Below are 55,438 nucleotides of genomic sequence, written 5' to 3'. Positions count from 1 at the left end.
AAGTAGTATCCCGCAGCGTATCCATAACGGGCTTTGCTGCGGCTAATTCTTTTATGAAACACTAGGAGTGAATAATGGCCCGTATAGCAGGCATTAACATTCCTGATCAAAAACATGCTGTAATCGCGCTTACTGCGATTTACGGCATCGGTAAGACTCGCTCTCAAGCTATTCTAGCTGAAGTGGGTATTGCTGAAGATGTTAAGATCAGTGAACTATCTGATGAACAGATCGATCAACTGCGTGATGGTGTAGCTAAATACACTGTAGAAGGTGATCTACGTCGTGAAGTATCTATGAACATCAAGCGTCTTATGGACCTTGGCTGTTACCGTGGTCTTCGTCATCGTCGCAGTCTACCACTACGTGGACAGCGTACTAAAACCAACGCTCGCACCCGCAAGGGTCCGCGTAAGCCGATCAAGAAATAATCGGGAAGGTAGAGTACAATGGCTAAACAACCAACTCGCGCGCGTAAACGCGTTCGCAAACAAGTTGCAGACGGTGTTGCGCACATCCATGCTTCTTTTAATAACACAATCGTAACTATTACTGACCGTCAAGGTAACGCTCTAGCATGGGCTACTGCAGGTGGTTCAGGTTTCCGTGGTTCTCGTAAGTCTACTCCGTTCGCTGCACAGGTTGCTGCTGAGCGTTGTGCTGAAATGGCTAAAGAATACGGTCTAAAGAACTTGGAAGTTATGGTTAAGGGTCCTGGTCCAGGTCGTGAATCTACTGTTCGCGCTCTGAATGCAGCTGGTTACCGCATCACAAACATTGTTGATGCTACACCAATCCCTCATAACGGTTGTCGTCCACCTAAGAAACGTCGCGTATAACGTTTCTAGGATAATTGGAGAAGAATCATGGCAAGATATTTGGGTCCTAAGCTGAAGCTTAGCCGTCGCGAAGGTACTGACTTATTCCTTAAGTCTGGTGTACGCGCGATCGATACCAAGTGTAAAATTGATAACGCACCAGGTGTACACGGCGCTCGTCGCGGTCGTCTATCTGAGTATGGCGTTCAGCTTCGTGAGAAGCAAAAAGTTCGTCGTATCTACGGCGTTCTAGAAAAACAATTCCGTAACTACTACAAAGATGCTGCACGTCTTAAAGGCAACACAGGTGAGAACCTGCTTCAGCTTCTAGAAGGTCGTCTAGACAACGTAGTTTACCGTATGGGCTTTGGTGCTACTCGCGCTGAATCTCGTCAGCTAGTTAGCCACAAAGCTATCCTAGTTAACGGTAACGTTGTAAATGTTCCTTCTTTCAAAGTTGCGGCTAACGACGTTGTTTCTATTCGCGAGAAAGCTAAAAAGCAAGCTCGTGTTAAAGCGGCTCTAGAAGTTGCTGAACAACGTGAAAAACCAACTTGGATTGAAGTAGATGCTGGTAAGATGGAAGGTACATTCAAGCGTATGCCTGAGCGTTCAGATCTATCTGCTGACATCAACGAACAATTGATCGTCGAGCTTTACTCTAAGTAAGGTTTAAACTAAAGAGAGGACACAATGCAGGGTTCTGTAACAGAATTTCTTAAGCCACGTCTTGTTGATATCGAACAAATCAGCACGACTCACGCAAAAGTAACTCTTGAGCCATTAGAGCGTGGTTTTGGCCATACTCTTGGTAATGCACTTCGCCGTATTCTACTATCTTCTATGCCAGGTTGTGCTGTCACTGAAGTAGAGATTGAAGGCGTACTACACGAATACAGCACTAAAGAAGGTGTTCAGGAAGATATTCTTGAAGTTCTTCTTAACCTTAAAGGTCTTGCTGTTCGCGTTGCCGAAGGCAAAGATGAAGTGTTTATTACGTTGAACAAATCAGGCTCAGGCCCTGTGGTTGCAGGTGACATCACCCATGATGGTGATGTAGAGATCGTAAACCCTGAACACGTAATTTGTCACTTAACGGATGACAATGCTGAGATCGCTATGCGTATCAAAGTAGAACGTGGTCGTGGTTACGTTCCAGCTTCAGCTCGTATTCATACCGAAGAAGATGAGCGTCCAATTGGTCGTTTGCTTGTAGACGCGACTTACAGCCCAGTAGACAAAATTGCCTACGCGGTTGAAGCAGCTCGTGTTGAACAGCGTACTGACTTGGACAAGCTTGTTATCGATATGGAAACGAACGGTACTCTTGAACCTGAGGAAGCAATCCGTCGCGCAGCAACAATTCTTGCTGAGCAATTGGATGCGTTCGTAGATCTTCGTGATGTACGTGTACCTGAGGAGAAGGAAGAGAAGCCAGAATTCGATCCGATCCTACTGCGTCCTGTAGACGATCTTGAACTAACAGTTCGCTCTGCTAACTGTTTGAAAGCAGAAGCGATTCACTACATCGGTGATCTTGTACAGCGCACTGAGGTTGAGCTACTTAAAACGCCTAACCTTGGTAAAAAATCTCTTACTGAGATTAAAGACGTACTTGCATCACGTGGTCTTTCTCTGGGCATGCGCCTAGAAAACTGGCCACCAGCGTCTATCGCTGAAGATTAATCGATACTAGTTAGAAGGATTAGGTCATGCGCCATCGTAAGAGTGGTCGTCAACTCAACCGCAACAGCTCACATCGCAAAGCGATGTTCAGCAATATGGCTAGCTCTCTAGTACGTCATGAAGTTATCAAGACTACTTTGCCAAAAGCAAAAGAGCTACGTCGCGTAGTTGAGCCTTTGATTACACTAGCTAAGACTGACAGTGTTGCTAACCGTCGTCTAGCATTTGCACGTACTCGTGATAACGAAGTAGTTGCAAAACTATTTAACGAATTAGGTCCACGTTTTGCTGCTCGTCAGGGCGGTTACACTCGTATCCTAAAAGCTGGCTTCCGTGCTGGTGATAAAGCTCCAATGGCTTACATTGAGCTTGTAGATCGCCCTGAAGCATCTGAAGAAGCTGCTGCTGAGTAATCTCAGTTTCGTTTAGCTAAAAAGCCGAGCATATAATGCTCGGCTTTTTTGTATCTTTTGTCTGTCCTTGAATACGATTCCCGCCCTTAAATAAGTTGATACTTACTGCCACAAACTCCCCAGAGAGCTAAGTAGCCCTTCACTTGCACCTTGATCGGTTAAGTAACCGAGAATGACCGGCGCAAACTGAGTCACCATTGAAGCGTCTAAGCCTACGGCTTCAAATACGCTTGTTACAGCATCTAGATTTTCTATCGAGCCGAGCATACTTGAAACGCCCCCCATCTCCGAGAGCCCCGGTATCAGTGACATTAGCTCACTGCTGTTATCCGATGACAGTTGACTTTGAGCAAGTGATAATAGTGCGCCTGAACCTGTCGCAGCCTGTTCGGGTGACACTGAAAGTTGACTAGAGAGTAAATCGGATAGTGGTGATGATGCGGAGTCAGACATCGCACTGGATGCCATTCCCATTAAGTCATTTGCACTCTCTGTGTCACTGCTGTCGAGTGAATCGAGAAAAGCAAAACTGCTTGAAGAAAATATGAGTAGAGAAGTACAAACGAGGCTTGTTGCTTTCATGGTCTCTCCTTGAGCGGCTTTCGCCTTATTGAGTTTGGTCTGACGATAACGTTTTCGTTTTTGTTGTTCCTATAGTTTAGACAAAAAAAAGCGACGCAGTTGCGTCGCTTAAATAAAACCATCTGCTTAATTACAGGATGTCTAGTAGCTCTACTTCGAACACTAGAGCAGCAAACGGAGGGATAGCAGCGCCAGCGCCGCGCTCACCGTATGCTAGGTCTTGAGGAATGTATAGTTTCCACTTAGAGCCTACAGGCATTAGTTGTAGTGCTTCAACCCAACCTTTGATAACACCCGTTACTGGGAACTCTGCTGGTTGGCCGCGAGATACTGAGCTGTCGAATACTGTACCGTCAGTTAGCTCACCGTGGTAGTGAACGCGAACTTGCTTGTCAGAAGTTGGGATTTCACCTGTACCTTCTGTGATGATCTCATATTGAAGACCAGATTCAAGAACCGTTACTTCTGAGCGAAGAGCGTTATCTTTAAGGAACGCTTCACCGTCAGCTGCAGCAGCTTTAGCTGCTTCTTGGCGAGCGGCTTCAACGCGAGTGTGAAGCTCTTGAAGTGCGTTGTTGATTTCATCAACTTCGATTGCTGGCATATCGCCTGTTAGTGCCGTTGCGATACCAGCAGCGATTGCGTCAACGTTTAGACCTTCTAGACCTGAACCAGCTAGTTGTTGGCCCATTTGAAGACCGATACCGTAGCTTGCTTTTTGCTCTACAGTTTCAAATTTAACTTCAGACATTCTGTCACTCTCTTTGTTAGTTGAACCGAAAAGGATAACAGGTATCTTGTGTCAATCAAGCGTGAAACAGTGCTAAGTTCAAACTATCAGAGGTGACTTTAGGGATTATCTTTCGATATACTGTTTGTCTATAAGCCGAGTCGGTTTGACGGTATTTTTAGGGAAAGATGGGATGAATCGTCGTCGCAAAAAGCGCCAACAACAAGATCCACTTGAATCAGTGAAAAAGCAGTTCCACGCCTTTGATTGGCGGGTGGCCTTTACGTCAGTTCGCGATCGTGTCGAGCCTGTTTGGATGCGCTTACCTCAGTTACACCGACGTATCCTTATGGTATTGGTCCCAGTCGTGCTCATTTTGCTTTTGTTGCCGTCAGGCGGGGGATCAACATCAGAAACTTCGGTACAGAGCGCGTCGACCAGTCGAATTGAAATTCCAATCAATACTCAAAGCTTAAGTACAAGAGAACAAGCAAGTACCACTCAAGCAGCAGAGCCTGCGTGGCAAGATTACACCGTCAAACAAGGCGATACTCTTGCAAAGATCTTCCGCAATCAAGGGTTCCCCATGGCTGACTTAAACACGTTAGTGCGTATCGAGGGTGACGATCAACCACTGAGTCGCCTGCGCCAAGGTCAACTTGTCCGTTTTAAGCGCACACCAGAAGGTGCGTTGGATATTATCCAGCTCGACTCTCCTCAAGGTGCAGTGATCTTTTTCCGTCTTTCCGATGGTGGCTTTGGGCGCAGTAAGTAATTAATTGTGTTTGGTTGGGTTTCTCACCATATCGATGTGTGGGATCCCATCCTCTAGATACATCTCGCTGCAACGAATAAACCCGTGTTGATGATAGTAGCCTTTGAGATGTTGCTGCGCACCAATCTTGATCTCCAGCTCATTTGGCCACAAGGTTTCACAACTCTCTATCGCACGTCTTAATAGCTCATGGCCAAGTTTATCTGCGCGGTAGGCTTGCGCCACAATCACACGTCCAATACTTGGTGCCGAGTAGCTCAGCCCAGTAGGGAGCACCCGACAGTATGCCGCAATATCACCATTCACCATGCCAACGATATGGCGAACCTCAGAGTGATGATCTTTATTATCGAGCTCTGGGTAAGGGCAGTTCTGCTCAACAACGAAAACATCGACTCTTAATTTCATGATCTGGTAGAGCTGGTGATTATCTAGCTGTGCAAAACTCAGCGTTTGCCACTCGGCCTTGGATTGAGATTTCATTACTTACCTTGGATTGAATTGATTGGCATTAGAGTAATAAAAAAAGCAGCGTTACAAAAGTAACACTGCTTTTTGAGCAATTAACTCGTATTCCATTCAAGGCCTATAAAGCCCAGGGAATTTTCGGTTGTCTAGTAGTCAGCGTCTACTTTGTTAGGTCGATGCTGTAAATCGCAAAGCCTACTTCATCGGTTGCAACGCGTTTCGTCGGATATTGGCTACGCTCTTCGATGAATTTAGCGGCTTTTTCACTCGGTGACGTTTCAAAGCGTACGTCGAGTTTTGCTTCAGTGGCAATTGGTGCAAACGACCAATTATTGTCAGCACTTGGTACGACTTGTCCCTTCTCTGCACTAACACGCGAGATGTAGTTCGCTAGAACAGTGCGGTTTTCATCTGGGGCTTCAAACGCAATAAACTCTTCACCTGTACCGGGGAATGCGTTGCTGAAAGCGCGGTAGTTGTTGGTTGCAATAATGAAGCTTTGCTTGGTATCGATTGGTTTACCCTGATAAGTCAGATTCACGATACGTTGTGAGTCTTCATTGATGACATTACAGCCGCCATCGTACTTCGCAGGTTGCGTCACATCGATTTGGTACTCGACACCATCAATTACGTCGAAGTTATAGGTTCTAAAGTCATCCCAATTGATCAAACTTTGAGGTTGGCTAGAGGTTTTATCGATAGTGTTGAACTGTCCAGCACTGCATTCAAGCCACTCTTTCACCTCGTGGCCCGTTACTTTTAGCGCCACTAGGGTATTTGGATATAGGTATAGGTCAGCAGCATTACGGAAGGTAAGCTGGCCCGACTCGACTTCTGTAAAGTTGTTTGGATCGTTTTTACGCCCACCAACTTTAAATGGTGCCGCAGCTGAAAGAACCGGAATACCATCAAGGTCAGGGTCACCTTGGATCATGCGCTCAACATAATCAGTTTGTGCGAGATTGACGATCTGAATTGTTGGGTCATCTTGTACCAAGGCGAGGAAGCTATACATTACATCGCTTGCTTTACCAATCGGTTGATTAACAAACTCACGAGTCCCTTTGTGGTCGTCAGCAACGGCTGCAACAATCGCTTCATCGGCTGCCGCAAGAGATTTCTGCTCTGATTTGTTGTAGATAGCACGCGCTTCTGAACGACCATCAATCACTGACCATTGGCCATCTGATTGCTTCAAAGTGAGGTCCATAATCCCCACGTGGCTACCCCAACGACCTGGCATCACCGCTGTTACGCCGTTCACTTGGCCTTTTTCAACATTGATGCCTTGGATATCGGCGAAGTCATTACTTGGGAATACCGCATGGGCGTGACCAAAGGCGATGGCATCAATGCCCTCAACCTCAGAGAGATAGAGCGTCGAGTTCTCTGCACCCAGTTTGTATGGATCAGTTGAAATGCCAGAGTGAGGGATGGCAATAATTACTTCTGCGCCCTGCGCTTTCATTTCTGGTACGAGCTGCTCAGCGCTCTCTTTGATGTCTTGTGCAAAGACCTGACCTTCTAGGTTGGCTTTATCCCAAACCATAATTTGTGGTGGAACAAAGCCGATATAGCCGACTTTTACCGTGTGTTCTTTTCCGTTTTCATCTTTGAACTGGTATGGCTGAATTAAGTATGGCTTAAAGTAATGCTCGCCGGTTTTCTTGTCGTATACGTTCGCACTGATATAAGGGAAGTTCGCGCCCTCTAGCGTGGCTGCGAGAAAGTCTAGACCAAAGTTAAACTCGTGGTTACCGATGTTTGCAACATCGTAGTCCATTAGGTTCATTGCTTTATAAACTGGGTGAATATCACCCGGCTTAACGCCTTTAGCCGCCATGTAATCACCCATAGGGCTGCCTTGAATCAGGTCACCATTGTCCACAAGTACGCTATTTTCGACTTCCGCTCGGGCTTCTTTGACTAAGGTTGCCGCACGAGAAAGGCCGATTTGCTTAGAAGGTGCATCGCGGTAGTAGTCGTAATCCATCACGTTAGTATGGATGTCGGTAGTTTCGATAATACGTAGCTTAATGGTTTCGGCCATTACAGGGCTAGCCATAGTAAGCATGCCAGTCAAGACGGCTAAAGAAAGAGGTTTTGCTGCAAGTGTCATTGCGTTCTCCAAGCAAACAGAGGGAATGGAATTGAATCGCGGTTAATGTATCAATTTTAGTGCTCTATTTGTTTTTCTTGCAGGTTTTTTCGTGAGTTAGATCATTCGTTGGCGTGTAAAAATGTGAATTAAATGAAGTGATTTTAACTCTCTTTCCTTTCTCTTATCATCTTTGTGTATAAAAAATGAAATTTTAGAATTTCAGGTAATAAAAAGAGATCGCCATAATGGAGCCATTCTTCTGCAATGGATCGCAATCAGATGGCAACGGACACATCAAATATCTCCTCTAGCTTACTTAAGCTGGTATCAAATCAAGAACAGCCACGAATCTCGGCGAGTCAGCTTCAGCATGGTGAAGTCGCGCTTATTGGAGCGGGACCGGGCGACCCAGAGCTATTAACGGTTAAGGCCATGAACCTATTACAACAGGCGGATGTTGTTCTGTATGACTATTTAGTGTCAGACGAAATCATGGCGCTTGTGCCTAGCGACTGTATCTTAGTGTGTGTCGGTAAACGCGCTGGGCACCACAGCGTACCTCAAGAGAGAACGAATCAACTACTTGTCGAATTTGCTCAGCAAAACTACCGTGTCATCCGCATTAAAGGCGGAGACCCATTTATCTTTGGTCGCGGTGGTGAAGAGCTCGAAGTATTGGTAGAGGCGGGTGTGCCATTTCAGGTTGTGCCAGGGATTACTGCGGCGGCGGGTGCAACCGCTTATGCTGGTATTCCGTTGACTCATCGTGACTACGCGCAATCTGCGATGTTTATTACTGGCCACTTGAAGGATAAAGATGATCAGCTTGATTGGTCAACGCTGGCGAGAGGAAATCAAACTCTGGTGATTTATATGGGCTTGATGAAGTCTGAATATATTACCCAACAACTTATTCAACATGGCCGCGCGCCAAGCACTCCGGTGGCAATAATCGAGCGCGGTACACAAAAAGATCAGAAAGTTTGGACAAGTACGCTCAACACTTTGTCCGACATCGCGTGCCATGCTCAATCGCCCGCACTTATCGTCGTGGGTGAGGTTGTCGCCTTGTCTCAAAAACTAGACTGGTATTTATCTGGTACTCGCTTCAGCAATGATGCCGTTGCCAACTCAATATAATTTTGACTAACGAATTAGAGAGTCACTAGGCCTTTTGGCTTACAAAGGAAGACATGTTATGGACCAACAACGCTTAACCCACCTAAAACAGCTCGAAGCGGAAAGCATTCACATTATTCGTGAAGTCGCTGCTGAGTTTGATAATCCTGTGATGATGTATTCGATAGGGAAAGACTCTTCCGTCATGCTGCACTTGGCGCGTAAAGCTTTTTACCCTGGAAAAATACCTTTCCCGCTATTGCATGTAGATACGGATTGGAAATTCCGCGAAATGATTGAGTTTCGTGATCGAACCGCAAAGAAGTATGGGTTTGACTTACTGGTACACAAGAATCCCGAAGGTTTAGCGCTTGGTATTAACCCATTTGATCACGGGTCGTCGAAGCACACCGATGTGATGAAAACACAGGGATTAAAGCAAGCATTAAATAAGTATGGCTTTGATGCTGCCTTTGGTGGTGCTCGACGTGATGAGGAGAAATCTCGTGCAAAAGAACGGGTTTATTCATTCCGTGACAAAAACCACACCTGGGACCCCAAAAATCAGCGCCCTGAGCTCTGGCATACCTATAACGGCCAAGTTAACAAGGGCGAAAGCATTCGTGTGTTCCCACTATCGAACTGGACAGAGTTAGATATCTGGCAATACATCTACCTAGAAAACATTGAAATTGTGCCTCTTTATTTAGCAGCGCCTCGACCTGTTGTTGAGCGTGATGGCATGTTGATTATGGTGGATGATGAACGTATGAAGCTTGCGCCGGAAGAGAAAGTGGAAAACAAAAGTGTTCGTTTTAGAACGCTTGGTTGCTACCCACTGACAGGTGCGATTGAGTCTGAGGCTGATTCATTAACGGAGATTATTGAAGAGATGTTGGTGGCGACCTCAAGTGAACGACAAGGACGCGCGATCGACCACGATCAATCAGGATCGATGGAACTGAAAAAACGTCAGGGTTACTTCTAAAGGATCTAAGGAAAGACAATGAATAGTGCTGTAGAAGCTCAGTTAGCCGAGCTAGGAATTGAAGGCTATCTAACTCAACACCAACACAAATCGCTATTGCGTTTTTTGACATGTGGTTCTGTCGATGATGGAAAAAGTACACTGATTGGTCGCTTGCTCCATGATTCTAAGCAAATTTACGAGGATCAGTTGGCCGCCGTTCACTCAGACTCACAACGAGTCGGTACGACGGGCGAAAGACCGGATCTCGCCTTATTGGTTGATGGCCTTCAAGCGGAACGTGAACAGGGGATCACCATCGATGTAGCCTACCGCTATTTCTCGACCCAAAAACGCAAGTTCATCATTGCTGATACTCCAGGGCATGAGCAATATACTCGCAACATGGCCACGGGCGCTTCAACGTGTGACTTAGCGGTCATTTTGATTGATGCTCGTAAGGGTATTCTTGATCAAACTCGCCGTCACTCTTTCATTTCTGATCTCCTTGGGATCAAACACTTTGTTGTGGCGGTCAACAAGATGGATCTAGTGGACTACTCACAAGAGACTTTTGAGCAAATTCAGCGTGACTATCTCGAATTCGCTCAAAACTTAAGTGAGAACATTGATATCCAAATTATCCCAATCTCTGCATTGGAAGGGGATAATGTTGTCGATAAAAGCCATCGCATGGCTTGGCACCAAGGGGCTTCACTGCTTGAGTTATTGGAGCATGTAGAGGTCAATAAGTCTCTTGAGCAAGGAGAGTTTCGTTTCCCTGTTCAGTATGTGAACCGTCCAAATCTTGATTTTCGAGGATTTGCGGGCACTGTTGCCTCTGGATCGATTCGCGTTGGCGATGCTATTAAGGCACTGCCATCAGGCAAAGAGTCCAAAGTCGCACGCATCGTTACCTTTGACGGGGATTTTGAGCAGGCATACGCAGGCCAAGCGGTTACGCTGACTTTAGAAGATGAGATCGATATCAGCCGTGGCGATTTGATTGTGCTTGAAAATGCACAAGTGACCTCGACTAACCACTTGCTGGCTGATGTTGTTTGGATGACCGAAGCGGCTTTGGAGCCTGGTCGTGAGTACGACATTAAAATTGCCGGCAAGAAAACGGTAGGTCAGTTGGTTTCGGTGCGTCACCAATATGATATTAACAACCTTTCTAGTCACGACACTCACGCTTTGCCATTAAATGGTATCGGTTTGTGTGAGTGGACTCTAACAGAGTCAGTTGCACTCGATGGATATAAGAGCTGTGCGGATACAGGTGGTTTTATCATTATTGACCGCTTGACCAATGTCACTGTTGGAGCGGGCCTTGTGCGAGAAAGCCTAGAGGCGGTATCGGAGCAAGCCGGTGACTTCTCAGCCTTTGAATTAGAGCTGAACGCACTGATTCGTAAGCACTTCCCGCATTGGGGTACGCAAGACATCAGTCAATTACTGAAGTCTTAAACGAGTGCATGGCGAGGGATAGCTAATGTGGGAGCAGGGATTTGTATTGACGGTGCTACTGGGTATCGTCACATGCTTACTCGTGACACGTATCAAACCGAGTTATATATTTGCCGGAGCAGCATTTTTGGCGTTTATTTTTGGCTTGATTGATGCGGAGTCGCTTGCGGCAAACTTTACCAATTCATCGCTACTTACCTTAGTGCTTTTAATTCTCTCGTCAGTTGCATTGGAGAAAACGCGACTCATCAGCTGGGTGAGTCGCAATATTTCAGAGGGAGGGCTTGGCATCGTGGTGGCGAAGTTGGGTGTCTCAACGGCCTTGCTCTCCTCGTTCACTAACAATACCGCTGTGGTTGTCTCTCTTATTGGGGCAATAAAGCGTAATCGAAAGCATGCACCTTCGAAGTTGCTCATCCCTCTCTCTTATGCCGCCATTCTTGGGGGAACCTTGACGTTAATTGGTACGTCAACCAACTTGATCATTAATAGCTTTGTGGAAGATGCAGGCTTGCCAAGTTTAGGTTTCTTTTCACCGACCATGATTGGGTTAGCAGTACTCATTGGTGGGGTGGGGATTCTGATTCCATTAAGTTATCTGTTACCTGACTATGATGAAATCAGCCAAGATGATTTGCCGTATTTCTTAGAGGCTCGTGTTGAGCCAGGCTCCCCTTTGGTTGGGCGGAGTATTAGCGAGAATAATCTACGTGCCTTGCGGAAGCTCTTTTTGGCTGAGGTGATTCGTGACGGGAAGAGCGTGCCTTCAGTTAACCCAGATTTTATCTTGCAAGCGAGAGATCGTTTACTGTTCTGCGGTGACGTGGAGAGCGTGGCAACATTGACAGAAATTCCCGGTATGACACTGTTTGGTCAGCACCACCTCAATGGGCAAAACTTCAATGAGCTCGTTGTCAGTTCATCGGCTAACTTTGTAGGTAAAACCCTTAAATCTAGTCGTTTTCGCGATCGTTTTGATGCTGTTGTGGTCGCCATTCGTCGCGGCCATGAAAGGCTTGAGGGTGGCTTAGGGTCTGTTGAGCTTGCAGCGGGTGATACCTTGATTGTTGTCCCTGGCAAGCGGTTTGAGAGTGAAATTAAAGCCCACCGTAAAGAGTTTGTGTTTGTTCAAGAGTTGGGCTCGTCAGCAAAGATGGACGGCAATAAGTCGGCTCTGGTATTACTTGGTTTTGCGGGTGTGATCGCCGCAGCATTATTGAATGTGTTACCTATCATTAAAGGCTTGAGCATCTATTTGATTGCGCTATTACTGACAAAGACCATTCAGGTCAGTGATATTCGTCGTCGTTTTCCGAGCGACATTGTCATCATTGTTGGAGCTGCGTTGTCAATAGCACAGCTGATGCTCTCCTCGGGCCTGTCAGCTCGTCTTGGTGAGATGTTTATTGAGGTATTTAATGGCTATGGCGCAATGGGCGCTTTAGTCGCGACGTATTTAATCACCTTGGTGCTCACTGAGTTAATTACCAATAACGCAGCCGCAGCGCTCGCTTTTCCATTGGGTTACAGTTTAGCCCTTGGTTATGGTGTTGATCCGATGCCATTCATTATGGCGGTCCTGTTTGGAGCCAGCGCGAGTTTTATCTCTCCTTATGGTTATCAAACTAACTTACTGGTTTACAGCGTCGGCAGCTATAAACTCACCGATTATATAAAAATAGGGCTACCAATTTCACTGGTCTATTCAGCGTTGGTATTGACCTTGATCCCTATGTTTTTCCCATTTTAAAAGGATTTAGTGACATGAGTGCAACTGTGGAATCTCAAGACCCGAACATCGTTTGGCATCAACATGCGGTGGATAAGGCCTTTAGGGCCAATCTAAAGAAGCAAAAGCCAGCAGTGCTGTGGTTTACGGGCTTATCTGGCGCAGGAAAGTCGACAGTTGCGGGGGCATTAGAGAGTAAGCTTGCCCAGCTTGGCTATCATACTTACCTGCTTGATGGCGATAATGTTCGCCACGGACTGTGTAAAGACTTAACCTTTTCAGACAGTGACCGTAAAGAGAATATTCGTCGTATTGGAGAGCTAGCGAAACTGATGGCGGATGCGGGCCTGATTGTCCTGTCTGCCTTTATTTCTCCACACCGTTCAGAGCGTCAAGTGGTGCGTGACTTACTGCCGGAAGGAGAGTTCATAGAAGTCTATGTCAATGTGCCACTAGAGGTTTGTGAGCAACGAGATCCAAAGGGGTTGTATAAAAAAGCCCGAGCAGGAGAAATCAAAAACTTTACGGGTATCGACTCGCTATACGAGGCGCCTCAATCAGCAGAGATTGACTTACCTGCAGGGGAGCTAGATGTGCCCCAGCTGGTGGATTTGATGATAACTTCGCTAGAGCAACGCGGCGTTATTCAAGCCTAGCCGCGGCGCCAACAAGTATATTTGCTACACGGTGTGGTTCACACTGCCTTTGCTATCAGAGTGGATGGCAAAGGTCTGTTGCAACAATGCTGTCACCTGATCCCAGTAGTCTTGGTTGGGTTTATTGCCGAGTAATCGGCACAACTCATTGCCTGTGGGAGTAAAGCGATAGTAAAGCAAAGATGCCCCTTTTTGGTGAGCTTGTAGGCTCATGCTGCGGCCTTGGTATTGAATCGGTAAAGGCGCCGTCATGTCAATTTCTCCTGACTCGAGTTCACTAGTGTGAACCAGTCCGAGCTCAATAAGAACAAGCAAGCTAGAGTATGGCAGTTGGTAAGCGCCAAGGCTCACGGTTGCGGTTGAAATCCGCTTTCCAAGCTTAAAAATACTCCCTTTTGATTTCACCCCGACAAAAAGCTTTTTGCTGGTATCAGTGCCGAAGCTACAGGCTAGCGAGGCTGCTCGCTGTAAAATTTGTGCTTCTTTAGGGCTCATATCATGCAAGGCCTGCAACGCCTTCATTGAGGTCGAACCAGGGTTGGTGACTTCACGTTTTAGCACCTGTGCCCAAAGCTTTTGCATCATTGGGTTGTGAATCTCTTGTGCCATGTCGAAGAAACGATGCTGCCAGTCTAGCTCAGGCTGACCGGCACTCTCATTCTTGCAGCTGGCGTATGCGGCTTTTATGATGCTTTCTAGATTGATTTGACGCAGTTCACGACGTTTCCTCTCCCGGATAAGTGCTCGCTCAAGTGCGGTAGCATCAGTTTTATCAGAGTTGATTTCAGCGTCTAGGCCATGCTCTTCAGCCATGGCAAGGATTTGTTTACCGCTCTCTTTGATATAGTTTTTCTTCTTGTCTTGGGCTTTCGTTTCTTCAACTACGACAGTGACACTCTTGCTTTCTGTGCTCATCGTCTTCTCGCTGCTGTAATCTAATTGGAGGTTATTTTCTTCAATCTCATACCTGAAATTGAGCATTTGCTAGACAGTATATCGCTAAGTTTCACTTAGGTGCAGTTTTGAAAGTGACTTTGTCTCGAATCGAGATCTCTTTAAGTTTATGTGATTTAATAACTTGTTTACATTTGATGTTTGGTGTTGACTCCCTTTAAGCGACTAAAGAGTACTAAAGTCATATGCTACGGGGTGATTTAGTGAATTGGAGAGTATTTTGTAGTTGAAATAAATGATAAATTTTTGTTAAAATTTAAGAAAATCTAGGGGGCGATATGAATATACCGAATATACATAAGATGCGCCGCTCTATGTCTGTGGCGCTGTTGATCATAGGCTATGTGCTTGTGCTGCTATTTCTTTCCAACTACCTATTTAGTCGGTAGCTCATAAGCACGTTTAAATACCGCTATATAAAGATCTTTATTCTTCACAAACCGTAGTATTTTCACAAACCAAAGCATTCAGACGATAAAAAAGCCTCTTGTGAGGCTTTTTTTAGTTTTTGTTGTTTGAGCAACCGATTACATATCGTCGTACGCTTCGATGCCGGTACCTTCAATAACATAGGCGGTCTCAGCTAACTCATGACTGATGACTTCAGTTTTGAGTGTGCCGACGACGTAAATCACATCCCACAGCTGCTGAACAGGCGCACCTTCAGGGTACTTAACGTAGATGATCTGGTTTGGTGGCGGCGGCGGAACGTGAATACATGCGCCAAAGTATGGCACAAGCAAGAATTCGGTCACTTTATTTGCGTCACCTTCTAGCGGAATAACAAAGCCTGGAATTCGGACTTGGCTGCCATTGAGTTCGCTGCGAACACTACCAATTTTTGACTGCTGAGCGGCTAGGCTTGACGACTCGTCATGTGCGGCTAAGGGCATTCCCATATTTGAGAATTGTTGACGCTCTGACTCAGGAACGAGGTCGATCCAATCGAGAGTAAGCGCTTCATCACTGCTAGAAGCCGAAGCGAAGCTTGGTACCAGTAGGATAGAGAGTGACAGCAGAGCTGCGGATATCTGTTTTAACATTTTCTACACCTTGATAGTCATACCGTCACTAAGTGACTGACGATATGCACGAATAGCGGGAATGAAACCAATGATCACGCCAGCAAGCTGAACAAAACCAAGGAGCATCCATTCATAGTTGGTGATCATGGTCAGCTCGATAGCGATACCATATTGCTGTTGAATAATCGGCCCAGCAATCGCTAACAAGCTGTATAAGCCGGCTAGACCAGTCGCAATGCCAATAAAGGTTAATGCGCTTGCTTCGCTGACCAGTAGCATCAGTATATGCCGAGGCCGAGCTCCCATAGCCCTGAGGATAGCCATTTCTCGACGGCGTTCTTGCAAGCTCGTCAATAAGCTACTTAACATACCCAGTAACCCTGCAACTACAACAAAGATAGATACTACCATTAATGCTTGTTCGGCTACAGACATCATTCCCCAGAGTTCATGCAGGGCAACGCCTGGCATGATGGCGCTCAAAGGCTCTTTGGGGTAGGTGTTTATCTCTCTTTGTAGTGCAAAGGTCTGGATACGGGATTTTAGACCCACTAACATTGCCGTAATCTGTTCAGGTTGAAAATCCATCGCTTCAAGTTCGGCTTTGGTTGGTGTAGGACCTAACCGTGCACCAGACTCCCACCCGACATGAATGGCTTCAATTGATTCGAGCGAGACATGGATCGTTTTGTCTACAGGTGTACCAGTGGGCTTGAATATCCCGACAATCTTAAATGGTAGGTTGTCATGACGACTGAATGCCACATCACTTAAGCCGTGCGCAATGACAATCTCATCATCGATTTTATAGCCAAGGCCACGAGCCACATCCGCACCGATCACCGCTTCAAACATACCATCAAATGGACCTCCTTCGGCGAGCTCTAAATGTTGTCGACTACCAAACTGGTAATGCTCAAAGTAGCTTTGGTTTGTGCCCATTACACGAAAACCACGATGAGAGTCTCCCAAAGAGATGGGAATACTCCAGTCAACGGCACGATGTCGGCTAAATTCTTCGTAGCTGCGCCAGTCGATGTTGTTGGTGGCGTTACCAATACGAAAAACAGAGTAAAGAAGTAGGTTCACCTGTCCAGAGCGCCCCCCAACAATCAGGTCGGTTCCAGAGATGGTGTTGGCAAAGCTGGTTTTTGCTTGAGTACGAATTCGCTCTACACCCATTAGCAGAATGACAGAGATAGCGACTGTCAGGACAGTAAGCAGTGCCGTTGCTTTACGGTTTTTAAGGCTTTTCCATGCCAGAGTGCTGATAGCTAACATGTTTATGCTCCCGCCGTATTGATTTCTTGCAACTGAATTGAGCGTTTAAAAAGTGGCTCCAATGTTGGATCGTGGCTAACAAATACCAAGGTTGAACTAGCCTCGGTCGCCTGCTCCATCAAAAGCTCAATAAACGCAGTGCGATTGTCGAAATCTAAGGCTGAGGTAGGCTCATCAGCAATGATCAACTTAGGAGCACCAATCAATGCTCGAGCGGCTGCAACGCGTTGTTGTTGGCCGATGCTCAGCTCTATCACTGGCTTGTTGAGCAGCTCAGGTGCGAGGTGCAAGCGTTCAAGTAACTGACGGGCTTTGTCTTCCAATTTACCCTGCACATTGCTTTTTCGGTGTGCTGAAAACTGGCACGGCAATACGACATTTTCGATCACACTCAAATAAGGCAATAGATTGAACTGTTGGAAAATATAGCCCACATGATCCGCACGGAAGCGGTCTCTTTGGCGTGAAGATAGTAGAGTGAGATCACTGCCTAAGACTTCAACTTTGCCAGACTCTGCAGCGTTAATTCCAGTCAGTAGGGAGAGCAGTGTAGATTTACCACACCCACTTGGGCCTTTAATGAATGTATGTTCAGCTTGATTAATGGACAGCTTATCTATCTTGAGTGTTGGTTTAGCATCGGCAGACCAGCGGAATGTCACACTGTCTAGGTCGATAACATGTGCTAAATCAGGTTTGTCTATTGGCATCATTGGGTTAGCTTATACAAAGTACAATTGGAAGCTAGGTGGCTATTGGCCACCTAGCGTTTCATCATGGATGAAGATTACAGGTCAAATCGGTTCGTCGTGCCTTCTAGCGTTGCGCCGCCTTGAACACGATCGGTTAAGATATTGACCGAGATTTTATGGGTTTGTTCAAACTTCTCTAACCATGATGTTTCGAGTTGCGTCAGGTTATTGATGTTGTCACAGGCAAAATGGTACTCGACTGTAAACTCACCGTGGCCAGCATGATGGTCATGGTCATGGTCATGGTCATGGTCATGTTTGTGCTCGTCATGATCATGGTCATCATGGTCGTGCTTGTGCTCGTCATGATTGTGGTCATCATGGTCGTGCTTATGCTCGTCATGATTATGGTCATCATGGTCGTGCTTATGCTCGTCATGGTTATGATCATCGTGGCTATGATGGTCATGATCTGAGTGAGAACCTTCACCTAGGGTATGTGATACAGATTTGTATTCAACAGAGCAGTTTGCATTTGCTGCGAGGGTGAATAGTGACTCTGGTTGCTCAAGTTTTTCAATTGCTTGCTTGAGTGCTGCTTTTTCTGCATCCGTTTCCGGCGCACGTTCAAAGCCGACAACATCAGCGCCTGGTGCGACGATTTCAATCAGAAGCTCATTGCCATCTTGCGCGACATTAAACTCAACTTCACCATGCACATGAGCACCATGTTGACGGAATTCTGATTCTGCTTGTGCTGGAAGTGTTGCTAGGCCAAGTGCGGCTAGAGCTGAAAGTGTGATTGTGTTTAGTTTTAAGTTTTTCATAAGTCATTAAATCCAAAAGAGTACTTACTAAAGATAGTTTAAGAATAAAGTAATGGTAAATCAGATGGTTAATGAACGGGTGGAGAACGCGCCTGTACTTCGGGTAGATAGCGAAGGGTAAAGACCTTACTTATCGTAAAGAAGGAGGTAAAAAATGGTAGCGGTGCGACTGTTGGAGCCTGTGTACTGACTAGGTTCTTAGCGCACATAACCAACTCACAATGGTGATACTCGTGAGCATCAAGTTCGTTATTATTGTGAGGGTGTGAATGTGTGTGGCTATGCTCATGATTGTGAGCATGAACAAGGTGCTCGATATAGAGGCTATTTAACCCGAAAAGCAGGGAGATACAAACGGCTGCAAGCATTTTGGCACGCAAGGGAGCAAGATGTAGATGCAGCATATCGGCGTAGTCTCTTAAGTAAAGGCGGTAACGTTATATTATAACAGTCCCACCTTTTCAATAAGATGACGGCGAACTTGACGGTTATTTAACTTATATCTAATCGCTATGATACTTATGTCGCCATGGAAAATCTTAGTTATTTAGTGACATTCTTTTGGATAAGAGAAAGTACTTGCTGAATCTCTTCTTCACTTAGTGCGCCCTCTTTTATAAACAAAATCTTGCCTTGTTTATCTTGCACAATGATGGCAGAAGACTTCTCTTCTAACTGCCATGCATTGGCCGCCAGGCCGTCTGAGTCAAGGACCATAGAAGACCATGGGAACTCTTTTTTGCTGTCTTCAGCCGACGATTTTACAAATGAACCCGTTCCCCAAAGTGCATCGTCTTGGTTGATGATGGTGGTGGTTTGGTAGCTGTCTTCAGCAAAATCAGCGGCAGTAATCGCCGCCATCAGTGGGGTATTCATTTCTTTGGCGGCACTGCGTCCTGCGATGGCTTGAATAACTCTCACTTTCCCCAACATCTGCTCGGTATTCCAGCTTTGATATTTAATTTTGTCTTGGTCGAGTAGCAGTTCGCCCACTTTGTTGATCTTGACTGAGTGCAGCGTGCCATCCACTTCTAAGTTGTGAGCAGCAACGGAAAGTGGTGCAGCGATCAAAAGAGTAGAGAGCAGGGATTTGATTTTCATTCTTTTCTTCCTTTAATTAAAGAAATGCTATTTATTTGTTAAATGGTGTAACATCCGTCTGGTGTTATCTTTAAAATAGTAGAAAAATAAAAACTGGCATTATTAATGCACAATGATTTTTGAATAGTTTGACAGCTCTAACACGAGTTGTCGCTGAATGTTTCAATGGTCAGTCCATCTGCACAGACAAGATGCAGAGACAATAAGGAAGTTGAGGTTAGTCATGTTGCGCGAGTTTGTAAAATATAGACCGATTCAGGTCGCAAGGTTTGTTAAGACGCTGTTTAAGGGACGGTTTGTTATTCAGGGGGTAGGGGGCTTTGAGTTTGATAACGGCAAAGTGTTGCTGCCGGACGTTAACAATGCCCATAAACTGGCTGTTTACAAAGAGATCAATGGCGTCATAGCCGACATGTAGGCGGCTATGACGGTTTCTCAAATTGAGAATCAGTTTGAGAGAGAAGGGGGGAAGCACACACCAGTGCCTCCCAACCCACAATAGCCTTCAGGATTTTTTGCCAAATACTGTTGGTGATAGGTTTCTGCAAAATAGTATTTTCCAGCGGGCAAAATCTCGGTGGTGATCTGCTGCTTTTCATCGTTGCCCAATAGATTTTGATACGCCTCTTTTGATTCACACGCTGTGTTCATTTGTGTTTGGTCATACACATACAGTGCACTTCGGTACTGCGTTCCGATATCGTTGCCCTGCTGCATGCCCTGTGTTGGGTCATGTCTTTCCCAAAAATGGGTAAGAAGTTGCTGCAAAGAGAGTTTTTCTGGCGAGTAGACAACGCGCACGACTTCGGCGTGACCAGTTTTTCCCGAGCATACTTCTTCGTAGGTTGGGTTTTCTGTGTAGCCACCGCTGTAGCCAACAGAGGTAGACACCACCCCATCTAGTTGCCAAAACAATCTTTCTGCACCCCAAAAACAGCCCATCCCGATGAGGATTTCTGCTTGATCAGTGGTAGGGGCAGCACTGATGCTTGATTGATTGACAAAGTGTGTGTCATCGACAGTAAGGGGGGTATCACGCCCAGGTAACGCTTTTTCTGGGCTGATCATAATGTGTTTTTCCGACATAAGGCTTCCTTGTGAGAGTCGTAAGCATTTATTGTTATCTTGTATTGTTGACGTGATTGTTTTCGAAATTAGCATTATTAAAAACAATAGTTTGAGACACAATATCGTCTTTTTGAGGCCTGCTTACTACAGACTTCTTGTGTTATAGACGATACTATATTGCACGCTTTGTGCAACTTCTAGCGTCGTGGATGTGTCCAATGCTTCATACGAGTGTTTGGCGTGTTCGCCATCAATAATAAAATATAAAAAGTGTTTTCAGCATCAGTCTTATTTACTGCTTTTCAAGGCTCAACAGGATGACATCGCAGCGATTTTTACTGTCTTTTTCTGCCCTGCTTGCTTTTGCTCAGCCTACTTGGGCCGCAAGCCTCTCAATTAATGGTCTCAAGGGTGAGGAATTATCCAACCTCGAGGTCTACCTTAGCTCGATCAACAAAGATGAGTATTCGACTGATCTACGCTTTCGTGCGCGAATTGAAAGTATGGTGACCGAGTCACTCAATGCTTTGGGGTATTACAACCCGACGATATCTACTCGCGTGGATGAAAAGCGAGATGAGTTAATAGTAACGATTGAACAAGGAGATCCTGTTCGTATCACTCAGCTAGATATTCAACTTTCAGGCGAGGCGAATAGTGATGAAGACTTCAAGCGAGTGATAAATAGCTCACCATTGAAGTTGGGTGTAAAACTCAATCATGGGCAGTATGATGCGCTTAAATCCAGTATCCGTAATCTTGCCCTACAAAAAGGCTATTTTGATGCTGATTATAAGTTGAGCCGCCTTGAAGTTGTCCCGAGTAAAAATGAAGCATTTGTTCGACTGCATTTCGATAGTGGCATTCGTTATCATTTTGGTCCTACCACCATTAATGGCAGCCAAATCGACGAGACGCGTGTGAGATCTCTTCAGCCCTATGAAGAGTCAAAGCCTTATTTGGCCTCTCAAGTAGGCGAGTTCAACCAAAACTTGTCAAATACGGACTGGTTCTCTTCGGTGTTTGTTGAACCAGATCTGACCCAACTCGGTAAAGGTCGAGATCTTCCTATGAAAGTCTCACTTGCACCTCAGTCACGCAATCAATTGGAAACGGGCTTGGGCTACTCTACTGATGTTGGAGTGAGAGGGTCCGTAAAATGGAAAAAACCTTGGGTTAACTCGCGTGGCCACAGTTTTGATTCCAGTGTTTCTCTCTCTGTTCCTGAGCAGACGGTCACTGCGGGCTACAATATCCCCCTGCAAGACGTGTTGCATGACTACTACCGTATTCAATTCGGGATGAAAATCCTAGATAACCGCGATACAGAGAGTGTCGAGACTAATTTAGCCGTTGAGCGACACTGGTTACTTGACGGAGGGTGGCACAGAACTGCGTATGTACGATACTTGTATGAGCGCTTTACCCAAGGTCTGCAAGACGACACCAGTCAGTTCTTACTCCCAGGGGTGACCTATACGCGAACCCGCTCTCGAGGTGGCGCTATGCCAACTTGGGGAGATAAACAGTCGATAACGATTGAATATGGTGATCCCGCGGCGCTTTCAGAAACGCGGGTTGTAAGACTGTTAGCAGGCACGACGTTTATTCGCAGTGCAGGTAAAAACCACCGCGGGATCTTTCGACTTGATGGCGGTGCGAACTTCCCGGATGACTTTGAAAGCTTGCCGCCATCGCTGCGTTTCTTCGCTGGTGGTGATAACAGTATTCGTGGTTATGGCTATGAGTCAGTGTCACCAACCGATGAGAGTGGCGCACTCACGGGTGCCAAATATGTCGTAACGAGCACGCTAGAGTATCAATATCGTGTCACCGGTAATTGGTGGGGCGCGGTCTTTTATGACATTGGTGATGCTTTCAATGACAGTCCACAATGGCGCGATGGTGCCGGTGTGGGTGTTCGCTGGGCCTCGCCTGTCGGTCCGATTCGATTTGATTTTGCATGGGGGCTAGACGACTCTGCCAAAGATGATTTCAGAATACACTTCTCACTGGGGCCTGAATTATGATTCGTAAAGCGGTTACAGTGACAAAATGGGTTTCCGTTTCCATTACCAGTTTGATAGTCATCACAATGATGGCCGTTGGATTTCTTCTCTTTACCAACTCCGGCTTACAAACCATTCTCTGGGGGGCAGAGAAGGCGTTACCATCACTCAAGGTAGAGCAAGCGGAAGGCGCACTCTTTCCGCGTTTTACGCTGCGTAATATTCAATTCAAAGATGACGCTCTTGGTGTAGACCTTAATGCCGACGTCTTGACCTTAGCCATCAATCACCAGTGCTTTCTGTCTCCGGCGATTTGTATCGATGAGCTGAGTGGTGATCAACTCAACTTGGTGCTTTCTGACACACCTTCGGTCGATGAGCCTGAAGCAGAGCCCTCTGAGCCAATCACCGAGATCTCCACACCGCTACCGATTGAACTCAATAAGTTAGCACTTACCAACATAAGCTTGGATCTCTATGGAACGCAGGTTGAGTGGCAGAAATTCACATCAGGCGCAACATTTAATGGCAATGTCGCAACCTTAACGCAAACCCTACTGGAAAATTCGTCGGTCACACTTACTGAGACAGAACAGAGTGATGAACCTGCACCAACCGAGGTGGAATCGCCAGTGCAGCCTATCGAGCTACCTGAAGTATGGATTCCGCTTGAGGTGGTCGTCGAACAGATCGAGATAAATCACTTTGAGCTCAAGTCCGGTGATAGTCCTTTTGTGCTGCATCACTTGAGATTGGCCGCAAACGCGCAAGGTCATGATGTCAATATCGAGAAGCTTGCTGTTGATATTGATGAGGTTGAGGCGGTGCTGTCAGCCAATGCTCAGCTTAAAGATGGCTATCCACTGTCAGCTCAGCTCGATGCAACGGCAAAGCTGGCGCTGGCAAAAGGTGAAAAAATCAGTCTCAAGTTGGATGGCAGTGTCGCAAATCTAGATTTAGCCCTTGAAACACAAGGGGTGAACAACATTGCTTTGACTGGGAATGTTAAGCCTTTAGAGCCAACTCTGCCATTCACCGTTGAAATCAAAGACTCTAATGTCCAATGGCCGCTAGTCGATAAGGCAGATTACAGCGTAGTGGTTACTCACTTGCAAGGCAGTGGTACGTTAGATAGCTATCAAGCGAAGCTATCAGGCAACGTAAAAGGCAATGGCATCCCTGATTTGGATGTCTCTCTGGACGGTAAAGGGACGCTTTCAGACATTGACCTTAACCACATCCGAATCGATACACTGGGCGGCAGCATTGAAGGGCAAGTCGCAAGTCAGTGGGAAGACTTAGTCACTTGGCGCGCTGATGTGCAGATGAGCACCATTCAACCTGGGCTACACTGGCCAGAAGCAGAAGGCAGTATCTCAGGTCAACTTGCGACAACGGGTGGTTTAACTGAGAAAGGAGGTTGGTATGTGGACCTACCTACCTTGGACATTCAGGGCATTATCCGCGACTACCCACTCGATCTTGCAGGTAGCCTTCAGGCCTCTGATCGCTCAGGACAGGGGCAGTACCGACTTGATACACCGGGTTTGTCACTAGGGCATGGGCCAAATCAGTTGCAGGTTGATGGTAACTTGGATGAAACATGGGCTCTGAATATTGATCTAAACCTTCCGCAGTTAGCTAAGTCGGTGCCAGACGTGACAGGTTCGGCGCAGGGTAAAGTTATGCTGAGAGGGAAGTTAGAGCAGCCGGAGCTCAATCTCGATTTGAGCGCAAATTCGATTCAATGGCAGCAACTAGCAGGATTACAGTCGCTTTCAATTAAGGGTAGCTTGCTCCCCGCTAGTGATCCTAAAGTGGCATTGAATATTGAGGCGAGTAAGCTGAGTTATGAAGAGTTTAAAGCCCCCTCTCTCAAGGTGGATCTCGATGGCACACTGACGGATCACAAGCTGAATATCGATCTCGACTCTGAATTAGTCGACGTTGTGTTTGCTTTGGTTGGGGACTTTAGTCAGCAAGCCAACACTTGGGAGGGCACGCTAAACACATTTCAGGTAACGACTGAGCAAGGCCCGTGGCGCATCCAGCAGCCAGTTAACCTATATACTGATATTAATCAGTTGTTGGTTAAAGTGAGTGCTCACTGTTGGGCGCAGTCTTCATCTTCACTTTGTTTAAACAAAGACATTGAAGTCTCAGAGCAAAATGGTGATGTATCGCTGTCGATAAAACAGTTCGATTTTGCGCAGCTGGAACAATATATCCCACAAGAGACGCAAATCGAGGGTGCTGTCGATGCAGACGTTGAGGCTCGCTGGGCAAATGGCCAAGTACCGGAAGTGAAAGCGTTGGTTGAGTTGACGCCAGGTCGTGTGACCCAGCAACTTGATGAGCCTTTAGTTGTGGGGTGGCAAGCTTCGATGTTGAAAGCGCACTTTGCTAACAATCGCGTAGAAGGCGAGTGGAATATTGATATCGATAACAACGGTGATATTTCCGGTAAGGTCTTGATCCCTGATGTGCTTGCTGAAGATCGCACCATTGATGGTGAAATTAAACTGACGCCATTTAACTTAGATTTTCTTTCTCCGATCGTGGGGGCATACAGTGAGGTCAATGCCAATATAGAGGCGGATGTTAAGCTCTCAGGCCCCCTTATGCAGCCAAAAGCTAATGGTTATTTTAAGATAAACCAAATGAAGGTTAATGGTGAAATCTCGCCAGTTGCGGTTGAGCAAGGCGAGGTCAATTTGAACTTTGCTGGTTATCAAGCAACGCTTGATGCCTTAATTCAAACTGCCGAAGGGGATTTGAAAGTTGAGGGTGACGCAGGCTGGCAAGACTTAGCGGATTGGCACAGTGACATTCGGGTGTTTGCCGATGGGCTGATGGTCGAAGTTCCGCCGATGGTAAAAGTTCGTGTTGAACCAGACATGACGATTTCAATGTCGCCGAAGCAGGCGAAAGTTCACGGTGATATTCACCTACCTTGGGCTCGAATTGATGTGCAGAGTCTGCCAGAGTCTGCGGTGAGTGTCTCAAGTGATCAGGTGATTCTCAATGAGAACCTGGAGCCGGTAGAGGAAGATACCAATATTCCTTTTGCGCTAGAAACAGACGTCAACATCCATATTGGTGATGATTTCCGCCTGTCCGCCTTTGGTCTTACCGGTAGCTTAGTGGGCACACTCAATGTGGCGCAACGAGATAAAGGCCCTGTGGTCAACGGTGAGGTGAACATCGTCGATGGCTCTTACAGCTCTTTTGGTCAAGATCTATTGATCGACGAAGGTAAGATCTTGATGAATGGTCCGGTCGATCAGCCATACATAGTGATCACGGCAATACGAAACCCTGACAATACTCAAGACGATGTGACAGCGGGTATCCGTGTGACTGGTCCTGCTGACGAGCCAGTGGTTGAGATTTTCTCAGAGCCAGCCATGCCGCAGGCGAACGCATTGTCGTACTTACTGCGAGGCCAAGATATTGATGGTGAGTCAGGTGGTAATGCCATCACCACAACCCTAATCGGCTTGAGTTTAGCGCGAAGTGGTAAAGTCGTTGGTGAGATTGGTGAGGCCTTTGGTGTGCAAGATCTACAGTTAGATACTGCCGGAACAGGGGATGATTCTCAAGTGACGGTCAGTGGTTATATATTACCAGGCCTGCAAGTCAAATATGGTGTAGGTATCTTTGATTCTGTGGGTGAGTTTACCGTTCGTTATCGAATCATGCAGGATCTCTATATAGAGGTGGTTTCAGGCTTAGACAGTGCCGTTGATGTGCTTTATCAGTTTGAGTTTGATTGATGACAGGTTGTAAGTGATGGCACTAGATTTGCTCAATATGAAACTTTGCTATAGTTGAAGTTCGGATCGAGTTGACATGGTTGACGATATTAGGGATAGCAGTATGCAGCATTTAGTCTTTGTTTACGGTACGTTACGCAAGGGAGAGAGCAACCATCACTACCTTGAACAGTGTGATTGCTTGGGCACGTGTGAGACGCTTCCTGAGTACACTCTGTTCGATCTTGGTGCATATCCTGCGGTGATCGCGGGTCATAGCAGTATTCTAGGTGAAGTCTACTGGGTGAATGATGACACTCTAGCTCAACTCGATCGCCTTGAAGATGTGCCCGTGGAATACCGACGCGAAACCATTAGCACTCCTTTTGGTCTAGCTTGGATTTATCTTTATCAACAGCCAGCTGAGTTAGATGTTGAAATCGCTTCAGGGGATTGGTTTCAGAGGATTTGAACTATCGGTTGAGGCATACGTACCTGTGTGAGAACGTACCTGTGTGAGTTGGGTGCATAGATTTGTTCGCAAGGTTGTGTACTTGATATCAAGGAGAACATCACGATGAAACCATTAATACTTTCTATGTGGACCCTGCTGGCCTCTGCCGTTATTGGTGGGTGCTCGTCACTTGAAGTCCCATCGAGCTCACTTGCGGCAGACTGGCAAGCGTACGGCCTTGAACACGGGCAGAAAGGCTGGGTTAAGCTGACTCAAGAGCGCATGGGTGAGCTCGATAATAATCAAGTGTTTACTGCTGATCTCTATCAAGCGTACACCGATGGCTATGAGCAAGGACGAGATGCTTATTGTGAACAGAGCGCCTTTGAGTTGGGGTTAAGTGGTGCTACCTATTTGGGCGTGTGTGACTACAAAGACCCTAAATACTATCAAAAATATGTTTCAGGCCAGACCGCCGCGGAGTGGGGCTATAACGCCAACACCCACGGCAGTTACTACTAGATTATTTTTTCGCTCGCTCAAAAGAGGAGATGATCTCCTCTTTTGCTGTGGCGGCGTCTTTCCAACCTTCGACTTTTACCCACTTCCCTGGTTCTAGTTCCTTGTAACGCTCAAAAAACTGGGTGATTTGCGCTTTGAGAAGCGCTGGAATGTCATCGACGTCTTTAATGTCATCGTACTCTTTAGATATTTTGCTGTGAGGAACGGCGAATACTTTGGCATCTTCACCGGACTCATCTGTCATCATTAACACGCCTACAGGGCGACAACGTATCACTGATCCTGGCATCAATGGATAGGGAGTGGGTACTAATACGTCAACCGGGTCTCCATCAAGCGACAGCGTGTGGTTCACATAGCCATAATTACATGGGTAGAACATGGGAGCAGACATGAATCTGTCGACAAATACCGCCCCGGAGTCTTTATCTACCTCATATTTTATTGGATCTGCGTTAGCGGGAATCTCGATGATCACGTAGATATCATCAGGAAGGGAGAGGCCAGCAGGCACGTGATTTAAGCTCATAGAAATATCCTTTTTGTGGTAGGAATCATTGTGATAGCGTGTGAATGCATACTCCTAGTTATAGAAGATATTTCGCTAGAGCGACAAACTGCTAGTGTAGAGATGTGTTTTTGAGGTGTTCAATAAAAGCAAAACAAAAGGGCACCTTGAATAAGGTGCCCTTGTTGCTATTAGTTCTGGGTTGTTGCTATTAGTACTGAGTGTTGTAGTACTTAGTCTTCAGGAAACTCACTAATGAACTCTTCGACTTTATCAACCATCGATTTTGAGCCACAGAAGAACGGAACGCGTTCATGCAGCTCTTTTGGATCGATATCCATAATACGCTGTTGACCATCAGAAGCTGTGCCGCCAGCTTGCTCAACAAGGAACGCCATCGGATTACACTCGTAAAGCAGACGCAGCTTACCATTTGGATGGCTTTGTGTACTTGGGTACATGTAAATACCACCGTGTAAAAGGTTGCGGTGGAAGTCTGATACCAATGAGCCGATGTAGCGTGACGTGTAAGGACGGCCATCTTCAGGCACATTCTCTTGGCAGTACTTAATGTACTTCTTAACCCCTTTCGGGAAGCGAATGTAGTTGCCTTCGTTGATCGAGTAGATTTTACCCTCGGTAGGGATCATCATGTTTTCGTGAGAAAGACAGAATGTGCCAAGAGAAGGATCGTAAGTAAAGCCGTTAACACCAGCACCAGTGGTGTACACTAGCATCGTTGACGAGCCGTAGATAACGTAACCCGCAGCCACTTGCTTATGGCCTGGTTGCAGGAAGTCTTCCATAGTTGGTGGTGTACCTACAGGAGATACGCGATGGTAAATTGAGAAGATCGTCCCCACAGATACGTTAACGTCAATGTTTGATGACCCATCTAGTGGATCCATCAAAACCACGTATTTCGCATGTTGGTTTTTATCACGATCAAAGCTTACCGCTTCATCTTCTTCTTCACTGGCGACACCACAAACTTGGTCACGAGCTTCCAGTGCTGCCTTGAACTTTTCATTTGCGTATAGGTCGAGCTTTTGTTGAGCTTCGCCTTGAACGTTTTCTGTGCCTACTGCACCAGTGATATCAACTAAGCCTGCTTTATTGATTTCACGGTTAACGATCTTTGCAGCAAGACGAATAGACGCGAGTAGAGACGATAGGTCGCCGCTGGCATGGGGAAAATCTGCCTGTTTCTCGACAACGAATTCGCCTAAAGTGCGTAATCCTGACATGTTAGGTCCTTAACTCTTAATTTTTAGGGGGAGATGGAGGAGCCGTGTCGCCTCTTGATGGGGAATCAAGCTCACCTTTAATCTTAGAGTTTAAAATTTATTACGAGAATTGAATAAAATACCAAAACTGGCTATTTGTATGATTATTTGGTGTGTTTGTTCGTTTTTTGTGCGCTTGAACGTTTGCGCTGAGCAAATAGAGGCGGGATCTCAATCTTTTGCGCCATAAACGCGTATCATGCTCATCCTGTAGCAAGCTGATATAATTGCTGTAATTAGATTAATCGACAGGGATGGCGACTATGCACATTCACATCTTAGGTATTTGCGGTACGTTTATGGGTGGTGCGGCTATGTTAGCTCGCCAACTTGGCCATAAAGTGACGGGCTCTGATGCCAATGTTTACCCTCCAATGAGTACGATGCTTGAAGAGCATGGTATCGAAATCATTCAAGGTTATGACCCTGCTCAACTTGAGCCAGCCCCAGACCTTGTCGTGATTGGCAATGCGATGAGTCGCGGCAATCCCTGTGTTGAATATGTTCTAAACCGTAACTTTCGTTACACCTCTGGTCCTCAGTGGCTACAAGAGTTTCTCTTGCATGACCGCTGGGTACTTGCAGTATCTGGCACGCATGGCAAAACGACAACGTCAAGCATGCTGGCTTGGATTCTAGAGGAGTGCGGTTATCAACCCGGATTCCTCGTGGGAGGTGTGTTAGGGAACTTTGGCATTTCGGCTCGCTTGGGTGAGAGCATGTTCTTTGTGGTTGAAGCGGACGAGTATGATAGCGCCTTCTTTGATAAGCGCTCTAAGTTTGTTCATTACCATCCTCGCACTTTGATCATGAATAACCTTGAGTTTGATCATGCTGATATCTTTGATGATTTAGAAGCGATCAAGCGTCAGTTTCATCATTTGGTACGCACAGTACCGGGCAATGGTCGGATTCTGTCACCAAAGAGTGACAGTGCGATTGCCGATGTGCTTGACCGAGGCTGTTGGAGCGAAACGGAATTTTCCGGCCAGCAAGGGGACTGGAGCGCCAAAAAATTGCGTAAAGATGGCAGCCAGTTTGAGGTGAGTTATCAAGAGCAGGTTGTTGGTCAGGTTGATTGGGATCTAGTGGGCGATCACAATGTCGATAATGCCCTCATGGCCATTGCCGCTGCACGTCACGTCGGTGTCTCTCCACAGCATGCGTGCGAAGCGTTAGCGAAGTTTATCAATACGAAACGTAGGCTTGAGCTCAAAGGAGAGTTCAACGGTATTACGGTCTATGATGATTTTGCTCATCACCCAACGGCCATTGAACTGACATTGGGTGGCCTGCGTAACAAGGTGGGCAAAGATAAGATCATTGCGGTCTTAGAGCCTCGCTCCGCGACGATGAAACGCGGAGTACACAAAGAAACCTTGGCGGCGTCATTGTCTGCGGCAGACAGCGTGTTTATTTATCAGCCTGATTCGATAGATTGGTGTGTGAGTGATGTTGCGCAGCAGTGTGCTCAACAGAGCGATACTGACGATAACATCGACCGCCTTGTTGAGAAGATCGTCGCCAGCGCAAAGCCTGGAGACCATATTCTGGTGATGAGTAATGGAGGGTTTGAAGGTATTCACGACAAACTCCTGCGAGCTCTCTCCACCAAATAAACCATAAAGAGAAATAGCGCGTGACCACACAAACTGTAGCGAACAACAAGGCAATCACACTGGCGTTTACTGGAGCGTCAGGCGCACCTTATGGGTTGCGCCTGCTGGAGTGCTTGCTTGCCGCGGACTATCAAGTCTATCTTCTCATTTCGTCTGCTGCGCGTGTGGTATTAGCCACAGAGCATGGCCTAAAGCTACCCAGTGGGCCAGACGCTGCACATCAAGCCTTGGTAGAGCATTTGGGCTGTGAGGCAGACAAGTTAGTCGTATGCGGTAAAGAGGATTGGTTTTCTCCAGTGGCATCTGGCTCTGCAGCACCAAAGCAGATGGTGGTGTGTCCTTGCTCTGCCGGCAGTGTGGCTGCAATTGCCCATGGGATGTCGGACAACTTGATTGAGCGTGCAGCGGATGTCGTGCTTAAAGAGCGAGGACAACTGCTGTTGGTAGTGAGAGAGACGCCATTTTCGACCTTACACCTAGAAAATATGCACAAGCTTTCTCAAATGGGTGTCACCATCATGCCCGCAGCGCCGGGGTTTTATCATCAACCGAAAACCATCGAAGATCTGATTGACTTTATGGTGGCGCGTATTTTAGATCACCTAGGTGTAGAGCAGGGGTTAGTGCCTCGATGGGGTTACGATCAACGCAGCTAGCGTTTACCTTTAATTAACATTACAATTTGTGCCACTCAACGGGGTGCTGGCGTGAGGTCAGCTGAGAAAATACCCGTAGCGACCTGAACCAGATAATGCTGGCGTAGGCATTGAGAGACCTTGTTTAGGTCGCCCTGCCCAGCGATGACAAGGAATGTACACGATGACATCGTCTTCTTACTTAATCAGCGCTTTCGCGCTCATCTCAAGCTCTGCATTTGCAGCAAGCAACACACTGACAGTTTACACCTACGACTCTTTTGCTTCTGACTGGGGTCCTGGGCCGGCGGTCAAGCAGGCGTTTGAGTCTCAATGTGATTGTGAGTTGAATTTTATCGCCCTTGATGATGGCGTTTCTATTCTCAATCGCCTGCGCTTAGAGGGCAGCAACAGCAAAGCGGATATCATTCTTGGGTTGGACAATAACCTAATGACAGAAGCGCGTGAAACGGGGCTATTGGATACTCATAAGGTCAATACCTCGGCGATTACCCTGCCTGGTGGTTGGGAAGATGACACTTTTATCCCGTTTGATTACGGTTATTTTGCGTTTGTTTACAACAAAGAGAAGTTAGAAAACCCACCCCAAAGCCTTAAAGAGCTGGTGGAAGAGCGTGACGATATTAAGGTGATATACCAAGACCCAAGAACATCGACACCTGGGCAAGGGCTGCTGTTGTGGATGAAGTCTGTCTATGGCGACAAAGCCACTGAGGCTTGGCAGCAACTCGCAACGAAGACGGTGACTGTGACCAAAGGTTGGTCTGAAGCGTATTCGATGTTTTTAGAGGGTGAGTCGGATATGGTGCTCTCATACACCACATCGCCAGCGTATCACTTGATTGCGGAAGAAGATGAGCGATTTGCTGCGGCTGATTTTGCTGAAGGCCATTACACTCAGGTTGAGGTAGTTGCCAAAGTGAAGGGGACCGACAAGCAAGCTCTGGCGGATCAGTTTATGCAATTTGTCCTCTCTGAAGATTTTCAGGCGGCGATGCCTACGGGTAACTGGATGTATCCAGTGACCAACGTTGCCTTACCTCAGGGCTTTGCGACATTAACTCAACCTGAGAATGCGCTGAGTTTTTCCGCTGACGAAGTCGCACAAAAACGCCGAGGCTGGATCCGTGAATGGCAGCATGCGCTGACCTTCTAAGGCCAGTTGTGAATCACGTACCTAAAATAGGTTTATGGGTCGCGATAGCTATCGCGGCCTTTGTTATTTCAGCGCTGGCTGCTCTTGTGTCGTTTGCTCCGTCCTTAGAGATCGCACAGATCTGGAATGAACCCTACTATCGACACGTCACTAAGTTTAGTTTCTATCAAGCGAGCTTATCGACTTTACTCAGTGTTGGGCTCGCGATTCCGCTCGCTCACGCCCTCTCTCGCCGTCAATTCCCAGGCCGAGATCTATTGATCAAGATATTTGCTACAACGTTAGTATTGCCTGTGTTGGTCGGGGTTTTTGGCTTGCTGGCGATATACGGTAATCGAGGTTGGCTAGCGAAGGGGCTTGAGCTGTTTGACTTATCACTGCCTTTTTCCATCTATGGCCTAAACGGAATCTTACTGGCGCATGTGTTTTTTAATCTGCCGTATGCAGCGAGGTTGCTGCTGCAATCTCTCGAAAGCATACCTCAAGAGCAGCACCGACTGTGTGCACATCTTGGGATGGGGCATTGGTACAAATTTAAATGGATTGAATGGCCGAGGCTTCGTCAACAACTGCCGCATGTATATGGGTTGGTATTTATGCTCTGCTTTACTAGCTTTGCTACCGTTATGGCGTTGGGTGGAGGGCCAAAATCCACCACAATAGAACTCGCGATCTACCAGGCAATAAAATTTGATTTTGACTTGCAGACAGGTGCATTGCTTGCCCTATGGCAAATGCTGCTTTGTGGCTTATTAGCTATCGGGATCCAAAAGCTCTCAAAGCCAATGGCAGTCGAGTCTGGCAGTAAGGCAAGAGACAATTTTGTTGGTAAGGATCATTGGTGGTCAAAAGCATGGGACAGCTTTTGGATCATTGGTGGTGTATTGCTAGTGATCCCTCCGTTGGTGATGGTCTTTGTGAGTGGCTTGAATACGCAACTTTGGTCCGTTGTTAGTGATTGGCGTTTTTGGCAAGCGTTGGCGACGTCGCTTCAAGTTGCCGTGATGGCAGCCATGATGGCCTTACTGCTGGGCTTTTGTATATTGTTGACCAGTCGAGGCTGGCGTATGCAGATGAAAAATAGTCGAGCAAGCTTACTTGAACTGGTAGGCACGATTATTTTAGTCACTCCAGGGTTGGTGATAAGTACCGGGATATTTCTGCTGCTGCGCAGCGTTACGGATGTTTACAGCTTAGCATTTTGGGTCGTGGTTTGTGTTAACGCATTGATGGCTCTGCCCTATGTTATCAAGTCACTCGCGCAGCCAATGTTACATGTCGGTCAGCAGTACCAACTGCTGTGTGTTAGCTTGGGGATGACAGGCTGGTCGCGGATACACATCGTTGAGTGGCGTGCATTGAAGCGCCCGATCACCCATGCTTTTGCGATTAGTTTTATGCTCTCTATGGGTGATTTGAGTGCGATAGCCTTGTTTGGCAGTCAAGATTTTAGAACCTTGCCGCTCTATCTATTCCAACTGCTAGGGAGCTATCAGATGGAAGCTGCTGCAGTGGTATCTCTCGCGCTATTACTGCTCAGTGTCGGGAGTTTTACCGTGTTAGAAAAGCTGTTTGTTACCTCGAGGAGTAAGCATGCTAAGCATCACTAATGTGCTGTATGAATATCACCAACAACCTTTTCACTTTGATTTACAGGTCGATCAAGGTGCGATTGTGGCATTAATGGGGCCAAGTGGTGCTGGTAAGTCGACTTTGTTGGCATTGGTCGCAGGGTTTATTGAGCCGGCTCAAGGTGAGATTTCTGTATTAGCGCAGCGTATTGATCACACGCCTCCACATCGCCGCCCATTGGCGATGTTATTCCAAGACTATAACTTGTTTGCTCATCTCAGTGTACGGGACAACATCAGTCTGGGGCTTAACCCTAGTCTCAAGTTAACACAGCAGCAGAAACAACAGGTTGAACTTGCGGCGAACCAGGTTGGAATAGGGGAATATTTAGAACGGTTACCTGAGCAGCTCTCAGGTGGGCAAAAGCAGCGTGTAGCGCTGGCTCGGTGCTTTGTTCAGCCTCACCCTATTTGGTTGCTAGATGAACCGTTTTCAGCTCTCGATCCTGTGCTTCGTGAAGAGATGTTGCTGCTGGTGGCATCTTTGGCAGAAGAACGTGGCACGACGGTTTTAATGGTGACACATCACTTGAGTGACGCTAAGTCGATAGCCAGTCATTTTGCTTTTGTGGCAAATGCTAAGGTAGAGGTATCTGGTGAGATAAGTGAACTGAACGGTGAGCATCCACACTCTGTTTTGGCTGAATTTGTGGCGGCAAGTGCCGTTTAGGTTAGAGATAGAAAAATCCCCGCAAGAAGCGGGGATTGCAATTAAAGCTCTTCTGCATTGAGCTCTTTGAGCACTTGGAAGATTTCACGGAATGCCTTGGCAGGCTTACCGGCTTTTTTCTCTTTTGCGGCTTGACGTGCAAGTTGACGTAGGCGCTGACGATCGGCGCTTGGGTAAAGCTCCAACACATCGGCAATGGCACTGTCGCCCTCTTCGACCACACGATCACGTAAAAGCTCCAGCTTGTGTAGTTCTGCCGTTGCTTGTGAGTGCTTATTGCGTACTTTGTCGAGAGCGGCTTGTAGCGGCTCAGTCTCTTCATTACGCATGATCTTACCTATGTATTGGATCTGGCGACGACGAGCTTCTTTGTTGAAGCGCTGTGCGTCTTTGATCGCGTCACGTAGGTCATCACTTAGTGGAAATTTCTCGAGCACTGAAGGTTTCAGGTTCACGAGTTCTTCACCCAGTTTCTGTAACTCTTCCATGTCACGCTTCAGCTCAGTTTTGCTGACCCAGATAATCTCTTCTTCCGGTTCCCAGGGCGCTTTTTGATTCTTACGAGCCATGTTTACTGCCTTTTTTATCGATCTATAGAGCTATTTTAACAACAATCGTGGGGAGAAAGCGAAATTCTTGTTATTCTTGGAGTAATAAAAGCAAATTGATGAATTGAAGATGGATGTAAAACAGCAAGTTGCCGAGCAACGTAAACAACTGGAAGGTGCGGTCGCAAAGGCTCTAGAGCTGGCAGCGAAGCAATCAGATGCAGCAGAAGTTGCGATCAGTAAATCAACAGGATTGAGTGTCTCAACTCGTGGCTGTGAAGTTGAGAACGTTGAGTTCAATAGCGACGGTGCACTGGGTATCACGGTGTATCGTGGTCAACGTAAAGGAAGCGCATCCACTTCAGATCTCAGTGAAGCGGCTATCCAACAAACGGTGCTGGCGGCATTAGATATTGCTCAGTACACATCAGAAGACCCATGTGCGGGGCCTGCTGATAAAGAGTTTTTAGTTCAAGATATTCCAGACCTTGACCTTTTCCACCCTGAAACGCCAGATCCAGACTATGCGGCAAAACTTGCTATTGAAGCGGAGCAGGCAGCACTGTCTTACAACAGCAAAATCAAACAGAGTGATGGCGCGAGCTATGATAGCCACTACGGCATCAAAGTTTATGGCAACAGCCACGGCTTGTTGGCGAGTTACCCGAGCAGTCGTCATAGTATTAGTTGCTGTGTGATAGGCCAAGGTGACAATGGTGAAATGGAGCGTGACTACAGCTATACCGTTGCTCGTCACAAGGATGAACTGTGGACACCTGAGAAAGTCGGTCGTTTAGCAGCAGAGCAGACAGTAAACCGCCTCGACCCACGCCGCGTGGCGACAGGTGAATATCCGGTGATGTTTGCAGCCGATGTCGCAACAGGCTTGATGGGGCATCTAGTGATGGCGATCAGTGGTGGTAATCTGTATCGCAAAGCCTCTTTCTTGCTTGATCACCTGGGTGAGAAAATTCTCCCTGATTGGTTCCAAGTTGAAGAGAAGCCGCATGTTTTGCGTGGCTTAGCGTCTAGCCCATTTGATAGTGAAGGTGTGATGACACAAGATCGTCAGATTATCACTAATGGTGTGCTATCTACTTATCTATTAACCAGCTATGCAGCGCGCAAGATGAACATGACGCCAACTGGGCATGCGGGTGGCATCCACAACTGGTATGTTAAGTCGACGGGGCAGGGTTATGAGCAGCTGCTCAAAGAGCTAGGTACAGGCTTGCTGGTGACAGAAGTGATGGGGCAGGGCGTTAATACCGTCACTGGCGACTATTCACGTGGTGCCGCCGGTTTCTGGGTTGAAAATGGTGTTATCCAATACCCAGTGTCTGAAATTACTATCGCTGGTAACTTGAAAGACATGCTGCAAAACATTGTGGCAGTGGGTAGTGACGTTGAAGTGCGCTCACAGATCCAAACCGGTTCAATCTTACTCGAGTCGATGAAAGTGGCGGGTGAATAACCACTGGATCAATGATTTTGAGTAGATCTAAAAAGCCCCTGAAAGGAATCACTATCAGGGGCTTTTTTATATCGCGTGATTTATTTTAGATAAACAGTGTCGCTAGACCTAAGAAGACGGATAAACCAATCACATCGGTGAAGGTGGTCAGTGCCATCCCCCCAGCGAGTGCGGGGTCGATGTTCATCTTCTTAAGTAAGATTGGAATAGTCACACCCGCGACACCTGCTACCAGTAAGTTGGTCAGCATAGCCGCAGCAATGATCCCACCAAGCATCCATTCGCCTTTCCATACAACGACAATCGCGCCAATGATCAGTGCCCAAAGGACACCGTTGAGAAGACCTATAGCGGCCTCTTTCATCAATAGCTCGCGCTTGTTGGCATCACCAATGTGGCCTAAGGCTAGGCCGCGAATGACCAGTGCCACGGTCTGATTACCCGCAACACCACCCATAGAAGGCACAATCGTCATTAGAACGGCAATCGCTGCCATCTGGTCAAGCGTGGCTTCAAACATGTTAGAGACAGACGCAGCAGCTAGAGCCGCTAACACATTGACGCCTAACCACACACTACGTTTTCGTGCTGACTTGAACACTGGTGCAAAGGTATCTTCATCGTCATCCAGACCCGCCATACTCATCATTGAGTGCTCGGCATCTTCACGAATGACATCAACCACATCATCGATGGTGATACGACCGACGAGATGTAAGTTCTCATCGATAACTGGCGCAGAAACCCAATTACGACGCTCGAACAGACTCGCGACATCAGAAGCACTAGTAATGACAGAGATAGCTTCATCTGCATCATCCATCACTTCTGTCACTGGCGTGTCGGGCTGTGCGGTTAGAAGGCTCATCAGCGATAAGTGACCGATCAGTAGACTGTCTTCATCAATTACGTAGAGAGCATCTGTCGCCTCAGGAAGCTCGCCTTTCATGCGCAAGTAACGCAAAACAACATCGACATCGACATCGCCACGAATGGTGATAACGTCGGTGTTCATTAGGCCACCGGCGGTGTCTTCTGGATATGACAGGGCGGTCTCTACGCGCAGACGATCTGCCGTGTCCATCTGGTCGAGGACTTCGCGAGAAACATCATCAGGAAGGCTTCGTAGAACGTAGGCTACGTCATCGGTATCCATGCCCTCAGTTGCTTCTGCAAGCTTTTCTGGGGCCATTTTTGAGACAAGCGCATCTTTGACGTCTTCACTCAGTTCGTCAAGAATTTCACCGTAGTCTTCTGGGTCGGTGAGTTGCCAAAGAACATCACGACTTTTGCGTGGAGAGGCCTCAAGAAGGTGGGCAATATCTTCCGGCTCCATATCCTGCAATTGACGTCTTACATGGACAAAGCGGCCGTTTTCTAATGCTTCAGAGATTTCTTGGAGGGTTTGATGAGCTTGGTCGAATTCTATTTGTTCGCCCATAGATTCCCCCTAACTTTAGATTCTTTTAATGCGTTGAATATTAGCTTAATTTTCTGATGGAGTTAATCTTCTTCATCAAACTTGTCTTGAATTAGATGACAAATTGCCTTTAAGGCTTCTTCGCTTTGTGAGCCTTCAGCCATTATGGTGACATCTTGCCCTTGCGCCGATTCAAGCATGAGTAACCCCATGACACTATCGGCGATCGCTTCTTTGCCTTCAGGGTTGCGAATAGTAATCGTAGCAGAGAATGACTGCGCTAATTCAACTAACTTGACCGCCGCTCGAGCGTGTAAGCCAAGGCGGTTCTCAATTCGAACCGTTTGTGTGTGAGCCATAGGTTAGCCTGTGTTCTTTTCTAGTGAGGTATGTCGAACTTGAACCGTTTTACCGAGCTGTTTGAAATATTCACCGATCTGCTCGGTTAAATACACAGAGCGATGTTTGCCGCCAGTACAACCGATCGCGACGGTGACATAACTGCGGTTATTCAGCTCGAGTGCTGGAAGCCAGCGCTCAACAAAGCCTTGAATCTGATGTTTAAGCTCCAATACATCTTGATGCTGCTCGAGAAAGGAGCGAATTGGCGCATCAAGACCCGTCATAGGGCGTAGCTCTGGCACCCAGTGTGGGTTTGGTAAGAAGCGAACATCAAACACGTAATCAGCATCAGAGGGCAGGCCGTACTTAAAGCCAAACGACTCAAAGACCATGACCAACTCTTTGCGCTCTCTCCCTTCAACTCTTAGGCGTACGGTTTCGCTCAACTCATGAAGAGATTTATCACTACTGTCGATGACCAGATCTGACATCTCTTTAATTGGAGACAGCAGCGCTTTTTCATGGTCGATCGCTTGATCGAGAGGCAGGCGATTGTTTTTTTGTGACAGTGGATGAAGTCGACGAGTCTCACTGTAGCGCTTGATAAGCGTGCTTTTTGAAGCATCAAGAAACAGAACGCTGAGATCGTTATTCGACTTAAAGTGCGAAAGTTGCTTCTCTAAATCAGCGGTGTTTTCTGGCAAGTTACGAATATCAATACTCACCGCAACGTTTTGCTTGCTCTCTTTAATCGAGTCGACAAAGGCTGGAAGGAGATCGACAGGGAGATTATCGACACAGTAGTAGCCGATATCTTCAAGTACGCGCAAGGCAACACTTTTTCCGGCCCCAGAGTGGCCGCTGACAATAATGAGTCTCATGACTTTTTAATTAACCACTGATCATAATGTCGTAAAGCTCTTGATCGTTTTGAGCGTTACGAAGCTGCTTTAATACCTGTTTATCATTCAAACGTTCCGCCATTGATGACAGAGTTTTTAAATGTTCTTTACATTGCGCGTCGGGAACGAGCAGTGCAAACAGAATATCGACAGGGCGGTTGTCGATAGCATCGAATTCAATAGGGTCTTGGCACTGTAGAAGTACAGCGACCGCATTATCGGTGGACTGCATACGAGCATGGGGAATGGCGATACCATTTCCAATGCCAGTACTGCCCATTTTTTCACGGCTGAGCATACACTCAAACAGCTCAGTTGAGCTGATACCAGTTTGTTCAGCAACAAGTTCGCTGATAAGTTCAAGAGCACGTTTTTTGCTCGTGCATGGGACTGCACTTTTCGTGCAGTCCAAGGTGAGTACTTCGCTTAATTGCATTGTTAATGGCTACTTAGCTTTTCTTTATGCTTGTTGAGTTGTCTGACAAGTTTGTCGACCAAGGAATCGATTGCCGCGTACATGCTTTCATCTTCAGCTGTCGCGTGAATGTCCCCTTGATTTACGTGAAGGGTAGCTTCTGCGATTTGACGCGTTTTTTCAACACGTAAAACCACATGAACGTTATTTATGTGGTCAAAGAACCGTTCGAGTTTCTCGAACTTGGTGTTCACATAGTCTTGCAGTGAATCGGTTAGATCAACGTGATGGCCATTAAGGTTGATTTGCATAGACTTTCCTTCTCGGTTAGGGCCTTTAAAGTAGGCGTTTCCGCTGACTCGATGGGGCAATACCTAGCGATTCACGATATTTCGCGATCGTACGCCTTGCGACCTGAATTCCTTGGTCAGCGAGTAGGGCTGCAATCTTGCTATCACTAAGCGGCTTAACTGGATTTTCAGCGGCTACCAGCTTTTTAATTAGGGCTCGGATTGCAGTGGATGAACACTCTCCGCCATTGTCAGTACTGACATGACTGGAGAAGAAATACTTTAATTCAAAAATGCCACGAGGGGTATGCATATACTTCTGTGTCGTAACACGAGAGATAGTGGATTCATGCATATCAACTGCCAAAGCAACGTCATTAAGCACCATTGGCTTCATGGCTTCTTCGCCATACTCAAAGAAATCGCGTTGATGTTCAACTATACATTTGGCAACTTTGAGCAGCGTCTCGTTTCTACTTTCTAGGCTCTTAATTAACCATTTTGCTTCTTGCAAATTGCTGCGAATGTACTGGCTATCGGCATTATTTCCACGCGCAAGACCGGCATATTGCTGGTTAACCTTGAGGCGTGGAGCGCTGTCTGGGTTAATGGTAACGACCCATTTACCGTGATCTTTGTACACCGAAACATCAGGAATAACATACTCGGCATGAGTCGGAGTAATGCGGCTGCCTGGGCGAGGGTCAAGCTGCTGAATCAGTGCCAACACTTCTCGTAGTTGTGGCTCTTTGATCTTGGTTTCTTTGATGATCAACTTGTAGTCGCGATTGCCTAGTTGGTCAACGTGATTGGCCAATATTAGCTTGGCTTCTTCCAGCCATGGGGTTTCTGCTGGCAGCACCGAAAGTTGCAGCAGCAAACACTCTTGTAGGTTAGCTGAAGCGACACCGAGTGGGTCAAAGCGTTGAATGCGCTTTTTCACCGCTTCGACTTCATCAAGCTCAATCTCTTCGTTATCAAAGCTGTCTAGGATCTCTTGTGTAGAGAGGGTCAGATAGCCGTAATCGTCTACAGCTTCAATAATGGCCAGTGCGATAGAGCGGTCGGTATCTGAGAATGGCGTCAGGTCGAGTTGCCATAGTAGGTAGTCTTGCAATGATTCGGTGGTTTCACCCTGATAAATTGGCGCATCGTCATCTAGTGCAATCCCGGTGTTGCCGGTATTGGCGCTATAGACATCTTCCCATGTGGTGTCTATTTCGAGGTCATTGCTGATTTCAGATTTTTCGATAAGGTCAGAGCTGTCCTTCATCTCAGTCTCGGCAATTTCAGCAGTCGCTTCGCTCTCTTCATTGCTGCTTTTGGTCTCTGAGTTGTCTGCAGAATTGCTTTCCGGAGAGTCGTCAGAGCCTCCCTCTTCAACTTCTAGGAGAGGGTTTGAGTCCAAAGCTTCTTGAATTTCTTGCTGTAGATCGAGCGTCGACAATTGCAGTAGGCGTATCGCTTGCTGCAGTTGTGGCGTCATTGCTAATTGTTGACCTAGCTTGAGTTGTAATGAAGGTTTCATTCAGTCGTGCTCACCTTATTGTAATTTTTATCTTCCTTCCTTGTAATCATAGACGGAATTGCTCACCGAGATAAACTTGTTTTACCTCAGCGTTGTTAAGTACCTGATCCGGTGTACCTTCGGCAATTAAACGTCCCTGACTTACAATGTAGGCTTTTTCACATACATCGAGCGTTTCGCGCACGTTGTGATCGGTGATCAAAACACCGAGGCCGCGCTCTTTTAAGTGCTCAATGATTTTCTTTATGTCGATAACTGAGATTGGGTCGACACCAGCAAACGGCTCATCGAGCAGAATAAACTGAGGATTTGCAGCCAAAGCACGCGCAATTTCAACCCTGCGGCGCTCACCACCAGAGAGTGCCATCCCCGCACTTTTTCTGATGTGTTGAATATGGAACTCTTCTAGAAGGTCTTCTAGACGGTCCTGCTTCTCTTCTCGAGAAAGCTCATCGCGCGTTTCTAAAACCGCCATGATATTGTCTTCAACCGACAGCTTGCGGAAAATAGACGCCTCTTGAGGCAAGTAGCCAATTCCCATTCGTGAACGGCTATGCATCGGTAAAATACTGATGTCTTGGTCGTCGATGGAGATCTTACCCTCATCACGCGCGACTAGGCCGACAATCATATAAAACGAGGTTGTTTTGCCCGCACCGTTAGGGCCGAGCAGACCAACGATCTGCCCAGATTCTACTTGCAAGCTCACGTCTGAAACGACTTTTCGAGTTTTGTAGCTTTTTGCTAAATGCTCTGCTTTTAATACAGCCATTGATTATTCGCTCTTCGCTGGTGGCTGAAGTACGGTTGATACTCGACCACCGGTTTGTGCACCATCAGCAACCAGTTTTTGCTCTGAAATTTTGTAGCGAATTTTGTCACCACTGATTTGGCTGCCGTCTTGAGACAGCATGGCACGCTTGAGCATGGTGAGTTCGTCAGTGCGCATGTTGTAATAGAGCTCTTCCGCTTCACCGTAAAGCGTGTTGCCATCATCGGTGAGCTGAGAGAACGTGGTCAGTTTACCGTAGGCTTCAATCTCTTTGATCGCACCATCGGCAGGGTCACGCATTACAACAATTTTGTCAGCATTAATATTGATGCTGCCTTGCTTAAGCTTTACATCACCGGCGAAGGTGACTTTGTTACTTTGCATATCGAGCTGCTGGCTGTCAGAGTCGATATAGATTGGTTGCTCGCTGTCTGTCGAAAGCGCAAGAGCGGGTGTCGATACCATCAAGCAAGCCATAAGACTAAGGTGTGAGAATTTCATATCTACCTTGCACATGTTCATAGAGAGTCGCGGTGTTATCTTTGAAGTTACCCTTCATTGCGTGACCTCGCGTAACAAATTGAGGTCCATTGAGTCTGACAGTTTGATCAGCCCAAAAATCCCGCTTATCTAGCTGAATATTCAGTTTTTCTGTCGCCATAGTGTCAAAGCTAGAGGTGGGTAGCAAGTTCTTTGCAATCACCTTGTCATACAATACCAAAACTTGGTCTTCATCTAGCTTGGCTCGGCGAGCACTAATTTCCCACTCAAGTACCTGACCATCTTTGTAGATGCGCAATACAGGGCTCTCAAAAACGGTATCACCACTTTTGGCGTAATATTCTAGGTGAGTGGATGTGATTTCATAGTTGCGCACGCCATCGGTGGTATACGCAGTGTTCGACATATTGGTGCCACTAAACAGCGGCAGCTCCTCGTCAGGAGAGACTTGGATATCATAGCCTTCTTCCTTTTGCAGCAAATAGTAGCCACAAAAGAGAGTGATCATCACCAGCAGTATATGCGCTGCTCGAGATAAGGTCATATGCTCAATCCTTTATGCTGTTCGAGCTCTCCCTTTGCTTGCAGAATAAGATCGCTCACTTCGCGGACAGCGCCGTGACCTCCTTTGATCTTCGTGACGTAATTTGCGCGCTGAACCAGCAACGGGTGGCCATCCGCCACACATACTTTCAGCGCCACTTTATCCATGACTGGCCAGTCGATGAGGTCGTCACCAATGTAGCCTGTGTGCTCTGGAGCAATATCAAGTTTGCTGCAGATATCTTGGTATGCTTTGATTTTATCGTCTTGACCTTGGTAGATGAGTTTTATGCCAAGAGCAGACATACGGTTTTCAACAATTAGAGATTGGCGGCCAGTGATAATCGCGATTTCAACGCCTGCACTCATGAGGGATTTGACGCCGTAGCCGTCACGAGTGTGAAACGTTTTTAGCTCTTCACCGTTGTTTCCCATATAGACCAAACCATCAGAAAACACGCCATCGACATCACAGATCAGCAGCTTAATATTTTTAGCAATCGCAATAATGTCGTTAGAGACAGGGCCATAGAGAGTTTCTACTTGAGTGGTCATTACATTACTCCTGCGCGCAGCATATCAAGCATATTGAGTGCGCCAACAAGCTCACCTTCGTCATTACATAATAGCAAACCGTTAATCGATTTCGCTTGCATGATGTTGACCCCTTCAGCAGCCAGCAGCTCTGGCGATACGGATGTTGGGTTGGCGATCATGACTTCACCAATCTTGGTGGTGTGAATATCGATACGTTTGTCGAGGATGCGGCGCAAGTCGCCATCGGTAAAGATACCGGTCAGGCGATTGTGCTCATCCACGACGGCCGTCATGCCCAGGCCTTTTTGAGTGATCTCTAACAGCGCGTCACGGATTAGAGTATCCGCACTCACTTTAGGGAGTTTGTCACCACTGTGCATGATATCAGACAACTTGAGCAGAAGTTTTCTCCCTAAAGCACCACCAGGGTGCGAGAGAGCGAAATCTTGCGCAGTAAATCCACGAGCTTCAAGTAGGGCTACAGCTAGAGCGTCACCGAGCACTAGCGTTGCAGTTGTGCTTGAGGTTGGAGCCAAGCCGAGAGGGCAAGCCTCTTGAGGTACAGTGATTTGCAGATGCACATCAGACAGTGTTGCCATGGTCGAGTTTGGCTTACCTGTCATGCTGATTATTTGATTGTTGAGTCTTTTCAATACAGGGAACAGAGCAAGGATTTCACTCGACTCACCAGAGTTAGAAATAGCCAGAACAATGTCGCCTGACTCAATCATACCTAAATCACCATGTGCGGCTTCACCTGGGTGAACAAAGAATGATGAAGTGCCCGTGCTGGCGAAGCTAGCGGCAATTTTGTTGCCGATATGGCCTGATTTACCCATACCCATAACCACAACCTTGCCTTGGCAAGATAGGATCATTTCACATGCTGCAGTAAAGTCATCATTGATGTACTGCTTGAGGTGTTCGATAGCTTGAAGTTCAATATCAATGACGTTGTTCGCCACTGATTTATAGTCAAATTGAGACATAGTGTGCGTTACCAATTAGGCTGTCATGTTCATGATTAGGTAGGCTTGGTAGCCGATAAAGAGTGAGAATAGAATCACCCCCTCAGTGCGATTAATACTGCGTGATTTCCCCAGTGCCATAACGACGAGAAGTAGGCTTACAGCAAGCATTACCCAGTAATCGCGACCCATGACAAGCTCGCTGACCATCGAAGGGTTTAACAGCCCTGGGATACCCATAACCGCAAGAATGTTGAAGACATTTGAACCGATGATGTTACCCACCGCCATGTCGTCTTCGCCTTTCATCACGCCAGCCAAAGAGGCAGCAAGCTCTGGTAGGCTTGTACCGACCGCAATGATTGTCAGACCAATCACAAGATCGCTCATGCCAAAGTAAGTGGCGATCGTGACGGCGCTGTTGACGAGTGTATCTGCGGCAAGCGGTAGGATAATCAGGCCGATGACCACCCACATGGCTGCTTTACCGTTACTCACCCCTTCAGGTACTTCAGACTCTTGTTCTTCGAGCAGAGCATCACCGTTTGATTGCTCTTTTTTACTAATGTAAAGCATCGCAAGAATGAAGAGGGCAAATAGTACAACAAGTAGGATCCCCTCGTGGAAGCCTAGGTAGCCATCCCACACCAATGCACCACAGATTAGGGTAACAACAATCATTAGTGGCAGCTCTCGTTTGAGAACGCCAGAGCTAATCGATAGAGGCTTAATCATCGCGGTAATGCCCAGGATTAGAGCGATGTTCGCGATATTCGAACCGATGACATTTCCCACGGCGGTATCAGTTTTCCCTTCTAGGGCCGCTGTGGCGGAAACCATCATTTCAGGAGCAGAGGAGCCCATTGCTAAGATCGTCATACCGATGACCAGTGGTGATATCCCCACGTTTCTAGCTAATGCGGCTGCGCCGAAGACTAGCTTGTCCGCACTCCAGACTAGAAATATTAGTCCGAGGACAAGGAAAGCAACTGCTTCAATCATGATGTTCCCTAATTTTTAAAGTGATAGCGTCTAATTTTGACCGTTTGTCGGGCAAAAGTGAAGCAACCGAGTCAATAAATTTATGATTCAGTCAGGTTATGTAAATCATTGAATAGTCGATAGGCTAAATGCAAAAAAAGGGTTTATGCTTCAAATAGGGGCGGGCAAGGCAGGGAGTAGCAAGCCGACGATGAATGACAAATCCTATATATCTATTGAGGATATGACCTTTTGCCGTGGTGAGCGGGTTATCTTCGATAAGCTCAACTTAAATATCGAGCGAGGCAAAATAACCGCCATACTTGGGCCATCGGGTATTGGCAAAACCACGTTACTCAAGCTGATTGGTGGGCAGCTCACGCCCGACAGTGGCAGTGTCATCATAGAGGGGCAAAATCTATCGGCATTGAGCCGACGATCTCTGTATGAGTTGCGTGGAAAAATGGGGATGCTGTTTCAGTCAGGTGCGTTGTTTACCGACTTGTCGGTCTTCGACAATGTCGCGTTTCCTATTCGCGAACACACCCAGCTTGATAGCGCCCTAATCCGTACTCTCGTGCTGCTCAAGCTTGAAGCCGTTGGGTTACGAGGGGCGGCAGAGCTGATGCCGAGCGAGCTTTCTGGCGGTATGGCTCGGCGGGTAGCTCTTGCTCGTGCGATTGCCCTCGACCCCGAGATAGTGATGTATGACGAGCCGTTTGTTGGTCAAGACCCAATGACCAAAGGTGTACTCGTAGAGCTGATCGCTAAGCTAAATCGAACGCTAGGCTTAACCAGTATCGTAGTGTCGCATGATGTACCGGAAGTCTTTGAAATAGCAGACTACGCTTACATTTTGGCGGATAGCAAAATCATAGCGCAAGGCTCACCCCAAGCCTTGACTAAGAGTACAGATGCAAAGGTAAGGCAGTTTTTGGATGGTGCCGCTGATGGTCCTGTTCCTTTTGCTTACCCGGCTCCGCCGATCGAACAAGGATTGTTTTCATGAGTCGTACCTTACAAATGTCGATTGAAAAACTCGGTCGTAGCGCCATACAAACGATTCAAACGTTGGGGCGTTCAATGATGATGTTGTTGCAGGTGCTCATTGCTAAGCCGCAGTTTAACAAGAGCTGTCCACTCGTCGTTAAACAGTGTTATGCATTAGGCGTCCAATCGCTTGCCATCATTGTGGTCTCTGGTGCGTTTATCGGTATGGTTCTCAGCCTGCAAGGCTATGTTGTGCTGGTGGATTACGGCGCAGAAACCAACCTTGGGCAGATGGTCGCTCTTTCACTGCTACGTGAACTAGGCCCTGTCGTCACCGCGCTGCTTTTTGCTGGGCGGGCAGGCTCCGCGCTAACTGCTGAAATTGGCTTAATGAAGGCCACCGAGCAGCTTTCTAGTATGGAAATGATGGCGGTTGATCCTTTAAGGCGCGTGATAGCCCCCCGTTTTTGGGCTGGCGTAATCGTGATGCCTATGTTGGCTGCTATCTTTATCGTTGTTGGGATATGGGGTGGTGAAGTGGTTGGTGTCGACTGGAAGGGGATTGACCGGGGGAGCTTTTGGGCGGCCATGCAATCTTCAGTTCAGCTAAGTTATGACATTGGTAATGGTTTGATTAAATCTGTGGTGTTCGCCTTTGCCGTAACATGGATTGCACTGTTCAACGGATATGATTGTATTCCGACCTCTGAAGGGATAAGCCAAGCGACAACCAAAACGGTGGTAAATGCCTCTTTATTGGTTCTCGGACTAGACTTTGTATTGACGGCCTTAATGTTTGGTAATTGATGTTATGAGAAATACAAGAAAAACAGAGTTTGCAGTGGGATGCTTTGTTATCGCCGCCGTTGTAGCAATATTGGTGTTAATTTTTCAAATTGCTGACGTAAAGAGTATCGGAAGGTCTGATACTTACGCCCTAAAGGCAAAGTTTGACAATATTGGTAGCTTAAAGGTCAGGGCGCCGGTCAAAGTGGGCGGAGTGGTGATAGGACGCATTACTTCAATAGAGCTTGACCCTAGCAATCTTACACCATTGGTCACAATGGCGATTGATAGTCGATATGACCAGTTTCCTGATACCTCAAGTGTCAAGGTGCTGACATCAGGGTTGATTGGTGAGCAGTATTTGAGTTTAGTGCCTGGTTTTGTGTTTGATGATGAAGAGATGCTGGGGGATGGCGATCTTATCGAAGATACAAAATCAGCCTTGGTGCTTGAAGACTTGATCGGGCAGATGATCTATCGGGTCGGTGGCGACGAGTCATAGCGAGGAGGGGAGATGAGAGTATTACTAGCGGCGGTTTTAGTTTGCATGTCGAGCTTTGGGGTTTGGGCCCAAGAGGTTGACCGTAAAGACCCATATCAAATGATTGTGATTGTAGCTGATCAATCGTTTGAGCGTCTACGTCAAGATCAGGCTCAAATTGAAAATGATCCGAACCATTTAAAAGTCATTGTGGAAGAGGAGTTGTTGCCCTATGTAAATTATCGCTACAGCGCTTTGAAGCTCCTTGGTTCAGAGGTGAAAAAGAACTCTAGAGAGGATGTATTGGCGTTTATTGAAGCGTTCAAAGATTACATGGTGGCGTCTTACGCTCAGGTTCTTACCCAATATAGCCAACAAAAGGTTCAATTTGGTGCGCCGCCAACGCTTACAGACTCAGAGAGAATTACTGGGGTAAAAGTGACGATATTAGATGCGCCTAACCCAAATATTCAGCTTGAATTTAAGCTGCGCAAAGAGAAAAACGGAGATTGGGCAGCTTTCGATATTATCGCAGAAGGGGTTAGCCTGCTGTCGAGCAAGCAGTCAGAATGGTTAGGTGAAGTTCGCCGCCAAGGATTGCCTGCAGTCACTGAGGAGCTAGCAAGACAGGCGAAACTCCCTATCAAGAAAGTGGAGAAGTGATGTGGGAATCGTATCACTTGAAGGTGATGTCATTCGCTTTGAGGGCAAGCTAGATAGACACACTGTCCCTAGTCTTTGGCAGTCGTTAGAGGTGTGGAAACCGTCTCAAAATACCTGTTCCATTGACCTAAGTGGGGTAAAGCGAGTGGATTCGGCCGGGATGGTGATGTTAATCCACTTAATTGAGCATGCAAAAACGGAAAATTGCCATATAATGCTCTCTTTTGTGCCTAAAGAATTGGGTACACTCTTTCGCTTGAGCAATGTAGACAAACTGCTCGCGAAACATATACAGAATTAGATTTAGAGGTGAATTGTGGATAGTGCAAAAGTACAGCAGCTGTTAACAGACGCGTTGCAATTAGAGGAAGTGCATGTAAAAGGCGAGGGGAGCCATTACGAAGTTATCGCTGTTGATACTTGCTTTGATGGCATGAGCCGTGTCAAAAAGCAGCAACTGATCTACGGACCTCTTATGGAATATATCCAACGCAATGACATTCATGCTGTTTCTATCAAGGCTTTCACTCCTGCAGAGTGGGCGCGTGATAAGAAGTTGATGTCACTATAAGGTTTACAATGGAAAAGTTTCGAGTTATTGGGTCTGATAAACCACTAAGTGGTGAAGTGACCATTTCTGGCGCAAAGAATGCTGCGCTGCCTATTTTATTTGCTTCCATTCTTGCGGAAGAGCCTGTTGAAGTCGCTAATGTGCCTAAGCTACGTGACATCGACACTACGATGGAACTGCTTTCGCGTTTAGGTGCGAAAGTGAAGCGTAATGGTTCAGTTCATGTTGATGCGAGTGGCATCAATGAATACTGTGCGCCGTACGACTTAGTAAAAACGATGCGTGCGTCTATCTGGGCACTTGGTCCACTAGTGGCTCGTTTTGGTCATGGTCAGGTTTCACTACCGGGCGGCTGTGCTATCGGTGCGCGTCCGGTTGACCTGCACATCTTTGGCCTTGAGCAGCTAGGCGCAAAAATCGTTTTAGAAGACGGCTATGTGAAGGCCAGTGTTGATGGTCGCCTAAAAGGCGCGCATGTTGTGATGGATAAAGTGAGTGTAGGCGCGACGATTACCGTTATGTGTGCAGCAACACTCGCTGAGGGTACAACGGTATTAGACAATGCGGCTCGTGAGCCTGAGATTGTTGATACAGCTGAGTTCCTTAACGCTTTGGGCGCGAAGGTAACCGGTGCGGGTACAGACACCATCACTATCGAAGGTGTTGAGCGCCTTGGTGGCGGTAAACACTCTGTTGTTCCTGATCGTATTGAAACAGGTACTTTCCTTGTGGCCGCTGCCGTGTCGGGTGGCAAAGTGGTATGTCGCAACACACACGCTCATCTTCTAGAGGCGGTTTTGGCTAAGTTGGAAGAGGCTGGTGCTAACGTTGAGACGGGCTCTGACTGGATTAGTGTTGATATGACGGGGCGTGAACTAAAAGCAGTTAGTATTCGCACTGCACCACACCCAGGCTTCCCAACGGATATGCAAGCTCAGTTCACTTTGTTGAACATGATGGCAAAAGGTGGTGGCATCATCACTGAAAACATTTTTGAGAATCGCTTTATGCATGTACCTGAGCTGATGCGTATGGGCGCAAAAGCGGAGATTGAAGGCAACACAGTTGTTTGTGGCGATGTTGAGAGCCTGAGTGGCGCTCAAGTGATGGCGACCGATCTGCGCGCGTCTGCTAGCTTGGTGATTGCAGGTTGTATCGCACAAGGTGAGACCTTCGTTGATCGTATCTACCATATCGACCGTGGCTATGAAAAAATTGAAGATAAGCTATCTGCACTAGGTGCTAATATCACCCGTGTCGCCCAGAGTGGCAACCAAGGCGATAACGCTTAAGTTTTATGTATGAAGCCGAAACCTAGTTTCGGCTTCTTCGTGTTGTGCCTGGAGAGAGTAATGGTCGCACTATTTCGTATTTTCGCTGTTGCAGTGTTTGCAGTGGTCATGTTTATTTTTGGGTGTGGTTACTGTTTGTTGAGCCCACGTAATCCCAAAAATGTATTTAAAGTTGGTCGTTTGTTTCACAAAATGGCCCCGTTTTTCGGCTTCAAGTTGGAGCTACGTATCCCTGAAGATGCCTACTCACGCGGTCAGCACATCTATGTTGCTAACCACCAGAACAACTGGGATATGTTTACTGTATCTTCAGCGGTAACGCCGAAAGTTGTCACGGTGGGTAAGAAGAGTATTGCCTGGATGCCATTGCTTGGTCCGCTATACTGGCTGAGCGGCAACATTCTTATTGACCGCGCTAACCGCTCTAAAGCGGTAGGCACGATTGATCAGGTCATCAATAAGATGAAAGGCAGCGATGTATCGGTTTGGATGTTCCCAGAGGGTACTCGCTCTCGCGGTCGCGGCTTATTGCCTTTCAAGACAGGGGCCTTTCATGCTGCGATTGGTGCAGAGTTACCGATCATTCCAATAGTGTGTAGCTCAACGGATGGCATCAAGCTTAACCGTTGGAATAATGGTCATGTTATTGTTGAAATGTTGCCTCCAATCAGCTCAGAGGGCTACGAGAAGGGCGATGTTCGTCAGTTGGCTGAAATATGCCGCACTGAGATGAAAAATAAGCTAGAAGCGCTAAATGAAGAAGTTGCGCAGCGCAACAAAGCAGAAGGCATTGAAGCGAAAGCTTAACCTCAGCTAGCGATAGATTTGATGAGCAGAAGTACGCTGGTGCTTCTGCTTTTTTTTGCCTGTGGTTTAGAAATAATGAAGGTTGGAGGTTGAAAGTTGAAGGGAGGTAAGCTTCAAGGTAGGTAGTAGTATTTACAGATTCAAGACGAAAAAAAACCGCATCCAAGGATACGGTTTCTTCAATATGGCTCCCCCTGCGGGACTCGAACCTGCGACATACGGATTAACAGTCCGCCGTTCTACCAACTGAACTAAGGGGGAATAAAGAATGGTGCCGACTACCGGAGTCGAACTGGTGACCTACTGATTACAAGTCAGTTGCTCTACCTACTGAGCTAAGTCGGCACACTAAATCTTTAGTTGAAGATGTAACTCTTCATTTTTATGAAACGATAGTTATCATTTCAATTGTATATGGCTCCCCCTGCGGGACTCGAACCTGCGACATACGGATTAACAGTCCGCCGTTCTACCAACTGAACTAAGGGGGAACAAAGAATGGTGCCGACTACCGGAGTCGAACTGGTGACCTACTGATTACAAGTCAGTTGCTCTACCTACTGAGCTAAGTCGGCACACTATATTCTTTTACTAACTGTTCGTGCAAAGCACCAACAATTAAGAAATTGTGGTGCCCGGAGGCGGAATCGAACCACCGACACGAGGATTTTCAATCCTCTGCTCTACCGACTGAGCTATCCGGGCGACGGGGTGTATTAAACGGTTTTTCGAGTTTTAGGTCAATACAAAAATGCAAAAAAAATACCGTTTGATGATTTTCTATACTTGGGTAGCCATTTTTACTATTTAAAATCACTAGAGACTGCGCTTTAAAGGCTTATGGTCTGTTTAAAATACACTCAAATCGAATTAAAGGATCAAAAAAGCACGCATTTAAGCGTGCTTTTAAGGTTACTTTTGGCTCAATACCTAACTGCTATTTTTGTACGTTGAATTTTGCTACCCAGTTTTCTAGCTCGTTAGCGAGAGCCGCTAGCGTTTGTGTGCTGTTATAAGTATTTGAAACTACGCTGTTGAGCTCATTGCCACTGTCTTCAATCATATTGATTCGCTGTGAAATATCATCGCTCACTTGGGTCTGCTCTGCGGCTGCGGTTGCAATCTGGTGGCTCATACCGGTGATATTTTCTAAAGCGCTAACGACTTGTTGTAGAGCTTCAGATGCATTCTGTGAGACGGTGACAGTGCTTTGGCTCGTTTCAGCACAGATATCCATCGTACCGATCGCATTGCGCGAGCCCTCTTGAAGGTTGTTGATCATCAGTTGGATCTCTTTGGTGCTATCTTGAGTGCGCCCTGCTAGGTTACGTACCTCGTCTGCAACCACAGCAAAGCCTCGACCTTGCTCACCCGCTCGGGCAGCTTCAATAGCCGCGTTAAGGGCCAATAAATTAGTTTGTTCAGCAATATCACCGATAACATCAAGAACCTTCACGATATCGTTAACGTTGTTATCAAGCTCTGCAACCGCTTGACTGGCTGCGCCGAGCTGAGAGGCAAGGCCTTCAATATTATCGACGGTATTATGAATGAGTGCTTGAGTTGCTCGACTCTGCTTGTCTGCTTCGTCAGTATTGTGGGCCGTTTCACTTGCGGAATCCGCTACGTTGTTCGCCGATGAGGCCATCTCAGTCATGGCTGTGGCGATCATTGCCGTAGATTGCTGTTGAGTATCCGTTAGCTGTGCGAGGCTTGCAGAGCGGTTCTCAACATTTCCTAACTCATCGCGTAGGGCATGCATTGATGTTTCTAAGTTGGAGACAAGCCCAGCAAGTGAAACACTCATATGTTGAACGGATTCATAGATACTTCCCTTGGGCGCTATTTCATCAAATGAGGCCTGAATGTCACCTTTGGCTACTGCCTGCACGGCTTGACGCACATCATCCGGCTCACCACCGAGTAGGTTCAGTGTGCGACGAATCGCGAGAACAAAAATCGCAGAGATAATTGCGGCAATCACAAGAGAAAGTGAGAGTGTCCAGCGCGCGGTTTCCCAAAAGCGAGCATTAACCTCATCAAACCCGATGCCAGTGCCGACTACCCATCCCCAATCTGGCGTTCGTTGAGCGATAGAGTGCTTCACTTCTACAGAGCCGTCAGGTTGTCGCTGTGTCCATTCGTATTCAGCAATACCACTGGATGTTGAATGAATGGCACGCAACAGGATATCCGCAACACTGCGCCCGTTACCGTCCTTGAAGTCATGAAAACTCGTGCCATGCAACTCAGGGTCTAAAGGCGCGGCGATAAACTGCATGTCTTCATCTGCGATATACACATACTCACTGTCATTGTAGACATTAGAGCGAAGTATTTGTGTCGCGAACTGCTTGGCTTCTTGTTCGCTCATGTCACCACGACGTGCCATCTTTTCTATTTCGACCAGCGTTGAGTAAGTGCTGCGAAAGAGTTCTGTTACGCGAGTGGCATTGTCTTGATTGCTAGCCATACGCAAAGTGAAAAGTCCGGTTAAAGTAACCGCGATGAGTGCAAATAAAATAGCTCCCGAAAGGAGATAAGTTTGAGTTTTTAGTTTCATTATTTTACTACCAATAGCGTGCACGGTTGATGTCTGCTGCCGCTAGTTTGTATTTTTGGGGGTGGAGTATGTGTTGTTTCTGCTTCTTGAGGTCGAGGGAACCATAAAGAAGTCATAGGAATTACCGAATGTAAATTTACGACACAAAATAAGTTTTATCTAGATGTAAAGAGTGTGAATTTGAGGTTGGTAGGATATTAAGTGGTTTGTTATTTGGGTGGTGAATTGTTGGGTTGGTCTTGAGTGATTTGATGGATAATTTGGTAGAAGGTAGAAGGTAGAAGGTAGAAGGTAGAAGGTAGAAGGTAGAAGGTAGAAACGAAAAAGCCCCAGTCCGAAGACTAGGGCTTTAAAAATGGCTCCCCCTGCGGGACTCGAACCTGCGACATACGGATTAACAGTCCGCCGTTCTACCAACTGAACTAAGGGGGAATTACTTGGTTAAGCATTTAATCTTAACACCAAATAATGGTGCCTCGAGGCGGAGTCGAACCACCGACACGCGGATTTTCAATCCGCTGCTCTACCAACTGAGCTATCGAGGCAAAGAAATGGTGCCGACTACCGGAATCGAACTGGTGACCTACTGATTACAAGTCAGTTGCTCTACCTACTGAGCTAAGTCGGCACACTAAATCTTTGTTTGAAGAGATAATCTCTTCACTCTATATGAAACGACAAAAATCATTTCAATTGTAAATGGCTCCCCCTGCGGGACTCGAACCTGCGACATACGGATTAACAGTCCGCCGTTCTACCAACTGAACTAAGGGGGAATTACTTGGTTAAGCGTTTAATCTTAACACCAAATAATGGTGCCTCGAGGCGGAGTCGAACCACCGACACGCGGATTTTCAATCCGCTGCTCTACCAACTGAGCTATCGAGGCAAAAGAATGGTGCCGACTACCGGAGTCGAACTGGTGACCTACTGATTACAAGTCAGTTGCTCTACCTACTGAGCTAAGTCGGCACACTGTATTCTTTTAACCAATTGTTAGTGCAATGCACCAACAATTTTAAATTGTGGTGCCCGGAGGCGGAATCGAACCACCGACACGAGGATTTTCAATCCTCTGCTCTACCGACTGAGCTATCCGGGCAACGGAGCGCTATTAAACGGATTTTAAGCCTTTACGTCAACCACTTTTTTCAATAATTAGGAAAAAGTGCTGCGTTGGCTGCTTTTTTAATCAAATGTCGCTAAATGTTTTTACCCGCGTTAAATTCCTTTTTGAAATTTGTCACTTTTTCTAGGTAACGACGCGCTTCTGCATTGTTGTGTTTATTGGTTAGCGCCCAATAAACTTGGTTCGGCTGTAACGAATTTAAGC

59 protein-coding genes, 12 tRNA genes and 1 riboswitch (1 of these 72 cut by a window edge) are annotated in these 55,438 nt (G+C 46.8%); of the genes, 30 read left to right on the top strand and 41 right to left on the bottom strand.

The window, feature by feature from the left end:
* The first annotated feature begins 74 nt into the window (after positions 1-74).
* From rpsM to rplQ, 5 genes are read left to right on the top strand one after another with little or no spacing between them, the layout of a single operon-like run.
* Entirely contained in the window at positions 75-431 is a 357-nt protein-coding gene (gene rpsM / locus QWZ05_RS11350) for a 30S ribosomal protein S13 (protein WP_164647230.1), read from the top strand.
* A gap of 18 nt (positions 432-449) precedes the next feature.
* Positions 450-839, top strand: a complete 390-nt coding sequence (gene rpsK / locus QWZ05_RS11345) for a 30S ribosomal protein S11 (protein WP_005597095.1) — start codon at positions 450-452, stop codon at positions 837-839.
* Positions 840-866: 27 nt separating this feature from the next.
* The gene (rpsD, locus tag QWZ05_RS11340) at positions 867-1,487 is read left to right on the top strand and encodes a 30S ribosomal protein S4 (RefSeq protein WP_264874020.1); all 621 of its coding nucleotides are present in this window, start codon (positions 867-869) and stop codon (positions 1,485-1,487) included.
* 24 nt (positions 1,488-1,511) lie between these two features.
* Positions 1,512-2,504 (top strand): DNA-directed RNA polymerase subunit alpha, encoded by a 993-nt coding sequence (locus QWZ05_RS11335; RefSeq protein WP_164647232.1) that lies wholly within the window; start codon positions 1,512-1,514, stop codon positions 2,502-2,504.
* A 26-nt stretch (positions 2,505-2,530) separates the two neighbouring features.
* Positions 2,531-2,917 (top strand): 50S ribosomal protein L17, encoded by a 387-nt coding sequence (gene rplQ / locus QWZ05_RS11330; RefSeq protein ID WP_031493230.1) that lies wholly within the window; start codon positions 2,531-2,533, stop codon positions 2,915-2,917.
* A 102-nt stretch (positions 2,918-3,019) separates the two neighbouring features.
* Here the strand turns inward: rplQ and QWZ05_RS11325 are convergent, their stop codons facing one another.
* Together QWZ05_RS11325 and bamJ are read right to left on the bottom strand one after the other, a co-directional pair.
* Positions 3,020-3,499 carry a DUF2780 domain-containing protein gene (locus QWZ05_RS11325; RefSeq protein WP_290298452.1) on the bottom strand — a complete coding sequence of 160 codons (480 nt, stop codon included), beginning with the start codon at positions 3,497-3,499 and terminating at the stop codon, positions 3,020-3,022.
* A 130-nt stretch (positions 3,500-3,629) separates the two neighbouring features.
* Positions 3,630-4,250: a BamJ family beta-barrel-assembly machinery protein gene (bamJ, locus tag QWZ05_RS11320; RefSeq protein ID WP_264874013.1), complete on the bottom strand. Its 621-nt coding sequence runs from the start codon at positions 4,248-4,250 to the stop codon at positions 3,630-3,632.
* Positions 4,251-4,422: 172 nt separating this feature from the next.
* Between bamJ and QWZ05_RS11315 the strand changes: the two genes are divergently transcribed.
* A complete protein-coding gene (locus QWZ05_RS11315; RefSeq protein WP_264874012.1) occupies positions 4,423-5,004 on the top strand; it encodes a LysM-like peptidoglycan-binding domain-containing protein in 582 nt (193 codons plus the stop codon).
* Here the strand turns inward: QWZ05_RS11315 and QWZ05_RS11310 are convergent, their stop codons facing one another.
* Positions 5,005-5,487, bottom strand: coding sequence for a GNAT family N-acetyltransferase (locus QWZ05_RS11310; protein ID WP_264874010.1), 483 nt, complete (start codon positions 5,485-5,487; stop codon positions 5,005-5,007). It lies immediately after the preceding gene.
* Between the two features lie 145 nt (positions 5,488-5,632).
* Positions 5,633-7,594 carry a bifunctional 2',3'-cyclic-nucleotide 2'-phosphodiesterase/3'-nucleotidase gene (locus tag QWZ05_RS11305; RefSeq protein WP_290298448.1) on the bottom strand — a complete coding sequence of 654 codons (1,962 nt, stop codon included), beginning with the start codon at positions 7,592-7,594 and terminating at the stop codon, positions 5,633-5,635.
* A 261-nt stretch (positions 7,595-7,855) separates the two neighbouring features.
* Here QWZ05_RS11305 and cobA point away from each other — a divergent pair, with 261 nt between their 5' ends.
* The 5 genes from cobA to cysC are packed head-to-tail and all read left to right on the top strand — an operon-like array spanning position 7,856 to position 13,517.
* Entirely contained in the window at positions 7,856-8,716 is an 861-nt protein-coding gene (gene cobA, locus QWZ05_RS11300) for a uroporphyrinogen-III C-methyltransferase (RefSeq protein WP_290300782.1), read from the top strand.
* A 34-nt stretch (positions 8,717-8,750) separates the two neighbouring features.
* The gene (gene cysD, locus QWZ05_RS11295) at positions 8,751-9,683 is read left to right on the top strand and encodes a sulfate adenylyltransferase subunit CysD (RefSeq protein ID WP_290298446.1); all 933 of its coding nucleotides are present in this window, start codon (positions 8,751-8,753) and stop codon (positions 9,681-9,683) included.
* An 18-nt stretch (positions 9,684-9,701) separates the two neighbouring features.
* Complete coding sequence (gene cysN, locus QWZ05_RS11290) at positions 9,702-11,132, top strand: sulfate adenylyltransferase subunit CysN (RefSeq protein WP_290298445.1); 1,431 nt, start codon at positions 9,702-9,704, stop codon at positions 11,130-11,132.
* Positions 11,133-11,157: 25 nt separating this feature from the next.
* Positions 11,158-12,882: an SLC13 family permease gene (locus tag QWZ05_RS11285; RefSeq protein ID WP_290298444.1), complete on the top strand. Its 1,725-nt coding sequence runs from the start codon at positions 11,158-11,160 to the stop codon at positions 12,880-12,882.
* Between the two features lie 14 nt (positions 12,883-12,896).
* Complete coding sequence (cysC, locus tag QWZ05_RS11280) at positions 12,897-13,517, top strand: adenylyl-sulfate kinase (RefSeq protein ID WP_290298443.1); 621 nt, start codon at positions 12,897-12,899, stop codon at positions 13,515-13,517.
* 24 nt (positions 13,518-13,541) lie between these two features.
* Here cysC and QWZ05_RS11275 read toward each other — a convergent pair whose 3' ends face one another.
* The 7 genes from QWZ05_RS11275 to QWZ05_RS11245 form a co-directional block, all read right to left on the bottom strand.
* A complete protein-coding gene (locus tag QWZ05_RS11275; protein ID WP_290298441.1) occupies positions 13,542-14,432 on the bottom strand; it encodes a TIGR03899 family protein in 891 nt (296 codons plus the stop codon).
* 566 nt (positions 14,433-14,998) lie between these two features.
* Positions 14,999-15,514 (bottom strand): DUF3299 domain-containing protein, encoded by a 516-nt coding sequence (locus tag QWZ05_RS11270; protein ID WP_264874000.1) that lies wholly within the window; start codon positions 15,512-15,514, stop codon positions 14,999-15,001.
* Positions 15,515-15,517: 3 nt separating this feature from the next.
* Positions 15,518-16,777: an ABC transporter permease gene (locus QWZ05_RS11265; RefSeq protein ID WP_290298439.1), complete on the bottom strand. Its 1,260-nt coding sequence runs from the start codon at positions 16,775-16,777 to the stop codon at positions 15,518-15,520.
* 2 nt (positions 16,778-16,779) lie between these two features.
* Entirely contained in the window at positions 16,780-17,490 is a 711-nt protein-coding gene (locus tag QWZ05_RS11260) for an ABC transporter ATP-binding protein (RefSeq protein WP_264873997.1), read from the bottom strand.
* Between the two features lie 74 nt (positions 17,491-17,564).
* Entirely contained in the window at positions 17,565-18,296 is a 732-nt protein-coding gene (gene zrgA / locus QWZ05_RS11255) for a zinc uptake protein ZrgA (RefSeq protein ID WP_290298436.1), read from the bottom strand.
* 68 nt (positions 18,297-18,364) lie between these two features.
* Entirely contained in the window at positions 18,365-18,700 is a 336-nt protein-coding gene (locus QWZ05_RS11250) for a hypothetical protein (protein ID WP_264873994.1), read from the bottom strand.
* A gap of 139 nt (positions 18,701-18,839) precedes the next feature.
* A complete protein-coding gene (locus tag QWZ05_RS11245; protein ID WP_290298433.1) occupies positions 18,840-19,397 on the bottom strand; it encodes a YtfJ family protein in 558 nt (185 codons plus the stop codon).
* A 223-nt stretch (positions 19,398-19,620) separates the two neighbouring features.
* On the opposite strand from QWZ05_RS11245, the gene QWZ05_RS11240 reads away from it, so the two are divergent.
* Positions 19,621-19,815, top strand: a complete 195-nt coding sequence (locus QWZ05_RS11240; protein WP_264873992.1) for a DUF1107 domain-containing protein — start codon at positions 19,621-19,623, stop codon at positions 19,813-19,815.
* Between the two features lie 29 nt (positions 19,816-19,844).
* Here the strand turns inward: QWZ05_RS11240 and msrA are convergent, their stop codons facing one another.
* Positions 19,845-20,483, bottom strand: coding sequence for a peptide-methionine (S)-S-oxide reductase MsrA (gene msrA, locus QWZ05_RS11235; protein WP_290298430.1), 639 nt, complete (start codon positions 20,481-20,483; stop codon positions 19,845-19,847).
* Positions 20,484-20,782: 299 nt separating this feature from the next.
* Here msrA and tamA point away from each other — a divergent pair, with 299 nt between their 5' ends.
* The 4 genes from tamA (at position 20,783) to QWZ05_RS11215 (ending at position 27,205) form a co-directional block, all read left to right on the top strand.
* On the top strand, positions 20,783-22,495 hold the full coding sequence (tamA, locus tag QWZ05_RS11230; protein ID WP_290298428.1) for an autotransporter assembly complex protein TamA: 1,713 nt from the start codon (positions 20,783-20,785) through the stop codon (positions 22,493-22,495).
* On the top strand, positions 22,492-26,250 hold the full coding sequence (tamB, locus tag QWZ05_RS11225) for an autotransporter assembly complex protein TamB (protein WP_290298425.1): 3,759 nt from the start codon (positions 22,492-22,494) through the stop codon (positions 26,248-26,250). The genes tamA and tamB overlap by 4 nt, the downstream gene beginning before the upstream one ends.
* Before the next feature lie 103 nt (positions 26,251-26,353).
* On the top strand, positions 26,354-26,701 hold the full coding sequence (locus QWZ05_RS11220; RefSeq protein ID WP_264873985.1) for a gamma-glutamylcyclotransferase family protein: 348 nt from the start codon (positions 26,354-26,356) through the stop codon (positions 26,699-26,701).
* A gap of 105 nt (positions 26,702-26,806) precedes the next feature.
* Entirely contained in the window at positions 26,807-27,205 is a 399-nt protein-coding gene (locus QWZ05_RS11215) for a DUF2799 domain-containing protein (RefSeq protein ID WP_290298423.1), read from the top strand.
* 1 nt (position 27,206) lies between these two features.
* Here QWZ05_RS11215 and ppa read toward each other — a convergent pair whose 3' ends face one another.
* Both ppa and fbp read right to left on the bottom strand, forming a co-directional pair.
* Positions 27,207-27,734: an inorganic diphosphatase gene (gene ppa / locus QWZ05_RS11210; protein WP_290298421.1), complete on the bottom strand. Its 528-nt coding sequence runs from the start codon at positions 27,732-27,734 to the stop codon at positions 27,207-27,209.
* Positions 27,735-27,946: 212 nt separating this feature from the next.
* A complete protein-coding gene (gene fbp / locus QWZ05_RS11205) occupies positions 27,947-28,960 on the bottom strand; it encodes a class 1 fructose-bisphosphatase (protein WP_264873979.1) in 1,014 nt (337 codons plus the stop codon).
* Between the two features lie 302 nt (positions 28,961-29,262).
* On the opposite strand from fbp, the gene mpl reads away from it, so the two are divergent.
* From mpl to thiQ, 5 genes are all read left to right on the top strand, one after another.
* Complete coding sequence (mpl, locus tag QWZ05_RS11200; protein WP_264873977.1) at positions 29,263-30,618, top strand: UDP-N-acetylmuramate:L-alanyl-gamma-D-glutamyl-meso-diaminopimelate ligase; 1,356 nt, start codon at positions 29,263-29,265, stop codon at positions 30,616-30,618.
* Between the two features lie 20 nt (positions 30,619-30,638).
* Positions 30,639-31,274, top strand: coding sequence for a flavin prenyltransferase UbiX (locus tag QWZ05_RS11195; RefSeq protein WP_264873975.1), 636 nt, complete (start codon positions 30,639-30,641; stop codon positions 31,272-31,274).
* A 29-nt stretch (positions 31,275-31,303) separates the two neighbouring features.
* A riboswitch (TPP riboswitch) is annotated at positions 31,304-31,401 on the top strand.
* A 36-nt stretch (positions 31,402-31,437) separates the two neighbouring features.
* On the top strand, positions 31,438-32,430 hold the full coding sequence (thiB, locus tag QWZ05_RS11190; RefSeq protein WP_290298419.1) for a thiamine ABC transporter substrate binding subunit: 993 nt from the start codon (positions 31,438-31,440) through the stop codon (positions 32,428-32,430).
* A complete protein-coding gene (gene thiP / locus QWZ05_RS11185; protein ID WP_290298418.1) occupies positions 32,406-34,040 on the top strand; it encodes a thiamine/thiamine pyrophosphate ABC transporter permease ThiP in 1,635 nt (544 codons plus the stop codon). The genes thiB and thiP overlap by 25 nt, the downstream gene beginning before the upstream one ends.
* Positions 34,024-34,731: a thiamine ABC transporter ATP-binding protein gene (thiQ, locus tag QWZ05_RS11180; protein WP_264877666.1), complete on the top strand. Its 708-nt coding sequence runs from the start codon at positions 34,024-34,026 to the stop codon at positions 34,729-34,731. Before thiP ends, thiQ begins: the two co-directional genes overlap by 17 nt.
* A gap of 41 nt (positions 34,732-34,772) precedes the next feature.
* On the opposite strand, the gene yjgA is transcribed toward thiQ, so the two are convergent.
* Entirely contained in the window at positions 34,773-35,300 is a 528-nt protein-coding gene (gene yjgA / locus QWZ05_RS11175; protein ID WP_264877667.1) for a ribosome biogenesis factor YjgA, read from the bottom strand.
* A 109-nt stretch (positions 35,301-35,409) separates the two neighbouring features.
* On the opposite strand from yjgA, the gene pmbA reads away from it, so the two are divergent.
* Positions 35,410-36,753 (top strand): metalloprotease PmbA, encoded by a 1,344-nt coding sequence (gene pmbA / locus QWZ05_RS11170; RefSeq protein WP_290298417.1) that lies wholly within the window; start codon positions 35,410-35,412, stop codon positions 36,751-36,753.
* Between the two features lie 85 nt (positions 36,754-36,838).
* Here the strand turns inward: pmbA and mgtE are convergent, their stop codons facing one another.
* The 12 genes from mgtE to QWZ05_RS11110 form a co-directional block, all read right to left on the bottom strand.
* Complete coding sequence (gene mgtE / locus QWZ05_RS11165; protein ID WP_264877668.1) at positions 36,839-38,194, bottom strand: magnesium transporter; 1,356 nt, start codon at positions 38,192-38,194, stop codon at positions 36,839-36,841.
* Between the two features lie 62 nt (positions 38,195-38,256).
* The gene (locus tag QWZ05_RS11160) at positions 38,257-38,532 is read right to left on the bottom strand and encodes an HPr family phosphocarrier protein (RefSeq protein ID WP_264877669.1); all 276 of its coding nucleotides are present in this window, start codon (positions 38,530-38,532) and stop codon (positions 38,257-38,259) included.
* A gap of 3 nt (positions 38,533-38,535) precedes the next feature.
* Positions 38,536-39,396: an RNase adapter RapZ gene (gene rapZ, locus QWZ05_RS11155; protein WP_264877670.1), complete on the bottom strand. Its 861-nt coding sequence runs from the start codon at positions 39,394-39,396 to the stop codon at positions 38,536-38,538.
* A gap of 10 nt (positions 39,397-39,406) precedes the next feature.
* Positions 39,407-39,853 carry a PTS IIA-like nitrogen regulatory protein PtsN gene (ptsN, locus tag QWZ05_RS11150; protein WP_264877671.1) on the bottom strand — a complete coding sequence of 149 codons (447 nt, stop codon included), beginning with the start codon at positions 39,851-39,853 and terminating at the stop codon, positions 39,407-39,409.
* Positions 39,854-39,855: 2 nt separating this feature from the next.
* Positions 39,856-40,143 (bottom strand): ribosome hibernation promoting factor, encoded by a 288-nt coding sequence (gene hpf, locus QWZ05_RS11145; RefSeq protein ID WP_290298414.1) that lies wholly within the window; start codon positions 40,141-40,143, stop codon positions 39,856-39,858.
* Between the two features lie 25 nt (positions 40,144-40,168).
* Positions 40,169-41,650, bottom strand: coding sequence for an RNA polymerase factor sigma-54 (locus QWZ05_RS11140; protein WP_264877673.1), 1,482 nt, complete (start codon positions 41,648-41,650; stop codon positions 40,169-40,171).
* Positions 41,651-41,696: 46 nt separating this feature from the next.
* Entirely contained in the window at positions 41,697-42,422 is a 726-nt protein-coding gene (lptB, locus tag QWZ05_RS11135; RefSeq protein WP_264877674.1) for an LPS export ABC transporter ATP-binding protein, read from the bottom strand.
* A 3-nt stretch (positions 42,423-42,425) separates the two neighbouring features.
* Positions 42,426-42,923, bottom strand: coding sequence for a lipopolysaccharide transport periplasmic protein LptA (gene lptA / locus QWZ05_RS11130; RefSeq protein ID WP_264877675.1), 498 nt, complete (start codon positions 42,921-42,923; stop codon positions 42,426-42,428).
* Positions 42,904-43,467 (bottom strand): LPS export ABC transporter periplasmic protein LptC, encoded by a 564-nt coding sequence (gene lptC, locus QWZ05_RS11125; protein WP_290298410.1) that lies wholly within the window; start codon positions 43,465-43,467, stop codon positions 42,904-42,906. Before lptC ends, lptA begins: the two co-directional genes overlap by 20 nt.
* Positions 43,464-44,021, bottom strand: a complete 558-nt coding sequence (gene kdsC / locus QWZ05_RS11120) for a 3-deoxy-manno-octulosonate-8-phosphatase KdsC (protein WP_264877677.1) — start codon at positions 44,019-44,021, stop codon at positions 43,464-43,466. Before kdsC ends, lptC begins: the two co-directional genes overlap by 4 nt.
* Positions 44,021-44,992, bottom strand: a complete 972-nt coding sequence (locus tag QWZ05_RS11115; protein WP_264877678.1) for a KpsF/GutQ family sugar-phosphate isomerase — start codon at positions 44,990-44,992, stop codon at positions 44,021-44,023. Before QWZ05_RS11115 ends, kdsC begins: the two co-directional genes overlap by 1 nt.
* Positions 44,993-45,007: 15 nt before the next feature.
* Positions 45,008-45,973, bottom strand: a complete 966-nt coding sequence (locus QWZ05_RS11110) for a calcium/sodium antiporter (RefSeq protein WP_264877679.1) — start codon at positions 45,971-45,973, stop codon at positions 45,008-45,010.
* Positions 45,974-46,163: 190 nt separating this feature from the next.
* Here QWZ05_RS11110 and QWZ05_RS11105 point away from each other — a divergent pair, with 190 nt between their 5' ends.
* Genes QWZ05_RS11105 through QWZ05_RS11070 form a run of 8 tightly spaced genes read left to right on the top strand, consistent with a single transcriptional unit; the run spans position 46,164 to position 51,542 of the window.
* Positions 46,164-46,961 (top strand): ATP-binding cassette domain-containing protein, encoded by a 798-nt coding sequence (locus tag QWZ05_RS11105; protein WP_264877680.1) that lies wholly within the window; start codon positions 46,164-46,166, stop codon positions 46,959-46,961.
* 14 nt (positions 46,962-46,975) lie between these two features.
* Positions 46,976-47,749: a lipid asymmetry maintenance ABC transporter permease subunit MlaE gene (gene mlaE, locus QWZ05_RS11100; protein ID WP_373875582.1), complete on the top strand. Its 774-nt coding sequence runs from the start codon at positions 46,976-46,978 to the stop codon at positions 47,747-47,749.
* Positions 47,750-47,753: 4 nt separating this feature from the next.
* On the top strand, positions 47,754-48,230 hold the full coding sequence (gene mlaD / locus QWZ05_RS11095; RefSeq protein ID WP_264877682.1) for an outer membrane lipid asymmetry maintenance protein MlaD: 477 nt from the start codon (positions 47,754-47,756) through the stop codon (positions 48,228-48,230).
* 12 nt (positions 48,231-48,242) lie between these two features.
* The gene (locus QWZ05_RS11090) at positions 48,243-48,872 is read left to right on the top strand and encodes an ABC transporter substrate-binding protein (protein WP_290298405.1); all 630 of its coding nucleotides are present in this window, start codon (positions 48,243-48,245) and stop codon (positions 48,870-48,872) included.
* Between the two features lies 1 nt (position 48,873).
* The gene (locus QWZ05_RS11085; protein ID WP_290298403.1) at positions 48,874-49,173 is read left to right on the top strand and encodes an STAS domain-containing protein; all 300 of its coding nucleotides are present in this window, start codon (positions 48,874-48,876) and stop codon (positions 49,171-49,173) included.
* Positions 49,174-49,188: 15 nt separating this feature from the next.
* Positions 49,189-49,443, top strand: a complete 255-nt coding sequence (gene ibaG, locus QWZ05_RS11080; RefSeq protein WP_264877686.1) for a BolA family iron metabolism protein IbaG — start codon at positions 49,189-49,191, stop codon at positions 49,441-49,443.
* An 8-nt stretch (positions 49,444-49,451) separates the two neighbouring features.
* Positions 49,452-50,735 carry a UDP-N-acetylglucosamine 1-carboxyvinyltransferase gene (gene murA, locus QWZ05_RS11075; RefSeq protein ID WP_289962186.1) on the top strand — a complete coding sequence of 428 codons (1,284 nt, stop codon included), beginning with the start codon at positions 49,452-49,454 and terminating at the stop codon, positions 50,733-50,735.
* A 60-nt stretch (positions 50,736-50,795) separates the two neighbouring features.
* On the top strand, positions 50,796-51,542 hold the full coding sequence (locus QWZ05_RS11070; protein WP_264877688.1) for a 1-acylglycerol-3-phosphate O-acyltransferase: 747 nt from the start codon (positions 50,796-50,798) through the stop codon (positions 51,540-51,542).
* A gap of 185 nt (positions 51,543-51,727) precedes the next feature.
* Here the strand turns inward: QWZ05_RS11070 and QWZ05_RS11065 are convergent.
* From QWZ05_RS11065 to mltC, 14 genes are all read right to left on the bottom strand, one after another.
* A tRNA-Asn gene (locus tag QWZ05_RS11065) sits at positions 51,728-51,803 on the bottom strand.
* An 8-nt stretch (positions 51,804-51,811) separates the two neighbouring features.
* A tRNA-Thr gene (locus tag QWZ05_RS11060) sits at positions 51,812-51,887 on the bottom strand.
* A gap of 70 nt (positions 51,888-51,957) precedes the next feature.
* A tRNA-Asn gene (locus QWZ05_RS11055) sits at positions 51,958-52,033 on the bottom strand.
* 8 nt (positions 52,034-52,041) lie between these two features.
* A tRNA-Thr gene (locus QWZ05_RS11050) sits at positions 52,042-52,117 on the bottom strand.
* A gap of 54 nt (positions 52,118-52,171) precedes the next feature.
* Positions 52,172-52,247: transfer RNA gene (locus tag QWZ05_RS11045), tRNA-Phe, on the bottom strand.
* Positions 52,248-52,479: 232 nt separating this feature from the next.
* Complete coding sequence (locus QWZ05_RS11040) at positions 52,480-54,105, bottom strand: methyl-accepting chemotaxis protein (RefSeq protein WP_264877689.1); 1,626 nt, start codon at positions 54,103-54,105, stop codon at positions 52,480-52,482.
* 356 nt (positions 54,106-54,461) lie between these two features.
* A tRNA-Asn gene (locus QWZ05_RS11035) sits at positions 54,462-54,537 on the bottom strand.
* A 37-nt stretch (positions 54,538-54,574) separates the two neighbouring features.
* Positions 54,575-54,650 (bottom strand) — tRNA-Phe (locus QWZ05_RS11030).
* 7 nt (positions 54,651-54,657) lie between these two features.
* A tRNA-Thr gene (locus tag QWZ05_RS11025) sits at positions 54,658-54,733 on the bottom strand.
* 72 nt (positions 54,734-54,805) lie between these two features.
* Positions 54,806-54,881 (bottom strand) — tRNA-Asn (locus QWZ05_RS11020).
* A 37-nt stretch (positions 54,882-54,918) separates the two neighbouring features.
* Positions 54,919-54,994: transfer RNA gene (locus tag QWZ05_RS11015), tRNA-Phe, on the bottom strand.
* 7 nt (positions 54,995-55,001) lie between these two features.
* Positions 55,002-55,077, bottom strand: a tRNA-Thr gene (locus QWZ05_RS11010).
* A gap of 54 nt (positions 55,078-55,131) precedes the next feature.
* Positions 55,132-55,207 (bottom strand) — tRNA-Phe (locus tag QWZ05_RS11005).
* Between the two features lie 100 nt (positions 55,208-55,307).
* On the bottom strand, positions 55,308-55,438 hold the 3' end of the coding sequence (gene mltC, locus QWZ05_RS11000; protein ID WP_264877690.1) for a membrane-bound lytic murein transglycosylase MltC. It continues 1,009 nt past the right edge of the window; 131 of the gene's 1,140 nt are visible here — the last part of the coding sequence; its start codon lies off the right edge, out of view — the gene reads right to left on this strand; it ends in the stop codon at positions 55,308-55,310.

The sequence above is a fragment of the Vibrio agarivorans genome (assembly GCF_030409635.1).
Taxonomy (GTDB): Bacteria; Pseudomonadota; Gammaproteobacteria; order Enterobacterales; family Vibrionaceae; genus Vibrio; species Vibrio agarivorans.
The sequence above is the reverse complement of the archived record's forward strand: the minus strand, read 5'-3'. Positions and strand labels throughout refer to the sequence as shown.

Coding starts and splice junctions, on each gene's coding strand:
- rpsM (WP_164647230.1), top strand. CDS start 75: ATGGCCCGTATAGCAGGCATTAACATTCCTGATCAAAAACATGCTGTA.
- rpsK (WP_005597095.1), top strand. CDS start 450: ATGGCTAAACAACCAACTCGCGCGCGTAAACGCGTTCGCAAACAAGTT.
- rpsD (WP_264874020.1), top strand. CDS start 867: ATGGCAAGATATTTGGGTCCTAAGCTGAAGCTTAGCCGTCGCGAAGGT.
- QWZ05_RS11335 (WP_164647232.1), top strand. CDS start 1,512: ATGCAGGGTTCTGTAACAGAATTTCTTAAGCCACGTCTTGTTGATATC.
- rplQ (WP_031493230.1), top strand. CDS start 2,531: ATGCGCCATCGTAAGAGTGGTCGTCAACTCAACCGCAACAGCTCACAT.
- QWZ05_RS11325 (WP_290298452.1), bottom strand. CDS start 3,499: ATGAAAGCAACAAGCCTCGTTTGTACTTCTCTACTCATATTTTCTTCA.
- bamJ (WP_264874013.1), bottom strand. CDS start 4,250: ATGTCTGAAGTTAAATTTGAAACTGTAGAGCAAAAAGCAAGCTACGGT.
- QWZ05_RS11315 (WP_264874012.1), top strand. CDS start 4,423: ATGAATCGTCGTCGCAAAAAGCGCCAACAACAAGATCCACTTGAATCA.
- QWZ05_RS11310 (WP_264874010.1), bottom strand. CDS start 5,487: ATGAAATCTCAATCCAAGGCCGAGTGGCAAACGCTGAGTTTTGCACAG.
- QWZ05_RS11305 (WP_290298448.1), bottom strand. CDS start 7,594: ATGACACTTGCAGCAAAACCTCTTTCTTTAGCCGTCTTGACTGGCATG.
- cobA (WP_290300782.1), top strand. CDS start 7,856: ATGGCAACGGACACATCAAATATCTCCTCTAGCTTACTTAAGCTGGTA.
- cysN (WP_290298445.1), top strand. CDS start 9,702: ATGAATAGTGCTGTAGAAGCTCAGTTAGCCGAGCTAGGAATTGAAGGC.
- QWZ05_RS11285 (WP_290298444.1), top strand. CDS start 11,158: ATGTGGGAGCAGGGATTTGTATTGACGGTGCTACTGGGTATCGTCACA.
- cysC (WP_290298443.1), top strand. CDS start 12,897: ATGAGTGCAACTGTGGAATCTCAAGACCCGAACATCGTTTGGCATCAA.
- QWZ05_RS11275 (WP_290298441.1), bottom strand. CDS start 14,432: ATGAGCACAGAAAGCAAGAGTGTCACTGTCGTAGTTGAAGAAACGAAA.
- QWZ05_RS11270 (WP_264874000.1), bottom strand. CDS start 15,514: ATGTTAAAACAGATATCCGCAGCTCTGCTGTCACTCTCTATCCTACTG.
- QWZ05_RS11265 (WP_290298439.1), bottom strand. CDS start 16,777: ATGTTAGCTATCAGCACTCTGGCATGGAAAAGCCTTAAAAACCGTAAA.
- QWZ05_RS11260 (WP_264873997.1), bottom strand. CDS start 17,490: ATGATGCCAATAGACAAACCTGATTTAGCACATGTTATCGACCTAGAC.
- zrgA (WP_290298436.1), bottom strand. CDS start 18,296: ATGAAAAACTTAAAACTAAACACAATCACACTTTCAGCTCTAGCCGCA.
- QWZ05_RS11250 (WP_264873994.1), bottom strand. CDS start 18,700: ATGCTGCATCTACATCTTGCTCCCTTGCGTGCCAAAATGCTTGCAGCC.
- QWZ05_RS11245 (WP_290298433.1), bottom strand. CDS start 19,397: ATGAAAATCAAATCCCTGCTCTCTACTCTTTTGATCGCTGCACCACTT.
- QWZ05_RS11240 (WP_264873992.1), top strand. CDS start 19,621: ATGTTGCGCGAGTTTGTAAAATATAGACCGATTCAGGTCGCAAGGTTT.
- msrA (WP_290298430.1), bottom strand. CDS start 20,483: ATGTCGGAAAAACACATTATGATCAGCCCAGAAAAAGCGTTACCTGGG.
- tamA (WP_290298428.1), top strand. CDS start 20,783: ATGACATCGCAGCGATTTTTACTGTCTTTTTCTGCCCTGCTTGCTTTT.
- tamB (WP_290298425.1), top strand. CDS start 22,492: ATGATTCGTAAAGCGGTTACAGTGACAAAATGGGTTTCCGTTTCCATT.
- QWZ05_RS11220 (WP_264873985.1), top strand. CDS start 26,354: ATGCAGCATTTAGTCTTTGTTTACGGTACGTTACGCAAGGGAGAGAGC.
- QWZ05_RS11215 (WP_290298423.1), top strand. CDS start 26,807: ATGAAACCATTAATACTTTCTATGTGGACCCTGCTGGCCTCTGCCGTT.
- ppa (WP_290298421.1), bottom strand. CDS start 27,734: ATGAGCTTAAATCACGTGCCTGCTGGCCTCTCCCTTCCTGATGATATC.
- fbp (WP_264873979.1), bottom strand. CDS start 28,960: ATGTCAGGATTACGCACTTTAGGCGAATTCGTTGTCGAGAAACAGGCA.
- mpl (WP_264873977.1), top strand. CDS start 29,263: ATGCACATTCACATCTTAGGTATTTGCGGTACGTTTATGGGTGGTGCG.
- thiB (WP_290298419.1), top strand. CDS start 31,438: ATGACATCGTCTTCTTACTTAATCAGCGCTTTCGCGCTCATCTCAAGC.
- thiP (WP_290298418.1), top strand. CDS start 32,406: ATGGCAGCATGCGCTGACCTTCTAAGGCCAGTTGTGAATCACGTACCT.
- thiQ (WP_264877666.1), top strand. CDS start 34,024: ATGCTAAGCATCACTAATGTGCTGTATGAATATCACCAACAACCTTTT.
- yjgA (WP_264877667.1), bottom strand. CDS start 35,300: ATGGCTCGTAAGAATCAAAAAGCGCCCTGGGAACCGGAAGAAGAGATT.
- pmbA (WP_290298417.1), top strand. CDS start 35,410: ATGGATGTAAAACAGCAAGTTGCCGAGCAACGTAAACAACTGGAAGGT.
- mgtE (WP_264877668.1), bottom strand. CDS start 38,194: ATGGGCGAACAAATAGAATTCGACCAAGCTCATCAAACCCTCCAAGAA.
- QWZ05_RS11160 (WP_264877669.1), bottom strand. CDS start 38,532: ATGGCTCACACACAAACGGTTCGAATTGAGAACCGCCTTGGCTTACAC.
- rapZ (WP_264877670.1), bottom strand. CDS start 39,396: ATGAGACTCATTATTGTCAGCGGCCACTCTGGGGCCGGAAAAAGTGTT.
- ptsN (WP_264877671.1), bottom strand. CDS start 39,853: ATGCAATTAAGCGAAGTACTCACCTTGGACTGCACGAAAAGTGCAGTC.
- hpf (WP_290298414.1), bottom strand. CDS start 40,143: ATGCAAATCAACCTTAATGGCCATCACGTTGATCTAACCGATTCACTG.
- QWZ05_RS11140 (WP_264877673.1), bottom strand. CDS start 41,650: ATGAAACCTTCATTACAACTCAAGCTAGGTCAACAATTAGCAATGACG.
- lptB (WP_264877674.1), bottom strand. CDS start 42,422: ATGGCTGTATTAAAAGCAGAGCATTTAGCAAAAAGCTACAAAACTCGA.
- lptA (WP_264877675.1), bottom strand. CDS start 42,923: ATGAAATTCTCACACCTTAGTCTTATGGCTTGCTTGATGGTATCGACA.
- lptC (WP_290298410.1), bottom strand. CDS start 43,467: ATGACCTTATCTCGAGCAGCGCATATACTGCTGGTGATGATCACTCTC.
- kdsC (WP_264877677.1), bottom strand. CDS start 44,021: ATGACCACTCAAGTAGAAACTCTCTATGGCCCTGTCTCTAACGACATT.
- QWZ05_RS11115 (WP_264877678.1), bottom strand. CDS start 44,992: ATGTCTCAATTTGACTATAAATCAGTGGCGAACAACGTCATTGATATT.
- QWZ05_RS11110 (WP_264877679.1), bottom strand. CDS start 45,973: ATGATTGAAGCAGTTGCTTTCCTTGTCCTCGGACTAATATTTCTAGTC.
- QWZ05_RS11105 (WP_264877680.1), top strand. CDS start 46,164: ATGAATGACAAATCCTATATATCTATTGAGGATATGACCTTTTGCCGT.
- mlaE (WP_373875582.1), top strand. CDS start 46,976: ATGTCGATTGAAAAACTCGGTCGTAGCGCCATACAAACGATTCAAACG.
- mlaD (WP_264877682.1), top strand. CDS start 47,754: ATGAGAAATACAAGAAAAACAGAGTTTGCAGTGGGATGCTTTGTTATC.
- QWZ05_RS11090 (WP_290298405.1), top strand. CDS start 48,243: ATGAGAGTATTACTAGCGGCGGTTTTAGTTTGCATGTCGAGCTTTGGG.
- murA (WP_289962186.1), top strand. CDS start 49,452: ATGGAAAAGTTTCGAGTTATTGGGTCTGATAAACCACTAAGTGGTGAA.
- QWZ05_RS11070 (WP_264877688.1), top strand. CDS start 50,796: ATGGTCGCACTATTTCGTATTTTCGCTGTTGCAGTGTTTGCAGTGGTC.
- QWZ05_RS11040 (WP_264877689.1), bottom strand. CDS start 54,105: ATGAAACTAAAAACTCAAACTTATCTCCTTTCGGGAGCTATTTTATTT.